The organism is Rhizobium sp. 9140 (genome assembly GCF_900067135.1).
Lineage (GTDB): Bacteria > Pseudomonadota > Alphaproteobacteria > Rhizobiales > Rhizobiaceae > Ferranicluibacter.
This window is the reverse complement of sequence record NZ_FJUR01000005.1, coordinates 56971-111092: the sequence shown is the minus strand read 5'-3', so window position 1 is coordinate 111092 and position 54122 is coordinate 56971. Positions and strand designations below refer to the sequence as shown.

Here is a 54122-nt window from a genome sequence, read left to right as displayed (position 1 = left end):
AGGCGTTCAACACCTTTCTGGAGGAGCAGTGCCGGAAGCGCCAGCGCGACAGGCTGCGCGGCGAGAGCGAGACGATCGGCGAGCGCTTGCGGCGCGATCTGGCTGCCATGCGCGCCTTGCCAGCCTCGCCATTTGATGCCTGCGACCAGGCAAGTGCCAAGGTGACGGCGCAGTCGCTGGTGCGCTACAAGACCAACGACTATTCCGTCCCGGTCGCCTATGGCCATCAGGATGTGTGGGTGCGCGGCTATGTCAACGAAGTGGTCATTGGTGGCCGTGGCGAGATCATCGCCCGCCATCCTCGGTGCTGGGAACGGGAAGACGTCGTCTTCGATCCTGTCCATTACCTGCCGCTGATCGAGCAGAAGATCAATTCGCTGGATCAGGCAGCGCCCCTCCAGGGCTGGGACTTGCCGCAAGAGTTCGCTACGCTGCGCCGGTTGATGGAAGGCCGCATGGCCAAACACGGCCGGCGTGAGTACGTGCAGGTCCTCCGCCTGCTGGAGAGCTTCGAACTCGCCGATCTGCATGCGGCGGTGAAGCAGGCGATCCAGCTTGGCGCCATTGGCTTTGACGCCGTCAAGCATCTGATCCTGTGCCGGGTGGAACGCCGGCCGCCCAGACTGGACCTGTCCATCTACCCGTATTTGCCGAGGGCGACGGTCGAGACGACATCGGCGAAGGCGTATATGCGTCTCCTGTCGTCGGATGCGGGAGAAGTCGCATGAACACCCAAGCACCCGAGATCCTTCTCACCCATTATCTCAAAACCCTGAAGCTGCCGAGTTTCCAGCGCGAGTACCAGAAGCTGGCCCGGCTGTGCGCCACCGAAGGCGTCGATCATGTCGGATACCTCACCCGGCTTGCCGAGCGGGAGATGATCGAACGGGACCGTCGCAAGGTCGAGCGTCGCATCAAGGCGGCCAGGTTCCCGGTCGTCAAAAGCCTCGACAGTTTCGACTTCGCCGCCATCCCAAAGCTGAACAGGATGCAGGTGCTGGAACTGGCGCGCTGCGAATGGATCGAGCGCAGGGAGAACGTTATCGCTCTCGGCCCCAGCGGCACGGGCAAGACCCATGTGGCGCTCGGCCTCGGCCTGGCCGCCTGCCAGAAGGGCCTGTCCGTTGGGTTCACGACAGCGGCCGCACTGGTCAGCGAGATGATGGAGGCGCGCGACGAGCGGCGTCTCATCCGGTTCCAGAAGCAGATGGCCGCCTACCAGCTGTTGATCATCGATGAACTGGGCTTCGTGCCGCTGTCAAAGACCGGCGCGGAATTGCTGTTCGAGCTGATCTCGCAACGATACGAGCGAGGCGCGACCCTGATCACCAGCAACCTTCCTTTTGACGAATGGACGGAAACCTTGGGGTCCGAGCGCCTGACCGGCGCTTTGCTCGACCGCATCACCCATCACGTCAGCATCCTCGAGATGAACGGCGACAGCTATCGTCTCGCCCAAAGCCGCGCCCGAAAGGCCGGCTGACGCCCTTCGAAAATCGCAACGCGCGCATGAGACCCCCGCTCGGGCCTAAGCCCTCCCGGCGGTCTCATGCGCGCGCCACAAGTGGCCGACTTTTGCGCCGCCGCGTGGCAGGATTTTACTCCGCCGTTGACACATCCCTTTCATCATCGGCTGGATCGGCGACGATCAGCGGGGCGGCAAGAAGAGATTGCTCCTGCAGAGTGTGGGCATGCATCCAATGGGTGCCCGGCTTGCCGACCGGAAAGTTATAGCCACGTTGGGCTCCGGCGGCGATGAGCGGGAGCGGCGCGTCCGGCACGCCGTCGCTCGCCCAGGGCGGCGTCAGCCCGTGCCAATGCATGATCGTTGACTCGGCAGTCTCATTGCGGAGCAGGACATTGAAGGCATCACCCGCCCGCAACCGGAGGCCCGGCGTGCCGTCTGCCCGTTGGAGGCCGAAGACGCTGGCAGCCTTGCCGTTCACCTCGATCGTGCGGTGGATAATACCAAGCCGCATTTGGTCGCCCGACTGACCAGCGAAGGTCGGCCTTGGCGAGAACGCTGGCGCCGCAAGAACTGCGGCGCCAGTAAATGCGCTTTTAAGGAAATCTCGGCGCTTCATCATCGCCTCCTTCAGTTTCGAGCTCCGGAAATCTCGGAACTCAGGGTTTCATTTAGGACAACAAGGCCAACATTCGACCTGGCAGAGGGTGATCAATGTGTGCTGGGTCTGTCGGAAGCACCGAACAGCCTATTCAAGTGCGGGAAGAAGGCTGGCACCCGGGCGGCGTAGCGGTCGTATGCTTCGCCGTACTCCTTTCTTGCCTCGTGCTCTTCCACGAAGGAAAGCCGCACATACATCGCTACCAGGATCGGGAGCATCGCAAGGGTCAGCAATGTCGGCCACTGGACCAGGAAGCCCAGCATGACCAGAACGAAGCCGACGTATTGCGGGTGGCGGACATAGTCGTACGGGCCGCCAGTCGCGAGGCGGCCTTGACGCTGTGCTTCGTAGAGAATTCGCCATGCGGCCGAGATCAGCACGAATCCGCCACCAATCAGGATGAAACTAGCAATGTGGAACGGGCCGAAATGCGGATTCAGCCGCCATCCGAACATCATCTCCAGGAGATGACCAGCATCATGCGACAACCAGTCGATTCCGGGGAACCGCGATTGAAGCCAACCTGAAAGCAGATAGATCGTCAGCGGAAAACCATACATCTCCGCGAACAGCGCCACCAAGAAGGCGCTGAACGCACCGAAGGAGCGCCAGTCACGGCCTGTTCGCGGCTTGAAGAAGCTGAAGGCGAACACGATGAAAACCGCCGAATTGACGATGACCAGGCCCCAGAGGCCATAGGCTTGAGATTGCTCGACCATGGTCACGCTCCTCTTCCGCGTGTCGGACCGTTTCGCGCGCTCGGCTCAGGCTTGTTCTGATGGCTATGTCCTCCGTGACCGCCGTGCCCCCTGTGGCCGCCATGCATGAACATGTGCAGCAGAGGACAGGCCAACAGCAGCAGGAAGGGAAGGAAACCGAGGGCATGCACCCGGTGCTCAGAGAGAAGGAAAAACGCGGCGATCAGCAGGAACGCAATCGTGACCAACCCCGCCTTCGAAGTCAAAAACCCATGCGGCCTTGGCTCAAGTTCGCGCTCCGGTTCATGCCCGGCCGGGTGATCAGCCGGATGTTGTGTATGCGGGTCCATGGATTGGGCTCCTTCCACTGGACAGTTGATAGAGATTGGTGCGCGGGGGCCTGGCGATTATCACGCCAGCCACAGCGAAAAATGCCGACGAAAACGTCCATGAATTGCCTGCAGGTATCATAAGCGATCCTCAACTTGACGGGCGCTGCTTCCCGGCGGCTGCGCTGGCGACGGCATTGTAGATCGAGGCGTACACCACACCCGCGACGAAGCCGACGAGTCCAAGGCCGACAACGCCGTAGAGAACACGACCAGCGCTCATCGGCGCAGTTGATTTGATCGCGCCAAGATCAAGCCCGTGGGTGAACGCGCTGAAGAAATCGAGTGTAGCGTTCGGCCAGAGCGCGAAAGTCAGAGCACACAACATGCTCAGAAGAGCGAGCGTAATGCCCATTGCGATGCCGACGGACAGTGTAATGAGCTTATTCATTGGGACTTCTCCACTTATTTGGCCCGTAATTCGGGCCGTTCGCACATCCGGTGATCGGTATGCGAGCAACTCGCTTCGCCGAACCAGGCGCCGCTTCGCGGATCATTGGTGGAATGACGAGCCTACTGGTTCTGTCAGCCAAACAGATCCGAGAACCACGATACCGCAGCTTCAGGCGAAGTTTGTGGAGGGAGTTTGTGGAGGTCGTAGAAGAGCCTCGGGATCGACGCCTGCTGCCAAGAGCTCGGCATCCACGATGCCGTATGCGGCGATTGCCTCCCGATCGAGAGTCTTGCATCCCCTGGCAGAGGAAACGGCCGTAGCGCAACAACTTGATCCGGCCGAGGGCACGCAATTCATGCTGCATTCTTGCCTGCAACCGTTTTGCTGGCTGTCCTGGTTCGTTGCGGCAACGCGGTTTGTCACTTGGTGTGAACCGCTGGCACGGTGCGCTGTACTGTCACCGGCAACACCGAAGTTGACAGCGATACCGGAAGCTTCTCCGGAAAGACCAGGTGAACTGCTGACCATCAGGCTGCCTGCGATCAGGACGATCGCGGCGAGCAGGAAGCGAAGGTGGGTCAGCGTGTGTTCCATTTTTATAGTATAAGGCATATCACGATAACCACTTTGATCCAAATCAAAGTCAGAACACGTGGAGCGACGTAAGTAGCTAAGCAATGTTTGGAGCCTGATTGTATCTCTGTTTTGACATTCTGAACGGTAAAGCTCGGAATATTTCACGAGTATCATCACGCGGCTGGATGACACGGAGTCTCGACAACAAGCAGTTAATGCAACAAGTTGCCACCGCTCTTCTTCAGGAGAATGGCCAACAGCAGGCGAGGACGAGACATGAACGTCAAGGATCCCGGTCTGGCAGAGGCCAGCCATTCCGCGACAGAACGGTTTAACCGGAATTGCTTCTGCATTACCCTCGACCGCGCCGCACTTGGGGCGGCGCTGGATCACGAGGCCGCCGACACCGGCTTCTATGAAGCTTTCATCAAGTCACGGTCGCATCTGTTTTCCAATGTCCCGGTCTTCCTCTCCAGGTCCGCCATAGCAGAGATGGGCGGGATTGTGGATGCCATTGAGGCAGCGACAAAATTGCCGGGCTACCGCGACACCGTCCTCGCCTGGGCCCCCGAAATCTCGCAACAGGATTTCGGCCCCGCTGGCGCGCTAATGGGTTACGATTTCCATCTCGATAGTGATGGTCCCAAGCTGATCGAAGTGAACACCAATGCCGGCGGTGCGTTTCTCAATGCGCTGCTGGCCAAAGCTCAGAAGGCCTGCTGCGCCGAACTCGAACAGGGGCTTCTAGTCGCCAGAGACGATGATTTCGAAACCAGGGTTGTTGCCATGTTCGGTGACGAATGGCGCCGCCAGCGCGGCGCCGGTTCGCCACGAAGAATCGCTATCGTCGATGATCGGCCTGAGGAGCAATATCTCTATCCTGAATTCGTGCTTGCCAGACAATTGTTGCTGAAGCACGGTATCGACGCCGTGATTGGCGACGCGAGCGAACTGCACTATGATGGCGGCAGGCTCCGGCTCGCCGGCCAAGAGATCGACCTCGTCTATAATCGCCTGGTCGATTTTGCGCTGGACCGCCCGCAGCATGCAGCACTCAGCGCGGCGTATCGAGACGGCTCGGTGGTGGTTACGCCCAGTCCGTATAACTATGCGCTTCTTGCGGCCAAGCGCAATCTGACACTGTTGTCCGATCCGGCCGCGCTGGAAGCCGTTGGGCTGTCTGCAGATATGCGCTTGCGTCTTGCCGGTGTTCCGCGGACCGTTCTGGTCACGCCCGACAATGCGGACTTTCTTTGGCGGTCTCGAAAGGACATGTTCTTCAAGCCATTCTCGGGCCATGGCAGCAAGGCCGTCTACCGCGGCGACAAGGTGACGAAAGGGGTGTGGGCCGAGATCGCCCGAGGTGGCTACGTGGCTCAAGCCTTTGCCGCACCCGGGCACCGCATGATCGAGATCGATGGAGCACCCGCATCGCGCAAGATGGACGTGCGGCTCTATACTTACGATGGCAAGATGCTGCTCTCGGCCGCTCGGCTTTACCAGGGCCAGACTACCAATTTCAGGACGCCGGGCGGCGGCTTTGCCCCGGTTCTGGTGTTATGACATGCCGGACTTATTGATGCTGACTAAAAACAGGGGCTCGTCGAGCATCTGGTTTGCTTTGTTTTCGGTCGCGAAGCCCCCAATTTGGCGACTGCATGGCAAGATTAATCGTTGGCAAGCACAATACCGACCTGACCTTTAATGATTTTGGAGGTGAGTACCGAGGCACGCGATTGTTGAAATCAACCATGGGCTAGCTGTGGACGTTCGTCACATCCAAACTGACGGACGAATTGCGGCGCATAGCAAATCTTCGACCGCCGCTCGCACATGTGCTATAAATAACGTCGCCTCGTTGATTGGTGTTATACTGTTTTCTTCGCTTGCCTTGGGAGGGGTCAATGTGGAGCCGTGCGATCTTCCTACTTCCTGCCGCAGTTATCTCATCCGTGTTTGCGGCACAGGCCGCAGAACGGCCGCCATTTCACGTTTCGCATTTCCAGGGCGACGTTACCGTCAATCTGACAGTAACATCGCTGCAGACATCACCCGTCCAGGACTACGACTTCGATTTGACCATCGGCCTGACGGAATTCGATAGCGCGGGTTCGATCAAATACACCGACCAGGGAACCCACGACGTCCGCGTGAAATGTGATAGCCCCGGCAAGGTCTTCGTCGGAGGCGCGGTTTACGTACCAACCAGCGGTGTCGCTGGAAGCGACTGGAAAGAAGACCTTTGGAAATCGGTCTGCATGTCACCGGTCTCATAGTGGGCAGTAGATGCGCGATTGGCAGCGCGACGAATGTAGGCGATATCGAGCGAAGCTTTCCTGCCGGGAATTTTTATGCCGTTCGTGTACACCCATTCATTGGCAGCGAACATGTCCGGGACTTCCTCTATCATGCGGTTCGACACCACGAGTGGCGACTTTAAAAGGCTTGCCAAGGACTCCAGGCGTTGGGCGACATTGACGGCGTCACCGATCACGGTGAACTCGTCATGGAAACCGCTTTCAAGTACGCCGCCGAGAACCGTACCGTAGTGCAAGCCGATACCCGCATACAAACGGGGGCCGCCCTTCTCGATTTTCTTACCGCCCCATTCTTCGAGCGCCTCGGTCAAAGCCAACGCGCAGGCCAATGCCCGCCGCGCGTCGTCCGACTTTGGCTTCGGCTGCCCAAACACAGCCATCACCCCATCGCCGATGAACTTGTCAACGGTTCCGCCATAGGCGAACACAGTGCCGGCGACGATGTGTCGATACTCACCGAGGACGCAGGCGAGCTCGCGTGAGGAAGCGGTTTCCGCATAGGACGTGAAGTCCCGGATATCGACAAACATGATCGCCGCGTCCCGCCGCTCGAGGTCAAGGCTGGCACTTGCAGTCTGAAGATCGGCGACGACCGTCGGCGAGAAGAAGCGTGACAGGTTCATGCGCTTTTCCTCGATTCTCAAGGCCTGCCTGACAGTGCGGTCGTGATCGCGCGCCAGCAGATATACCGCCATCGCGGTAAACGCGAAACTCACCGTAAGGCCGAGGTCCTGGTTGAAGAAGTTGGCCAATAGTGTTCCGGGCGAGCTGTCGTGATGACGGAACGCCATGATGGCAAGCATAAGGACCCATGCCGACACCACGATCGTCGAAAACACGATGATCAACCAGCGATCGAGCTTCAGGGCTACGTGGTTCAGAAGAATGAATGACACGACCAGGCTCGATGTCGTGAGGTTATGATCTTGGGTAATTGTGAGAGCGGCGGTGCAAAATTAGACCACGGTAGCGGCGGGATTGTCCCGCTTCGGGCGGCGTAAAAGTCGGCCACCTATTTCTCTTCTGCAATGAGCGCAGGAGGGCCTGGGGATCTATACCGTGGAATTATATCTGAAGGTTCGACTGGCTTGCTCGGAAGGCATGAGCCGGCGTCAGGCTGCAAAGCATTTCAACATATCGCGCGACAGCGTTTCCAAGATGCTGTCCTATTCGACGCCACCTGGCTATCAGCGACAATCACCGATCCGGCGGCCCAAGCTGGATGCGTTTGTCTCGACGATCGATCACTGGCTGGACGAAGACAGACAAGTGCCGCGCAAGCAGCGCCATACGGCCAAGCGGGTGTTTGACCGGCTTCGAGACGAATGCGGGTTCACTGGCGGCTATACGATCATCAAGGATTACATGCGCGAGCGGGATCAGCGCCGCCAGGAAGTGTTCGTGCCGCTGTCGCATCCGCCCGGCCATGCGCAGGCCGATTTCGGTGAGGCGATGGTGGTCATCGGCGGTGTCGAGCAGAAGGCGCATTTCTTCGTGCTCGACCTTCCGCACAGCGACGGCTGCTACGTGCGGGCCTATCCGGCGGCAGTGGCCGAGGCCTGGGTCGATGGCCATGTCCATGCGTTCGCTTTCTTCGGCGCCGTGCCGCAATCGATCGTCTACGACAACGACCGTTGCCTGGTGGCGAAGATTTTGCCTGACGGCACCCGCAAGCGCGCGACGTTGTTCAGCGGCTTCCTGTCCCACTACCTTATCCGGGATCGCTATGGCCGTCCCGGCAAGGGCAACGACAAGGGGAACGTCGAGGGTCTCGTCGGCTATGCCCGGCGCAACTTCATGGTACCGATCCCGCAGTTTGCGACATGGGAGGCGTTCAACACCTTTCTGGAGGAGCAGTGCCGGAAGCGCCAGCGCGACAGGCTGCGCGGCGAGAGCGAGACGATCGGCGAGCGCTTGCGGCGCGATCTGGCTGCCATGCGCGCCTTGCCAGCCTCGCCATTTGATGCCTGCGACCAGGCAAGTGCCAAGGTGACGGCGCAGTCGCTGGTGCGCTACAAGACCAACGACTATTCCGTCCCGGTCGCCTATGGCCATCAGGATGTGTGGGTGCGCGGCTATGTCAACGAAGTGGTCATTGGTGGCCGTGGCGAGATCATCGCCCGCCATCCTCGGTGCTGGGAACGGGAAGACGTCGTCTTCGATCCTGTCCATTACCTGCCGCTGATCGAGCAGAAGATCAATTCGCTGGATCAGGCAGCGCCCCTCCAGGGCTGGGACTTGCCGCAAGAGTTCGCTACGCTGCGCCGGTTGATGGAAGGCCGCATGGCCAAACACGGCCGGCGTGAGTACGTGCAGGTCCTCCGCCTGCTGGAGAGCTTCGAACTCGCCGATCTGCATGCGGCGGTGAAGCAGGCGATCCAGCTTGGCGCCATTGGCTTTGACGCCGTCAAGCATCTGATCCTGTGCCGGGTGGAACGCCGGCCGCCCAGACTGGACCTGTCCATCTACCCGTATTTGCCGAGGGCGACGGTCGAGACGACATCGGCGAAGGCGTATATGCGTCTCCTGTCGTCGGATGCGGGAGAAGTCGCATGAACACCCAAGCACCCGAGATCCTTCTCACCCATTATCTCAAAACCCTGAAGCTGCCGAGTTTCCAGCGCGAGTACCAGAAGCTGGCCCGGCTGTGCGCCACCGAAGGCGTCGATCATGTCGGATACCTCACCCGGCTTGCCGAGCGGGAGATGATCGAACGGGACCGTCGCAAGGTCGAGCGTCGCATCAAGGCGGCCAGGTTCCCGGTCGTCAAAAGCCTCGACAGTTTCGACTTCGCCGCCATCCCAAAGCTGAACAGGATGCAGGTGCTGGAACTGGCGCGCTGCGAATGGATCGAGCGCAGGGAGAACGTTATCGCTCTCGGCCCCAGCGGCACGGGCAAGACCCATGTGGCGCTCGGCCTCGGCCTGGCCGCCTGCCAGAAGGGCCTGTCCGTTGGGTTCACGACAGCGGCCGCACTGGTCAGCGAGATGATGGAGGCGCGCGACGAGCGGCGTCTCATCCGGTTCCAGAAGCAGATGGCCGCCTACCAGCTGTTGATCATCGATGAACTGGGCTTCGTGCCGCTGTCAAAGACCGGCGCGGAATTGCTGTTCGAGCTGATCTCGCAACGATACGAGCGAGGCGCGACCCTGATCACCAGCAACCTTCCTTTTGACGAATGGACGGAAACCTTGGGGTCCGAGCGCCTGACCGGCGCTTTGCTCGACCGCATCACCCATCACGTCAGCATCCTCGAGATGAACGGCGACAGCTATCGTCTCGCCCAAAGCCGCGCCCGAAAGGCCGGCTGACGCCCTTCGAAAATCGCAACGCGCGCATGAGACCCCCGCTCGGGCCTAAGCCCTCCCGGCGGTCTCATGCGCGCGCCACAAGTGGCCGACTTTTGCGCCGCCGCGTGGCAGGATTTTACTCCGCCGTTGACAGGTAATTGGGTTCGCCAGAATGTGTTCATAGAGAATGACCACAACCAAGGCGGCATCGAGCATCACGAAAAGCGGACCGAGGTGCATTTGTTTGGGGAAATAGATAGCTGCCGCGACAGATGCCACGCTGACGATCAGATACACCGAATTGACGATGACATGGGTGGTAAAGCTCGCGAGGCCGTCACCGAACACGAGGTTGGCGAATAGGATCGAAAGCACCACGAACCGCAGCGAAGCTGACCTTATTTCCCGCGTGGCTGCACTGTTGCCGAACGGCGATGATTTTTGATCCATGATCCAAGCCAGCATGATCGAGAATTTTCGATCCGGAGAATGAGGTCGGACGGGCCGAGCGTTTGAAAGGCTCGGCCCGATCGCTTTACTTGATTTCCGTGACGGTCAGCTTGCCCTCGAGGCGCTCGGCCACGAATTCAATATTCGCGCCTTCCTTGAGCTTCCCGAGCATTGCGTCGTCCTTAACGCGGAACACCATGGTCATGGCCGGCATTTCGAGGTCCTTGAGTTCCTCGTGGATGAGAGTGACCTTCTTTGCCTTGGCATCGACTTTCTTGACCGTGCCCTTGGTAAATTCCGCCGCGAAAGCGGCGGAAGAAATGGCTACCGCGAAAAGGGCTGTCGAGGCGAATTTTATGATGGATTTCATGTTATGTCTCCTTGCGTGGAATTACTTCTTGGCCACGGTCACGTCGCCGTGCATTCCGGCGTCATAGTGACCGGGTACCAGGCAGGCGATTTTGAAAGTGCCGTCGTTGGTGAACTTCCAGATGATCTCGCCGGACTTTCCGGCAGCCAGGCGGATCGCGTTTGGATCGTCGTGTTCCATTTCCGGGAATTTCTCCATGACGGCCTTGTGCTCCATGACCTTGTCTTCTTGGTCGAGGACAAACTCGTGATCCAGTTCGCCCGCATTTTTGATGGCGAACACGACCGTCTGGCCCTTGCGGACTTTGAAGGTGTTGGGCGTGAAGATCATCTTGCCGTCGTCCGTCTCCTTCATGGAGACTCGGATGGTCTGTGTGGCCTGCGCCTTTTTGCCGGGTTCTCCGACGGCCATAGCCCCGTCATGCCCACCTTCGTGGGTGCCGGAGGCGAGAGCGGGAGTTGCGAGCGCCGCCAGAAACAGTGCGATCATTGCAGTTTTCATAATATTGTCCTTTGGTTCGTTGGGAGAGAAGATCAGCCGTGTTTCACTGGTTTTGGCGTGATCTGGGTTTTTGCGTCCTTGGCCTTGGTCGTATCGGGCAGTTCGCCGCTCCACTCCCAAGCCTGCGTACCGGGTGGGTTTTCGTACCAGCCGGGATCGGTGTAATCGTCGGCCGCGATACCCTCGCGGACCTTGACGACGGAGAACATTCCGCCCATCTCGATGGGACCGTGCTTCCCCCATCCCGTCATCATCGGGACGGTGTTCTCCGGAATCTCCATCTCCATCTCGCCCATATCGGCCATGCCGGCTGTACCCATGGGCATGTATTCCGGGCGGATTTTCCTGATTTTCTCCGTGACGGTTTTTTTATCGACACCAATAAATGTCGGGACATCATGTCCCATGGCATTCATCGTGTGGTGCGACTTGTGGCAATGGATTGCCCAGTCACCGAGGTATTTTGCGTCGAACTCGTAGGCACGCATCGCGCCGACGGGGATATCGATGCTGACCTCTGGCCAGCGGGCTTCGGGCCTGACCCATCCGCCATCCGTACAGGTGACCTCGAAGTCGTAACCGTGCATGTGGATCGGATGATTGGTCATGGTCAGGTTGCCAACACGGACGCGCACGCGGTCGTCCTTGGAAACGACGAGTGGACTGATCCCGGGGAAGATACGGCTGTTCCAGGCCCAGAGGTTGAAGTCCGTCATTTCCATGATGCGCGGAACGTAAGTTCCGGGATCGATGTCATAGGCGCTGAGCAGGAACACGAAGTCTCTGTCCACTGGCATGAACTTCTCGTCCTTGGGATGAATGACGAAAAACCCCATCATGCCCATGGCCATCTGGACCATCTCGTCCGAATGCGGGTGGTACATAAAGGTCCCCGACTTCACGAGGTCGAACTCGTAGACGAAGGTCTTGCCGACGGGAATATGCGGTTGCGACAGGCCGCCGACGCCGTCCATACCTGATGGCAGTATCATGCCGTGCCAGTGGACGGTCGTATGTTCTGGTAGTTTGTTGGTGACGAAGATGCGAACGCGATCGCCTTCGACGGCTTCGATGGTCGGGCCCGGAGATTGACCGTTGTAGCCCCAGAGATGGGCAGTCATGCCTTCGGCCATTTCGCGCTCCACCGGTTCGGCGACAAGGTGGAATTCCTTGACACCGTTGTTCATTCGGTGTGGCAGGGTCCATCCATTCAGCGTCACGACCGGTGTATAGTTGGGTCCTGACGACGGTCTGACTGGCGTCTGTGTTTCGGCGGTTTCCATGAGCGCCGCCTCCGGCAGCCCCATGTTTGAGGTTTTTGCCCATGCAGCGGTCGAAACGAGAGCCGCGCCAGCACCGAGCATCTGTCTTCTGTTAAACATTCTCTTGTCCTTTCTCAGTGACCGCCGCCGCTTTCGGCAGCCGCTGCGACCTCGGTCTCGCCACCTGCCGCACCCGCACCGCCGCCATAGATGGCAGGCGCGAGATTGGCTTCGGCCAACCAGAAATCGCGTTTTGCATTGACGGCGAGGAGGATCGAGTTGACCTTTTCCCGGCTGTCGGCGAGCAGTTCGAACGTGTTGGAAATCATGCCGTTGTAAGTGAGAAGGGATTCCTCCTCGATCTTGGTGCGCAACGGCACGACACTGTTGCGGTAGTGCCTGGCGATATCGTAGTTCGACCGATAGGCCTGATACGCGGACCTGGCCTCAGAACGGACGTTCACCGCCTTTTCCGCGAGCAGGTTTACCGAGCGCATGTAGGCCAGTTCGCCCTTCCGCATCCGGGCCTTGCCGCTGTCGAAGATCGGGATCACGAATTCCAGCTCGACATTGCCGGTCGTGTCCTTCTTCTTTTCACCGTCCTCCAATTCGCGTTCGGTCTCAAATCCGGACAGGATTTCGAGATCGGTGACGTAGCGTGTCGCTTCCGTCAACTTGTAGGATTTTGCGGTGGTATCAAGGTCGAGCTTCGCCATCTGCAGGTCAACCCGACGTTGCAAAGCCTCGGCTTCGATGAGGTCTCGCTTGACAAGACCCTTGGGAAGCTGCGGCAGGCGATTGGGAATCTGGTAGTCGATGTCCGAGCCCCAAAGTCCCACAAGACGTGTCAGCTCTTCCTTTGCTAGGCGAGCTTCAAGCCTTGCCTTGGCGGTCTGGCCTGCCAGTTCAGCATAAAAGACATGCTCGCGGGCCTGGCCGCCCTTCGTCATGGAGCCTGTTTCGCCAAGTTTCTTCGCCAGTTCCGACGCTGCGTCGGCGGCGGCTTGTGCCTGGCTGAGCTGGGCGACCGTCTCCCAGGAGGCAACGGCAGTGATCCATGCGCGACGAGTCTCCGCCGCCAGCTGAAGTGTCCGAACGGCAGCAGCGAGCTGTGCCTTGCGGAACCCGGCATCGGCGATTTCGACGTTCCGCTTGTGGGTCACGAGTGCAAGAATGTTGGTGGCAATCACACCTTCGATGGCCCTGTAGGCTTCGAGACCGGGAGTGCCGATCCCCGTCAGGCCGATACCGACCGTCGGGTTTACGAGCATCGTGGACTGCCATGCATCCGCCGAAGAGTCTCCAAGATCGGCGTAGGCCGCCTGCAGACCCTTGTTGTTGAGAAGGGCTATCTGCACCGCCGTCTCGACGTCGACGGTCTTTTTGGTGAGGAGCGTCTTTACCCGGCCTGAGACCAACTGCGCGTCCTGGCGATTCTGCACCCAAACGGTGTCCTTTCCCGTCGCCTCGGCCGTTTTGTTTGAAACGTTCGAAAACCCGGCGGTTGTCGCAGAGTATTCCGTCGATGATACGCATCCACCGAGAATGAGCGGCAGTGCAACAGTCGCAGCGCATTTAAAAGTGAAAAGGCTCATGACGCGTCTCCTTCCGGAGCCTGCGCGTCGTTCTGGTTTCGCCACGGTTTTGGATCGACCGGGACGCGGTGCGTGTAGCCCGTAACGGGGCTTTGGTAGCGGACGGGACGAACGTCGACCGGGAGGTCGGCAAGGTCGCCCGAAGCAATGACTTCAGGAGGCAACGTGGCAGCGCAACCGCTCACAAGGAGCGGCAAGGCAACCACCAGAAATATAGGTTTCATGGTGTAATCCGAATAGGAGATGGCTGCGGCGCAGTGGGCAATCACACCCACCTACGCACGTTCAGACCCGCAAGGACGGGCGTGTCCTATTCAGATATTCGGAGGGCGATGCAGCGGCACGAGTTCGCCGACGACACGATTGTCGTTGATGAATTTGCGGATGGAATCCATCACGACGGGGCCAACGTCCACATCGGCGGTCGCGACAATCGCAAAACTCAAGCAGAAGTCTTTGCAGCACTCCTGCTTCGCAATTTTCTGCATGTCATCGGGAGAGGCGCTCTCCTCTCCATGGACGTGGTCGCCGTTTGTCACCTCGTGGTGGTCGTCAGATTGGACGGTCGTGGATGTCGCTATCGACCCATGCATTGCTGCCGAAGCAGCAGGCAATGAGTATCCAGCCAGTGATGCGATGATCAACAACCGAAGCAGAACCAGCATTTTTTCCAATGTGATTCGATACATACCCATGCCCGAGGACTACCATCAGCCCGGAAGTTGTCAATTACGAGCTTCATCTATCAGATGATTCGCGTCGATTATGTGGCGCTGCACAAGGAACATCCCAACGAAGGACCATGAAAGAAACCTTGTAGAGCTTCCAACGATGGCAAAGTCAACAGGACTTTAAAGGGGAGTGTGGAATTTATGGGAGATATGAGGGTTACATTCAGTGAGTAGCTTAACGGCCTATATCGGACTTTTCCTGGTTGCCTTCGGAGCGGCCACAGTCCTGCCGTTTCAGTCCGAACCGGTCCTCATTGGCTTGCTCGTTTCGGGTAAATTCTCCGTGCCGGGCCTCCTCATCGTCGCAAGTGTCGGGAACATTCTCGGAGCAGTGTGCAACTGGGTTCTCGGCCGGTTCATTGATCGTTTTCAGGACAGGGCTTGGTTTCCGGTGAAGAAACCTTCGCTAGAAAGAGCCAGTGGTTGGTATCGGCGGTATGGCCGATGGTCGCTGCTGTTGTCCTGGATGCCCCTGTTCGGGGATGCGCTGACGGTGATAGCCGGAGTGTTGCGTGAGCCCCTGTGGTCCTTTTTGATACTCGTTACAGTCGCAAAGACCGGCCGCTATCTTGTCCTCGCGGCGCTGACGCTCGGGACAACCTCAGCCTTGGGGTTCTGAGGTATCAGAACCAGCAGAAACGGGAACATTCTTCTGGAAGACGCGTTGAAGGCGAAAGGAATTGCGTCTCCAATGCCTCTGTTGAGAACATTTTACCGCCTGGTGCGAATTGCGGCCCTGTGCCTCATGGTGGTGAACCTCCACGGCGCAGCGGTTGGCCAATTCAGCGCCAAACACAATTGCCCGTCGATTACCGAGCCCGGCCAAAGCAATCCAGCATCCGTTCATCATGCGGGTTGCTGCTCCAATTTGCACTGCTGCCCGATTCTGGCAGAGCCGCCGTGTGCCGATGCGAATGCAGTCGTCCCCCGACCGGTTACGCCGATCCTGAACGAACTTAGTCCGTTCCTGCTCGTGCGTGCGTTCCATCCCCCTCCTAAACTCCCTGGCTGAATTGTCGAATCCAAATATGTGAATCCAATCAGGAGAACAGAGATGAAAACCCTCGTAAAGTATTCGCTCGCTGCAGTAGGCGCTCTTTCAATACTTGCCATTATGCCAACCGCCTCTTTCGCGGAGATGGCCTATCCGGAAAAGTGCAAGTCCGAGATGGACATGTCGAAGATGGATATGATGTCCGGTGACATGGGCATGGGCGACATGATGACCGACCACCAGAAGGCATCAATGGAAGGCATGAAGCCGATGCACATGAACATGATGCAGGGCATGATGAAGAAGGACGCCGACGTTGCTTTTGTCTGCGGTATGATCGCCCATCACATGGGCGCAATCAGCATGTCCGAGGTCGAGCTGAAATTTGGTGACAATGAATGGGCCAAAAAGACCGCTCAGAAGATCATCGACGCGCAGACCAAAGAAATCGCAGAGATGACTGAGTGGCTCGACAAGGAAGCGAAGTAGGAAGGGAGAACGAACATGCATCACCTTTCAGACGAAATGAAAGCCTGCATCGATAATTGTCTCGCCTGCTACCGCGAGTGCTTATCGATGGCCATGGGGCACTGCCTGGAAATGGGCGGCGAACATACCGAGCCGAAGCATTTCAGGCTCATGATGGCCTGCGCGGAAATCTGCCGGACCTCGGCGCATTTCATGCTCATTGGTTCGGAGCATCATAAGCACGTCTGCCGAGAGTGCGCCGAAATCTGCGCTCAGTGCGCCGAGGATTGTGAGCGCGTCGGGGACATGGAGTCGTGTGTAGCGGCTTGCCGTCGCTGTGCGGAGAGCTGCACAAAAATGGCGGCTTGAAAAGTTGGGGGAGAGCACACTCTCATCCGTGCTCTCCCCCAACCGGAGTTTCATCAGGCCTTTGCCCCTTCAAACCAATAGGCGATCAAACTCGCGGCCCAAAGGGCGAAGAGACCAAGCAGTGCCCACCTGAAGTCGGAGTTGATCGCGAAATTGACGGCTGTCATCGTTCCAATCGAAACCGCGCCTCCAAGTATGGCACCGAACGCTGCTATGGGCTCTCGGGAGCGGTAGGCCGTCGCGGCAAACGTCATCATAAGAATACCCGTTCCCATCACGAAGCCTCCAAGGACCGCAAAGACAAACCCAAGCCAATCTCTCAAGCTGGGCCCGACCGCCGACAGGTCCCCTTCGGTCAACTGCATGTAACGCACGTCCTCTGGCAGCAGCGGTGGGCGAAAGAGAACAAAATAAATCCCGATGCCGACCACGACGATCCCCGTCATCGTCAGTAGCAGAGCTGAAGGTGTCCACTTACGTCTATCGAGCATCGTCTTCTCCTCAAAGCAGGCCGCTCTCGTTGATGCGCCCATCGCCCTCGCCATCGCGACTGCGCTGCGTCAGTCCGGACCGAGTTTCGCCGAAAATGCTGCCGTGGCAGCCGCCGCCATCCGCTTGACGCACCATCTTGCGTAGACTGCACCTAGCAAGGTCCCAGCGATCCGGCCAACCACGGACCTTGGATAGTTGTAATCGATAAACACGTGGAGACGGCAGAGACGCCCGCTATCCTCTATTTGGAAGCGCATCCGGTAACTTCCGATAATGAGAAGGCGCGGCTCTCCTACCGTTTCCCATGCTTTTAGAAACGGTGGTTGCCGCCGAGTGACGACTTCCTCCACATACAGTTTCAAACCAGCTACTTTTCCGGTCATCTTGATTACGGAACCGACACTTCGACCGCGAGCTTCGTCGAAATCATATGCCATGCTCCCCCACAGCATCATTATCGACGATCTCTGCATGTGCGTGCCGGGGTTTGCCTGGTCGTCCATGTAGTCAAATAGCCGTTCTGCCGACGTCGTCACCTCAACATCTGCCTGTGCGGAGTGTGCGTAGATCAACGTGTTTCATCCTTACCCAGGCGGTCCTCGCCGTGAACACCATGGCCATGGCCACCGTGGCCATGAAAGAGATGCAGGACGGGGCAAACTAACAGGAGAAAGTAGGGCGCGAGACCAAATGCATGCGCCCAGTGCTCGCGCAGGAGGAAGAAGGCGAAGATGACGCCCATCGACGCAGCAATCAGCGTCCATTTGCGATCCCATTTCATATCCGTACACTCCTCAATCTGAGGGCGTTGCCAATGACGCTTACCGACGAAAGCGCCATCGCGGCCGCAGCGATGATCGGAGACAGCAAAAGTCCGAACGTGGGGTAGAGCACTCCAGCGGCGATTGGGACGCCAGCCGCATTATAAATGAAGGCGAAGAACAGGTTCTGCCGGATATTGCTCATTGTCGCGTGGCTGAGTTCACGAGCCCGGACAATCCCTTGAAGATCGCCTTTGAGCAGTGTGACGCCCGCGCTTTCAATCGCGACATCCGTTCCGGTTCCCATAGCAATTCCGACATCTGCGGCAGCCAGGGCAGGGGCGTCGTTCACTCCATCTCCGGCCATAGCGACGATCCGGCCTTCTTCCCGCAGACGCTTGACGATCTTGCTCTTGTCCTCCGGCAGGATTTCGGCCTCGACCTCGGTGATCCCGAGCTTGCGGGCAACTGCGTCGGCCGTGGTCTTGTTGTCGCCCGTCAGCATGACGACCCGGACCCCTGCCTTCAGCAAAGCTTGAACTGCATCTGGCGTCGTCGTTTTGATCGGGTCGGAGATCGCCAAAAGGCCTCCAACACGGCCGTCTATCGCGACGAAGATTACCGTTGCGCCTTCACCCCTCATCGCTTCCGCCTGGCTGGTGAGAGCCGAGACATCGATATGAGCTTCCTCCATGATGCGGTGGCTGCCTATGATGAGTCTTCGTCCGTCGACACTTCCCGTGACCCCTTTGCCAACCGGGCTATCGAAGTCCTGCGCCACGCCGAGAGCCAGTTGCCGTTCCGTCGCCGCGTTAACAATGGCAGTTGCCAGTGGATGCTCGCTCGCCCGTTCCAGTGTTGCCGCCAGTCGCAGCAGTTCGGATTCTGTGAACTCATTTATCGCGGCCATCGACGTTACCTTAGGTTTACCCTCGGTCAGGGTTCCGGTCTTGTCGACGACCAACGTGTCGATTTTCTCGAAACGCTCTAACGCTTCGGCATTCTTGATCAAGACACCAAGACCTGCACCCCGGCCAACGCCCACCATGATCGACATTGGGGTCGCAAGACCCAATGCGCAGGGGCATGCGATGATGAGCACTGCGACTGCGGCTACAAGGCCGTGGGCAAAGCGCGGTTCTGGTCCCCATATCATCCACGCTACGAATGCCACGATGGCAATCCCGATCACCACGGGAACGAACCAACCGGAAACTTCGTCGGCCAGGCGCTGGATGGGCGCTCGCGAGCGCTGGGCGTCCGCAACCATGCGGACGATCTGCGCCAGCATGGTATCGCGGCCGACTTTTCCTGCCTCCATGACGAAGCCACCGGTCTGGTTCATCGTCCCGCCTATCAGCTTTGCACCGACCTCTTTGGTGACGGGCATCGATTCACCGGTGATCATCGATTCATCAACCGAACTGCGTCCTTCGATAAGGCTGCCATCGACCGGGACCTTTTCACCGGGGCGAACCCGAAGCCGATCCCCGACGACAACCATCTCCAGGTCGATGTCCTCGTCGACACCATCACGGACGCGGCGTGCCGTCTTAGGGGCAAGGTCAAGAAGTGCGCGGATGGCTCCACCGGTCTGTTCACGGGCTTGCAACTCCAGCACCTGTCCAAGCAGGACCAGTACCGTGATGACGGCTGCAGCTTCGAAATAAATGGCGACTGAACCGTCTGCGGAGCGGAACGTGGCGGGAAACAGACCAGGTGCAAGGGTTGCAACGACGCTGTATATCCACGCGACCCCCGTCCCCATTGCTATCAATGTGAACATGTTCAGGCGCATAGTGACGAGCGACTTCCATGCTCGCTCGAAGAATGGAAAGCCTGCCCATAGGACGACAGGTGTAGCAAGAACGAGCTGAATCCAGTTCGAGGTCTGGGCACCAAGCGCCATGTGAAGATTGGTGAGGTGTCCACCCATCTCCAGCAGGAGCACAGGCACGGACAGAACGAGCCCGATCCAGAAGCGACGTCTCATATCGAGGTATTCGGCGCTCGGCCCGGTTTCTGCTGTGACCACTTCCGGTTCCAGCGTCATCCCGCAGATTGGGCAGTTCCCAGGCCCTATTTGCCTTACCTGCGGATGCATAGGGCAAGTGTAAATCACGCCTTCCGTCTGATCGGTGACCGGACTTTTCTCGGCTGCCAGCGTGGCCTGAGCTTGATGTTCACCATGATGGTAATAGCGACCTTTATGGTCTTTTTGAACGTCCATTGGATTTAGTTCCCTATTGGTTCGCCTCGTTCGGAGCGTCCCCCTGGCTGATCCAAGACTTTGCAAGGAGATGCAGTACCAGGGTGTCGGCAATTGTCACCGACATGGTCGCCGTGCGGGTATCGCAGGTAACCGACGATCATCCCGCCGTTGAGCGGAGGTGTTCAACCAGTGGATCGGGGAGGGCCGAGAGCAGGCGAGGAGCTGTGGCCTGTGATGGACTGCTGAGGATCAAGATATCGCTGAGCGCCAGAATCCAGGTGAAAAACAACAGGGTCCGAAGCCGGAAGAATGACGTTGCACAGGCTGCATACGCTGTTGCAGCAGGCCTTCTGCTCGACAGGGTGGCGATCACCTTGCCAGGCTACGTCGCCCATGGACGTTTCGACATGTACAGCTTGAGGTAAGTCGTTATCGCACATTTCGGGAGCAGCCTCGGCCATCGGCGCGACGAGGAACATAATTGCGACCAAAACGGCCAGCAATTCTCTCGCGCATCTTCGAATGGTTTGGCTTACGGCGATCATGTTTTCGCTCGGACCCTATTATCGTATTCAAGCACAGTGCAGTGCCGTTGCAAGAGTTGCGTTGATCTTGATCAAACGCGAGGACGTTTCCAGACCCCGAAGGTTGGGCCTCCAACCGCCGGGATGGTCAAAAGCGGGAGGAACAGCCTCCGGGAAAATGGAGTGTAGCATGGGGATGGATGCGAGCGCGACGAAACTAGCCGTTCTTGTGCTTCCGATAGCCGTATTCGCCACGGCGTTCTCCGTAGAAACCGCCCAAACCGCCGCGCCCGGCAACGTTGTCCAAAGACAGGACGGCATGAAGGCGATGGCAAACTCCGCCAAGACCATCAACGCAATGTTCAAGGATTCGTCGCCCTACGACGCAAAAGCGTTCAAAGCGGCCGCCGAGACCATTCGGGCTCACTCTGGGGTTACCCTTTCGGCGCTGTTCGACGGTTCCGTCACCACGGCTGGCTCAAAAGCCAGCCCAAGCTGAGAGCGGCGGTGCAAAATTAGACCACGGTAGCGGCGGGATTGTCCCGCTTCGGGCGGCGTAAAAGTCGGCCACCTATTTCTCTTCTGCAATGAGCGCAGGAGGGCCTGGGGATCTATACCGTGGAATTATATCTGAAGGTTCGACTGGCTTGCTCGGAAGGCATGAGCCGGCGTCAGGCTGCAAAGCATTTCAACATATCGCGCGACAGCGTTTCCAAGATGCTGTCCTATTCGACGCCACCTGGCTATCAGCGACAATCACCGATCCGGCGGCCCAAGCTGGATGCGTTTGTCTCGACGATCGATCACTGGCTGGACGAAGACAGACAAGTGCCGCGCAAGCAGCGCCATACGGCCAAGCGGGTGTTTGACCGGCTTCGAGACGAATGCGGGTTCACTGGCGGCTATACGATCATCAAGGATTACATGCGCGAGCGGGATCAGCGCCGCCAGGAAGTGTTCGTGCCGCTGTCGCATCCGCCCGGCCATGCGCAGGCCGATTTCGGTGAGGCGATGGTGGTCATCGGCGGTGTCGAGCAGAAGGCGCATTTCTTCGTGCTCGACCTTCCGCACAGCGACGGCTGCTACGTGCGGGCCTATCCGGCGGCAGTGGCCGAGGCCTGGGTCGATGGCCATGTCCATGCGTTCGCTTTCTTCGGCGCCGTGCCGCAATCGATCGTCTACGACAACGACCGTTGCCTGGTGGCGAAGATTTTGCCTGACGGCACCCGCAAGCGCGCGACGTTGTTCAGCGGCTTCCTGTCCCACTACCTTATCCGGGATCGCTATGGCCGTCCCGGCAAGGGCAACGACAAGGGGAACGTCGAGGGTCTCGTCGGCTATGCCCGGCGCAACTTCATGGTACCGATCCCGCAGTTTGCGACATGGGAGGCGTTCAACACCTTTCTGGAGGAGCAGTGCCGGAAGCGCCAGCGCGACAGGCTGCGCGGCGAGAGCGAGACGATCGGCGAGCGCTTGCGGCGCGATCTGGCTGCCATGCGCGCCTTGCCAGCCTCGCCATTTGATGCCTGCGACCAGGCAAGTGCCAAGGTGACGGCGCAGTCGCTGGTGCGCTACAAGACCAACGACTATTCCGTCCCGGTCGCCTATGGCCATCAGGATGTGTGGGTGCGCGGCTATGTCAACGAAGTGGTCATTGGTGGCCGTGGCGAGATCATCGCCCGCCATCCTCGGTGCTGGGAACGGGAAGACGTCGTCTTCGATCCTGTCCATTACCTGCCGCTGATCGAGCAGAAGATCAATTCGCTGGATCAGGCAGCGCCCCTCCAGGGCTGGGACTTGCCGCAAGAGTTCGCTACGCTGCGCCGGTTGATGGAAGGCCGCATGGCCAAACACGGCCGGCGTGAGTACGTGCAGGTCCTCCGCCTGCTGGAGAGCTTCGAACTCGCCGATCTGCATGCGGCGGTGAAGCAGGCGATCCAGCTTGGCGCCATTGGCTTTGACGCCGTCAAGCATCTGATCCTGTGCCGGGTGGAACGCCGGCCGCCCAGACTGGACCTGTCCATCTACCCGTATTTGCCGAGGGCGACGGTCGAGACGACATCGGCGAAGGCGTATATGCGTCTCCTGTCGTCGGATGCGGGAGAAGTCGCATGAACACCCAAGCACCCGAGATCCTTCTCACCCATTATCTCAAAACCCTGAAGCTGCCGAGTTTCCAGCGCGAGTACCAGAAGCTGGCCCGGCTGTGCGCCACCGAAGGCGTCGATCATGTCGGATACCTCACCCGGCTTGCCGAGCGGGAGATGATCGAACGGGACCGTCGCAAGGTCGAGCGTCGCATCAAGGCGGCCAGGTTCCCGGTCGTCAAAAGCCTCGACAGTTTCGACTTCGCCGCCATCCCAAAGCTGAACAGGATGCAGGTGCTGGAACTGGCGCGCTGCGAATGGATCGAGCGCAGGGAGAACGTTATCGCTCTCGGCCCCAGCGGCACGGGCAAGACCCATGTGGCGCTCGGCCTCGGCCTGGCCGCCTGCCAGAAGGGCCTGTCCGTTGGGTTCACGACAGCGGCCGCACTGGTCAGCGAGATGATGGAGGCGCGCGACGAGCGGCGTCTCATCCGGTTCCAGAAGCAGATGGCCGCCTACCAGCTGTTGATCATCGATGAACTGGGCTTCGTGCCGCTGTCAAAGACCGGCGCGGAATTGCTGTTCGAGCTGATCTCGCAACGATACGAGCGAGGCGCGACCCTGATCACCAGCAACCTTCCTTTTGACGAATGGACGGAAACCTTGGGGTCCGAGCGCCTGACCGGCGCTTTGCTCGACCGCATCACCCATCACGTCAGCATCCTCGAGATGAACGGCGACAGCTATCGTCTCGCCCAAAGCCGCGCCCGAAAGGCCGGCTGACGCCCTTCGAAAATCGCAACGCGCGCATGAGACCCCCGCTCGGGCCTAAGCCCTCCCGGCGGTCTCATGCGCGCGCCACAAGTGGCCGACTTTTGCGCCGCCGCGTGGCAGGATTTTACTCCGCCGTTGACACCAAGCATTGAAACCGACCGTCAACAGTTCGACAAGCTGGCAAAAGACCTTGGCATCTACGCGTCCGCGCTGTCTGTCGCAGCAGACCGAAATCCCGACAGGCTTGGACCCGGAACGCGGATGCAAACGGAAGATGCTATGGGAGGCGGACCGCTCGCAAGAAAGGTCGATGCAGCGAGAGATGCAGCATCGATGCCTGCAGAACACGCTTTCCACATGATGCTTCAAACTTGCACGTCGTGCCACGCGAAGTTCCGGATCGAAATCAAGTAGCAGGTAGTTGCAACCGCTGCTGGCACCCTCCAAAGCAGGTAGGTCATTTGCTCGGAGAGAGAACGCGATCCCGAAGAAGGAGGAAAGTCCTCTCTACACAAAACCAGAGCACGGTTGCTACCGCAAAGCTGGTGGCCAGATAAACCACAAAGCCGAAACCGCCCTGAAGGTTCTCTTCTACGAAGACAAGCCTGTCGACATGGAAGACCGACTTGTGGGTCAGATACAGGCTATATGACAATGTGGCGACCATCACCGCACCCGGAACAGGCAACCGTTTCAGAATATGCTCCAAGTCGAGCATAGCGCCAAGAATGAGCGCGATCCCGATTGAAATGAGCGGGAAACCGGCCACCGCACCAGGTTGCGCCTGGAAGACGAGAAAGAGATTGGTTCCTTCAAGCGGCCCTCGAATCGAGAACAACACAAGAGCTGCGACGAAGAGGGCGACACCTACCGGCAGGGCAACACGCGGAGGCGCGTAACGCTTGCAGAGTTCCGGTCTGAAAAATCTCGCGGCAGCAAGGATCACGCCGAACATCAGGCCATCCAGGCGGGTGTATGTCGGGTAATATACGTCCCTGAGGTATACGGCGAAGGCATCTCTCAGCTTGTCGGCATCAACAAGAACGCCGACCTGGCTTTCCCAAATCGCGTATCGAAGGATCATTCCCGCAACCACCATCGCCGCAGCGATTAGAAGCATCCAGCCCGTGCTAATTCGACGATGCAACAGCAATACGAGAAGAGGCAAGACCAAATAGAAATGCTCCTCGACACAAAGCGACCATGCCTGCGTAAAGGCTCGTCCTACGCGAGGGTCGAAGTCGAAATTCACAGTGAAGGTCGCAAAGCTCCAGACCGGTTGCATCGTCGGAGCGTCCCGGAGAATGGGGAAAATCGCGTAGAGGCCGAGGACAACGAAAAACGCCGGGAAAATACGAAAGGCACGACGCAGATAGAAGGACTTCAGCCCAACGCTTCCGGTTCGCGAAACTTCCTTGAAGAGTTGGGTTCCGATCAGAAACCCGCTCAAAACAAAGAAAATATCGACCCCTAGCCATGCGTAGGTACGAATTCCGACCAACAGGGATGGTGTCGCCTCGACTGGTAGGTGCACCAGCATAACAAGCAGGATCGCCAATGATCGGAGAACATCGGGGCCAACCGCCCTTGATTGTACCTTCTCCGTGGCTTGAGACGCGAGACTTCCTGCTGATGGGAAATACGCAGAATCTGAATTGACAATAGTGTTCATTGTGACGATCCGTGGCTGTCTCTGAAAAAATTCGGACACGCCCAGGGACGTGTTGGTGCAACCATAGCTTTCTTTTCTCAGATCGAAACAGGCAGATTCATATCGATAAAATTAACCTAAATTTTTCGTAAATTCTGAAGTGTTGTCGCCCAACCCTGCGCGAAGTCGCTACTGTGGCAGACAGTGGCGTTTGCAACCTCTTCCCCGAAATCCCTGCGGCGTTGCTACACCGGGTTACCCTACTGGTTGTGCTGTTTACGCCACCCGTATCGGGTCATCCCACGGGGCTTGTAGACCGACAGTGTTGTCGTCACGAGCAATACGACGAGGCCACCCGCGGCATGGACAACGAGCGAGCGCCTGAGACCGAGGAGATCGACACTGGACAATGTCGTCGCGACCGCCACCGACGCGACGTGGGTTATTCCCTCCAACTGGAGCAGCAAGATAATCATCGTCAGGAGGGTCAGAAGGAGTTTCGCCAGAACCCAATAGTGTCGAAACAAGCCCCATGAGGTGCCAAGAGACTGAGCTACGCCGATTAGCAACGAGGCGGAAACCGAAGGGACAATGACAAAACGGGCGATCACCTCCATTGCGACATAGACGCTCCGCGTTACCTGAGCATCCTGACTCGTGAGCCCTGCGACCGCGAGAGCGAGGAATCCCGCGACCGCGCCAAGCGAGCCGACCGAGGAGATGATGTGCGCGACGACAACAATCTTCCGGAGTCCGGGTCTCATATTCATGGGCGATCACCTTGTGGCGTTGTCTGGCTGCCATTGTCGGCAGGCGACAGGTGGCGGCCAGGACCGTGAGGGCCACCAATACCGGTGACCATCAAAGTGAAGACCAAGAAGATCATCACGCCGAAGATGATCCCGGATATTTTCACCCAGCGTGGCATGCCGGGGTAAGGGGGCTGGTCAGCCATGTTCGTTCGCTCCGTCCCGTGCTTCGTCTCTTGCTTGCCTTCAGATCCACGATTAAAATGGACACGGTGTCTGATAACAGATGCGATGTTCACTCATGTCAACAAGTCCGCAGTGTGGAACGGCTGATCCTGGACGACCACTCCGATTTGTCCGGAAATAGTGATGAAAACAACCGAGCATACGATCGACCGCCGCGTCGCCCGCACCAGAAGATCACTGCAACAGGCCCTGATCGCATTGATCCTGGCAAAGGGCTACGATCCGATAACCGTCGAGGAAATCTGCGAAGCGGCAAACGTCGGTCGGTCGACCTTCTACCTTCACTATACGAGCAAGGATGATTTGAAGCGGAGCGGCCTCGACAGCTTGCGCAAGCATCTCGACGCCACGGCTCGCGCGGCGCAGAGTGAACGGGGGAGCCGGAGGTTCGGCTTTAGCCTGGCCATGTTCGAACATGCACGGGAACATGTCGATCTCTACCGGGCGTTGGCGGGCAGCCGTGGAGGTGCGGTTGCGCTCGGCACCATCCGTCAGATACTTTCCGATCTGCTGCGCGACGAACTGGCCGCCGACGGCGACCGGGGTTCTCCGGACGCCATCCCGCGCGAACTTGTCGCGCAATACGTCGTGGGCGCCTACATGGCCGTGCTGACGTGGTGGTTGGATGGGGGCACCAAGCTGCCACCCGACCGGATCGATGCGATCTTTCGCCGCCTGGCGACCGAGGGCGCGATGGTGAAGGACTCTTGAAAAGCTAGACCGCCAAGCGCTCATTTCAAGGCGGCGATGAGCGAGAACGCAAGAATCCCGACGACGACGACGAGGGCGGCAACAAGGAGCATGCGTCTCACTCCACTGATGGCGGAGGCAGGAATTCGTCTGCGCCGCCGCGGCGGGGATTTGAAGCCGAGCGATGGATTGTCCCTAACGAGCTTCTTTCTTCCAGTCATGGTCGCCACCTCGATGCAGCAACGGAGCATCGTCGGTTGAAATTTCAGCACACCTTTTTTTCGACAACTCCTTCTGCGATGGCTATCGTGCGCCATCCAGGATATCGCAACCTGCTTCCCGGATAAACCACTCTTCATGCGTCGCCTGAAACCCGTTACTCCGTACTTGCTGCTGACGGTGGGCGCGCATGCGACGTTCGGCATCCTGCGCAAGCCGGATGCAACGAAGGACGCAGCCGAGCATGCATTCCACCTGATGTTGCAGACGTGCGCGGCCTGTCATGCCAAACTCCGGAAGCCCTAGACGACGTTCGAGAGGCCGAACTTCGACGGCACCCCGAACCCGTCCCCGAGAGTTTCAGCAAATCCTTCGATGATTGGGCATTCCGGGCGGTCATCGCCATGACAATGGCTGGCGAGATGCTTCAGCGTCTTCGTCATGGCGGCGATTGCCGCGGCCTTCCGCTCAAGTTCGGCGATGTGCTCGAGGGCGATCGCCTTGACGTCGGAGCTCGCCCTCGAACGGTCCCGCCAGAGCGCCAGCAGGGCCTTCATCTGCTCGACCGAGAATCCGAGGTCGCGGGCGCGGCGGATGAAGCGCAGCGTGTGGACGTCGTTGTCGGCGTAGGTCCGGTAGCTAGACTGGGTGCGGTGCGCGGGCGTGATCAGCTTGATCTGCTCGTAGTACCTGATCATCTTTGTCGAGACGCCGGACGCCTTCGAGGCTTCGCCGATATTCATTTTCGTTCTCCTTTGAATGCAAGAAAGAGCGTCACATGGACGTCCCTGGTTTTAGTTCGTCTTGAAGCGCCGCAGTCGCAATGCGTTCGCCAACACAAAGACGCTCGAAAGGCCCATCGCGGCGGCGGCGAGGATCGGCGACAGAAGCGTGCCGTTCAGCGGGTAGAGAACGCCCGCGGCGACGGGGACCAGGCTGACGTTGTAGCCGAAAGCCCAGAACAGGTTCTGCCGTATGTTGCGGATCGTCGCCTTGCTGATGGCGATCGCCCGCGGCACTCCGTTGAGATCACCCGACATCAGCACGACGTCGGCGCTCTCGATGGCGATATCGGTTCCGGTTCCGACAGCAAGACCGATGTCGGCTTCGGACAGAGCGGGCGCGTCGTTGATGCCGTCGCCGATAAAGGCCACCTTCCGTCCGCCCTCGCGCAGCTTCCCGACGGCTTTGACCTTTCCTTCGGGCAGGACTTCGGCGACCACTTCGTCGATGCCGAGCTGGCGGGCGATGGCTTGCGCCGTGCGGCTGTTGTCGCCCGTGATCATCGCCACCTTGAGGCCGAGCGCGTGTAGCGCTTTGATCGCTTCTGGCGTCGTCTCCTTTACCGGATCGGAGACGGCGATGATGGCGGCGAGCCTGCCGTCGATCGCGGCATAGAGCGGCGACTTGCCTGCGTCGCCCAATGCGATGGCTTCCTCCGCGAACGATGCGACGTCGATGCCGTTCTTCGCCATGGACCGGTCAGCGCCGACAAGCACGTTATAGCCATCGACCCCGCCACTGACACCGTAGCCGGCAGCAGCTTCGAATCCAAAGACATCAGCGAGCTTCAGGTCAGCCGCCTTCGCTGCAGCCACGATGGCTTCAGCGATCGGATGCTCGGACTGGGTCTCAAGGCTGGCGACCAGACGGAGGACGTCGTTCCGGTCGAATCCTTCGGCAGTGACGAGGTCGGTCAGCTCGGGCTTGCCCTTGGTCAGGGTGCCAGTCTTATCCAGCGCCACGACATCGACATCGCGGAGTGTCTGCAGGGCCTCGCCCTTGCGGAAGAGGATACCCAGTTCCGCGGCCCGGCCTGTGCCGACCATGATGGAGGTCGGGGTCGCCAGACCCATGGCGCACGGGCAGGCGATGATCAGGACCGCGACGGCGTTGACCAGGCCGAAGGTGAGCGCGGGCGAGGGGCCGATCAGCAACCATGCCACGAAGGTGAGGCTGGCTGCCGCGATGACGGCGGGGACGAACCATCCTGTGACGCGGTCGACCAGCGCCTGGATCGGCAGCTTCGAACCCTGCGCCGCCTCGACCATTTTGATGATCTGGGCAAGCAGCGTGTCCGATCCGATCTTCGTCGCTTCGAAAGTGAAGGACCCGGTCTTGTTGATCGTGCCGCCGACGACGTCTGCGCCGGCGGCTTTCTTCACCGGAACGGGTTCGCCCGTGATCATGGACTCGTCGACATAGGATAAGCCATCGACGACGCGGCCGTCGACGGGAACCTTCTCGCCCGGACGAATGCGAACAATGTCGCCAAGCACGACGTCGCCGATTTCGGTTTCCAAGAACTCTGGGCCGCGTTTGACGTATGCGGTCTTCGCCTGCAGGCCGATCAGGTGCTTGATCGCCTGGCTGGTCTTGCCCTTGGCGCGGGCCTCGAGATAGCGGCCGAGCAGGATCAGCGTGACGATGACGGCGGCCGCCTCGTAGTAGACGTTCTCCGTGCCCGCTGGGAGCACATCCGGCAGGAAGGTCGCCACCACAGAATAGCCCCAGGCGGCCGCCGTGCCGAGCGCCACCAGCGAATTCATGTCCGGCGTCCATCGCAGGAGATTGGGCACACCTTTGCTGAAGAAGCGCAGGCCGGGTCCGAAGAGGACGAGCGTCGCCAGGACGAACTGGAGGACCAGATTGTTCTCCATGCCGATATTGACCATGATCCAGTCATGGACGGCCGGAATGAAATGCGATCCCATTTCCAGAACGAACAACGGAAGGGTGAGGGCAGCCGATAGCGCCAGCGACAGTTTCAGGCGCGCGGTCTCGCGGTTGCGTCGGTCCTCGTTGTCATCCGCGGAAGTGTCCACTGTTACTTTACGGACATCGTATCCCGCGGCACGAACGGCATCTTCCAAAGCGGAGACAGTCGTGCCGGCGACGATGCGGACCGTCGCCCTCTCCGTCGCGAGGTTAACGGTGGCTTCTCTTACGCCCGGAACGGCCTTCAGAGCTTTTTCCACACGGGAGACGCACGATGCGCATGTCATGCCTTCGATGCCCAGCTCGCGGGTCTCGATCCTGGGTTCGTAGCCCGCCTTCTCTATGGCCTGGAGGACGGCGTCCGTCGGGACGGGTTCGTTGTATGTGACGGTGGCCCGCTCGGTCGCCAGGTTCACCGTGGCTGAGGCAACGCCCGGAACCGCGGCAATGGCCCTTTCGACCCTGACGACGCAGGAGGCGCAGCTCATGCCTTCGATTCCGAAATCGGTCGGAACGGGCAGCGTCTTGGATGGGGCTATCGTGGTCATGGCAGTCATTGGGGCGATTCCTCTGTTAACTGCTCCTATAGGTAATCCTTCCAATGATGGGAAGGTCAAGGGCTGTTTTTGAAAGAACCCGTATCTTTGTCGACCCGCGCGTCTCTCCGGGCGAATTCACGATACAGCGCTTCGGCCGACACCCCGATCTCGTCTGCCAGTTGCCGCCATGCTCGCTTGGATGGGAGCGCTCCATCATTCCATGCGATCCAGGCATCAAGCCTTGCCCTGACTGTTTGGAGCGACATGATCTCCGCCCGTTTCCGGGTGGCTTGCAGTTCAAGGGCGAGGTAGCCGGACCATCGGTTGACGAAAACCAGATCGGATTCGAGCAGCCTTATGACGTCTCCGACAGGCACGGCCGATACGGTCGCCGCCGATACCGCGATTGCGTCGCAGTGGTAACGGTCAAAAAAGACGGATGTCTCGGCGAGGATTTTATCCGGCATGGCTCGCTGGAACACGGCCGAGGCTCCATCCGACTGGTGACGCGATTTTGGTCTTGAAGGGATTGACGGGCAAAGGCCCTTTACAGAAGGATTTCCTGTAGGCGGTTCGGCTTTGTTAGTATCCCGAAGGAGATAGACTTTTCCATAGGTTTCGAGGATGCTTTCGACCACCTTCTTTCCCTTCCTCCGATAGGTCCGGAAGGGTGGCCGACACCTTCGGCACTTCGGTCCTGTAATAGTGCCACATCGGCTTTTCGCTATCAGTCAACTCGCCGTAAGCGTCCGGACCAACGATGACCTCAACACCGACGAGGCGCGCATCCGCATTGTCGCTTGCAAAGAGCAGACACTGGCTCATTCCGTCCGCAACTGGCTTGCAGAAATGGTGGGCGATCATGTCCTTGTTGCCGGGAAAGTGAAGTTTTGCATCGACGTGAAACGAGAACCCTTCAGCGGGTTTTGGGCCAGCGGCCTGTGCGGGAGCTGCTGCTAGCAGCGACGTGAATATGACGGTAAGGATTGGCTGCGCTTTCATGGATTCCTCCCATGTCTTTAGCCGAACCGGGCAGTCGGCGTCATTCAGTGCGATATTGCAAGCATGGTCGGGCTTCTTTAAGCCAAGGGATCCCAACTTCCCTTCCCTTACTCTTCCGGTATCGAAGGCTCCAAGCACAAGCATATGCGTGAATTGCGGATTCAACGCGGCGCCGAACCCTACCGGCTGTTCTATGCCTTCGATCCGCGCCGCACTGCCATTCTGTTGGTCGACGGCAGTAAAACCGGCGACGACCGTTTCTATGAGGTCATGCTTCCGGTCGCTGACCGCTTATATGGCAATTACCTGATCGAGATCAGGAAGGATTGATATGACTGGACATCGCTCCTTTAACGACCTGCGCAACCGGATGTCGCCGGAACGCCGCGCCCGCAATAATGAAGCGACCAAGGCCATGCTCGAGTCTGACGGAAACGCAGATCGGAAACTATAAAGAGCGAGGGAATGCAAGCCCCTCGGACAGTAGGCCGCCGCCGCGTTTGAACGCGACGGCGGGGGAGTTATCGCTTCGTGTAGGACACCGGATATCCGGCACCCTCGATAGCTTGGCCGATGACGGCAGGTTCGAGCGTCGTCTCGACGGTTACCTTCTTCGAGGCAAGGTCGACAGTTGCCACTGAGGCGGGATCGGCGGCCCTGATGGCCTTTTCGACGGTGCCCTTGCAGTGGCCGCAGGTCATGTTCGGGATGTCAAACTCATACATCTATTGTCTCCTTTTTGAGGTTGTTGCCTCAATGTAGGGCTTCCAACGATGGGAAGGTCAAGAGGGTGAGTTTCCCATGGAACGAGATGTAATCTTTTCAGAAGTTTGGTGCACTGGAAGCGAAAACCATGACTTGTGTGACGGAATCTCTTCCAGAGAGTGTACGTTTACCTAGAATTATAACGCGGCAGCACATTTTCGTGAGACCTCTTCCAAGATCGCCCGCTCCATGCCACACTAAGCGGATGAGGTTCATGAAGGTCATCCATCGACTGCTGTTCGTGTCCGCCGTGCTCGGGTTCATTCTTGGTCCCGTCACCATCGGGGCGGCCGAAAGCGCCATGGCGTCTTCCGGATCCGTTGCAATGGACGGTATGGCTGGCATGGACATGCCGGACGACATGCCTTACTGTCTGGAGCAGCCGATGCAGCTGGACTGCGGCAAGGCCTGCCCCCTGGCTTTGATCTGCACGACGACGATCGTCGGCCAATCGGCGAACGATCATGCATTGTCCGTGAATTTTACATGGGTGGCCCGTCAGTTCCCAATCGGGCCGCATTTCGAGCTCGCTTCCGCATTGGTCGACCCGCCAGCCCGCCCTCCAAGAGCCTGATCTCACGTCATTGAAGCACGTCGTCGTTTCGGCAAGGCCGCACCGTTGCGCCCGAACCGGACTGAGGGCGATCCAAATTGACTGAGGACGCGGTTGCGACCCCGTCCGGATGAGACATCAAATCATGAGCAAGACCTATTTCAATGCGAGGACTGCGTTCCTCGCCGGCGCAATGCTGTTCAGCACCGCCACCTCTTCCTTTGCCGGAGCGCAGGACTACGAATTCCAAGCGGTCCAGACCGACGTCAAGCAGGGGCCGGGGGCTGTCGTTTCTGTGCGCCTGGTCGACAAGCGGACGGGTAAGCCCGTTTCCGACGCAGTTATCTTCACCACCCGCATGGATATGGCTCCCGAGGGTATGGAGACGATGACCACGCCCGTGGAGGCATCGAACTCCACCGAGGCCGGCGTCTACGCCTTCACGACAAACCTCTCCATGGAGGGCGGATGGCGGTTCCAGATCGCCGCCAAGGTGCAGGGCGAGTCTGAAACGGTCCAGGGCGAGCTCGTCCTGAAGGCAGTACCGTGAGCACGCCGCGCGTGATCGCCATGTTCTCCCTCGCCGCGATTGTCGGCGGGGGAGGCTACTGGGCTGGAAAGAACGATATCGGCGCGCTGCTCGAACAGCACGTCGGATGGAGCCAGATGGCCGCCGAGGCAGAACCTATGCGCGAACCAACGGGTGCGGTCATCTATTACCGCCACCCCGACGGCCTAGCAGAGTATTCCGCCAGGCCGAAGAACACCGATGACGGTCGGCCATTCGCGGCCGTCCGCGAAAGCGAGGACGTCACTTTCAGTGCGATGAGGGCTGCTCCTGCTGCGGAGACTGCGTCGGCGACGTCCGATCGGAAGGTCCTCTACTACCGCAATCCGATGGGCCTTCCCGACACGTCAAAGGTGCCCAAGAAGGATTCCATGGGCATGGACTACCTTCCGGTCTACGACGGCGACGATGCCGACAGTTCGACCGTCAAGGTGTCGCTCGGCAAGCTCCAGCGGACCGGTGTGAAGACCGGACTGGCGGAAATGACGACGGTCAGCCGCAAGATCCGCGTGCCCGGAACCGTGACGCTCGACGAACGCATGATCAGCATCGTCTCCATGAGGGCGGACGCCTTCGTCGAGGATGTCGCCGATGTCACCACGGGCGACAGGATAACCAAGGGCGAGAACCTCTTCCATTTCTATTCGAAGGAGATCGCCACCGCCGGAGCCGAGTACGCGACCGAGATGCGTAACGGCGGAAAACCAGGCCCCGATACTGGGTCGGCGCTCCGCCTCAAGAACCTCGGCGTGCCGACGGCGACGATCGCCAGCATCGCGGCTGAGCGGAAGGTGCCCCAGAGCATCGCCTACACATCACCGCGCGACGGCGTCGTGCTGGAGCGCATGGCGGTGAGCGGCATGATGGCGGAAGCGGGAGATATCCTCTTCCGGATCGCCGACGTGTCGAAGGTCTGGGTGATCGCCGACGTTCCTGAGTACGAGCTGGGCTCCGTCCGCAAGGGGGCGGTCGTCTCCGTGATCGTTCGCAATCTGCCCGGCACGAAGTTCAAGGGAACGGTCGATCTGATCTATCCCGAGGTCCAGATGCAGACCCGCACGACGAAGGTCCGGATCGAGCTTCCCAATCCGGACGGTCAACTGATGTCCAACATGTATGCCGAGGTCGAGATCGAGGCCGGAGCCGGAAGCCCGGTCGTCGCAGTTCCCAATAGTTCGGTCATCGATACCGGCGACCGCCAGATCGTCTTTCTCGATAAGGGCGAGGGCAGGTTCGAACCGATGGATGTCTCTCTCGGTGTACGCGGTGAGGACATGACCGAAATCACCAAAGGCATCGCCACGGGAGACCGCGTGGTTGTTTCCGCCAACTTCCTTCTCGATGCCGAAAGCAATCTGAATGCCGCGTTGAGCGCTCTCACGCCCGGCGAGGTGAAACCATGATCGCGCATATCATCTCGTGGTCCGCCCGCAATCTCCTGTTGGTCTTCTTCGGCGCGGTGCTGTCCATCGCGGGCGGCGTCTATGCGCTGCGCACCTTGCCGCTCGATGCGATCCCCGATCTGTCCGATGTCCAGGTGATCGTCTTCACCGACTATCCGGGACAGGCTCCGCAGGTCGTTGAGGACCAGGTCACCTATCCGCTGACGACCTCGATGCTGACCGTGCCGAAGTCGAAGGTCGTGCGCGGGTTTTCGTTCTTCGGTGTGTCATTCGTCTACGTGATCTTCGAGGACGGGACCGACCCCTACTGGGCGCGCAGCCGCGTGCTTGAATATCTGAATGCCGCCGCAAGCCGTCTTCCTGACGGGGTGTCGCCGAGCCTCGGCCCGGATGCCACGGGCGTGGGCTGGGTCTACCAATACGCGGTCGTCGCCAAGGAACTGTCGCTGGCCGAACTTCGGTCGCTTCAGGACTGGGTCGTGCGCTTCGCCGTTTCCAAGTCCGAGGGCGTGGCCGAGGTGGCCAGCGTCGGCGGCTTCGTCAAGCAGTACTCCATCGTCGTCGATCCGGCCCGCCTGAAGGCGCAGAACGTGCCGCTGTCGGACATCTCCGACGCCGTCCGCACCAGCAACCGCGACGTCGGCGGCCGTACCGTCGAAATCTCCGAGTTCGAGTTCATGGTGCGCGGCAAGGGCTACCTGCAGGGCATCAAGGACATCGAGAACATCGTCCTCAAGACGAATGCTGGCATCCCGCTGCGTCTTTCGGACGTCGCACGGGTAGAACTGGTTCCGGACGAGCGCCGAGGCATCACCGAGCTGAACGGCGAGGGCGAGGTCGCGAGCGGCATCGTCCTTCAACGCGTTGGAGCCAATGCTCTGACCGTCATCGAGAACGCCAAGGAGAGCCTTGCGGCGATCCAGAACAGCCTGCCTGCCGGAACTGAAATCCTACCCGTCTACGACCGTTCGAAACTGATCGAAGCGGCTATCGAGACCTTGAAGGGCACGCTGATCGAGGAATCGATCGTCGTTGCGCTGGTGACGATCGCCTTCCTTCTGCATGTGCGCAGCGCCCTTGTCGCGATCATCATGCTGCCGATCGGCATCCTGTTCGCCTTCATGGCGATGCGGGCGCTCGGCCTCGGCTCCAACATCATGAGCCTCGGCGGCATCGCCATCGCCATCGGCGCGATGATCGACGCGGCGATCGTGATGATCGAGAACGCCCACAAGCATCTCGAACGCGCGCCACCGGACAAGCCGAGAACGGAAGTCCTGATCGAAGCTGCAAGCGAAGTCGGCCCGCCGCTGTTTTTCAGCCTGCTTATCATCACCGTGTCGTTCCTGCCGATCTTCACGCTGGAATCGCAGGAGGGTCGCCTGTTCGGTCCGCTCGCCTTCACCAAGACTTTCGCCATGGCCGCCGCCGCGCTGCTGTCGATTACATTGGTGCCGGCCCTGATGATCCTGTTCGTCCGGGGCCGCATCGTCCCGGAACACAAGAACCCGCTGAACCGCCTGCTGATCTGGATCTATCGTCCGGTCATTGCTGGCGTCCTGAAGGCCAAGAGCCTGACCATCCTCGCGGCGGTCGCGGTTCTCGCCGTTACCGCCTGGCCTGTCCAGCACATCGGCAGCGAGTTCATGCCCAATCTCGACGAGGGCACGCTGATGTACATGCCGACGACGCTTCCGGGCTTGTCGGTGACGAAGGCGGCAGAGCTCATGCAGACGCAGGACCGCATCATCAAGGCGTTCCCGGAAGTGGAGACGGTGTTCGGCAAGGCGGGGCGGGCGCTGACCGCAACCGATCCGGCTCCGACCGAAATGTTCGAGACCATCATCACGTTGAAGCCGAAATCCGAATGGCGGCCAGGCGTGACATCCGACAGCCTCAAGCAGGAAATGGACGCCGCACTCCAGTTCCCCGGCGTCTCCAATGCCTGGACGATGCCGATCCGCGCCCGTATCGACATGCTCTCGACCGGGATCAGAACCCCGGTCGGCGTCAAGGTCTATGGCACCGACCTCAAGGAGATGGAGAAGGTCGCAAGGAAGATCGAGACTGTTCTGAAGGCGGTTCCGGGAACGTCGAGCGCTTACGCCGAACGGGTGATAGGCGGATACTATCTCGACATCATCCCGGACCGCAACGCGCTCGGGCGCTACGGTCTCACCATAGACGACGTGCAGGACGTCATAGGGATGGCCCTGGGGTCCGAGGTCGTGACGTCAACGGTCGAGGGCAGGGAGCGTTATGGCGTCGCCATCAGGTACCCGAGAGCCTTTCGCAGCGACCCGCAATCCATCGCCCGCGACGTTCAGGTCTCGCTTCCGGGCGGGGGTACCGTTCCACTGGGTGAAGTGGCCGAGGTCAAGCTGACGCGCGGTGCCACGACCATCCGGACGGAGAACGGCCAGCTTGCCGTCTATATCTTCGTCGACATCGCCAACCGGGATCTCGGGGGGTACGTGGAGGAAGCCCAGGCTGCAGTAGCGGCAAGCGTCGAGATGCCCTCAGGCTATTCCGTCGCCTGGAGCGGCCAGTTCGAATATCTCGAACGGGCGAAGGCCCGCCTGACGATCGTCGTTCCGCTGACGCTCGCGCTCATCTTCCTGCTGCTCTTCCTGAACTTCAAGGCGCTGACCGAGACGCTGATCGTCATGCTGTCGCTGCCGTTCGCGCTGGTCGGCGGCATCTGGATGATGTGGTGGCTGGGCTTCAACGCCTCGGTTGCCGTCGCAGTTGGCTTCATCGCGCTCGCGGGCGTTGCGGCGGAGACGGGAGTGATCATGCTCATCTATCTCGACCAGGCTCTGAGGGAGCAGCGCTCGGTATGCGAGGCTGAAGGACGAGCGTTCACGCGAGTCGACCTTCATCAGGCGATCATGGTCGGCGCTGTCGAACGCGTCCGGCCGAAGATGATGACTGTCGTGGCGATCATGGCGGGCCTGGTGCCGATCCTCTGGAGCACAGGTGCCGGCTCGGAAATCATGCAGCGCATCGCCGTGCCGATGATCGGCGGCATGATCTCGTCGACCATCCTCACGCTTGTGGTGATCCCCGCGATCTACGGGTTGGTCAAGGGCTGGCGGTTGCCGACGAGTTTGGACACCGGATTCGTCGACATGGAGCCCGAACAGGCTGCCCTCAAGGAGGCGGCCGAATGAAAGGAGCATGCCATGATGAACGATATGATGGGCAGCGGCATGATGTGGGGCATGGGCCTCGCCGCTGCCATCGGAATCTTCGTGATCGTTCTCGTGATCGCGGCGCTCGTCAAATTTCTGTTCTTCCGCTGAGGCATGCGCGCGCGCCGTCGATCGACGGTTCACGTCGCGGGCGTCCGAACGCTATGAGACGCCGTCACGGCTTGTTTTTGACGCAGTTCGGCGTAATTCTTTGTGTCATGAGACACTGGTCGGCTCGACAGCTTTTGGCGTTGGTCCTCGCGGTTTTTATCGCCGCGGGGATGAGCCTGTCAGTTGCTCAGGCAAGCGGCATGACTGCCAGGATGGCGACGATGTCCGATATGGACATGTCGGCTCACGGCGGCTGTCAGGACTGCCCCGACCAGCCCGGTGGCAACGGCATGAAGGCGATGGCCTGCGGAAATGTCTGCGCCGCCCCGGTTCTTGCGACGCTGCCCGCTGCCGCGGTGCCCATATTGCTCGGCGACAAGGTCGCTACGTCTGTAGCGGGCGATCCGCTCTTGCACGGCAGGGCATTGCTCCCCGATCCCTATCCGCCACGAACCTCCGACATCGGCTGATGTCCGGCTGTCGCGTCAAGCGCCAGTGCAGGACAAGCGAACGCATGCGCATCTGTTTTGCGCCGAGCGGCCAACACGGTGAGAGAAACCGACCAAGGGCCGATGCGTTCCGTCATCCACGATGATCGGAAGGATCGAATGTGAGTACCGAATCCAATAACCTAGTGTCGCGCCGGGGATTGCTCCGGACTGGCGCTGGGCTCTTGCTAACCACAGCATTGCCGCCATTGCCGGGACACGCGGCGGGCCTTAACGAGTATCGGATCGTCGCCGCGCCAGCCCGCGCGCGTCTTGCTGGTGCAAGTCATCCGGAAACCGATGTCTGGGCCTATGACGGCACCATACCGGGCTCGCTCGTGCGCCTGCGCCAAGGTGAGAAAGCCCGTCTCGTCGTCGAAAACCGACTTGACCAGGAGACCACCGTCCATTGGCACGGAATCAGGCTGCCCAACGCCATGGACGGCGTGCCCGGCCTGACGCAACCGCCGATCAAACCGGGCGGGAGTTTTGTCTACGAATTCACCCCGCCGGATGCCGGGACCTTCTGGTACCACCCGCACGCCAACAGCCTTGAGCAACTCGGCCGAGGTCTGGCCGGAGCGGTGATCGTCGAGGAACGCCAACCCGTCGCTGTCGACCAAGATCTTCTCTGGCTACTCACCGATTGGCGACTGACTGACGAAGGCGGGATCGCCTCCGGCTTCGGCAACCGGATGGAAGCGGCGATGTCCGGCCGCGTCGGCAACACGGTCACCCTGAACGGCCAGGTGTCGGAGGCGGAGCCGGTCCGGGCCGGAGAACGCATCCGCCTGCGCCTCGTCAACGGCTCGCTCGCTCGTATCATGGCGCTGCGCTTTGAGGGGCACAGGCCCTTGATCGTCGCGATCGACGGTCAGCCCTGCGATCCGCATGTGCCCGAGCGCGGGCGCATCCTGCTCGGGCCTGCCATGCGCATCGATCTCATGCTCGACATGGAGGGCGAACCGGGTAGGCGCTACGGCGTCATCGACGATTTCTACGACGGACTGTCCTATCCGGTGACGCAGCTCGCCTATGACGACAGGCCGCCCATACGCGAGCATCTTCTCGATACGCCGCTCGACCTGCCGCGCAATCCCTTGCCGGAACCAGATTTCCCCGCGGCTGAGCGGCACACGCTGACGCTCCAGGGCGGCATGATGGGCGGCGGCGCGATGGCCGGCGCCGGTGGCATGATGGGGGGAGGGATGATGCACGGCATGATGGGCATGGGCGGCGGCCCTGCCTGGGCGATCAACGGGATGTCGATGACCGGTGACGGCCATGCCGGCATGAAGCCCGCCCTCACATTTGTCCGCGGACGCAGCATCATACTCGCGATGCACAACGAGACCGCCTGGTGGCACCCGATGCATTTCCATGGCCACAGCTTGGCGGTGCTGAGCCGAAACGGAATGTCCGTACCGCACCGCCAATGGCAGGACACCGTGCTGATGGCACCGAAGGACGTCGTCGAGGTCGCCTTCGTCGCCGACAATCCCGGCGACTGGATGCTGCATTGCCACGTAGTGGACCACCAGATGGCGGGTCTGATGACCGTGCTGCGCGTTGCTTGAAACCAACACTCATTTATCCAAGGAGAAACCGAAATGAACCGTACATTCCGCTTTATGGGCCGCTTCGCCAGCCTCACCGCTCTCATCGCCTTCGCGTCACCTGCACTCGCCGAACCACTTCAGGCGACGCTCTACAAGAACCCGCAGTGCGGCTGCTGCGAAGGCTATGCCACCTATCTCCGCGACAACGGCTTCACTGTTGACGTGAAGCCTACCAACGACCTCCTGGAGATCAGCCACAAGGCCGGCGTGCCGGAGGGGATGGAGGGCTGCCACACCACGTTCATCGACGGTTACGTGATCGACGGACACGTCCCCGTGAACGTTGTGCGGAAGCTCCTCACCGAGAAGCCCGCGATCGCCGGCATCACCCTGCCGGGAATGCCGATGGGTTCGCCCGGCATGGCCGGCACCAAGACGGAAAAATTCGTGATCTATACCGTCACCAAGGACGGCAAGGCACCGTCCGTCTACGCGACGGAATGACTTCGGAACAGGAGGTCATCCCCATGACCCAAATTACAACGGACGATACATCGAGGACGGATAGCCTATCGGCAGCCGTCTCGCGCCGTCGGCTGCTTCTGGCATTACCGGCGGTAGGTTTTGCCGGACTTGCCGCCGTATTTGCCTGGAGCGTCAGCCGTGATCCAAGCCAGCTTCCATCGGCATTGATCGGTAAGACCGTACCGGCTTTCGATCTGCCGCCGGTCGCGGGCCGGACCCTCGGCGTGGCGAGCAAGGATCTCTACGGCGAAGTCTCCCTGGTCAATGTCTTTGCTTCCTGGTGCGTCGCCTGCCGCGGCGAGCATCCTTTGTTCATGCGTCTCGCCGAGCGCAGGACAGTGCCGATCCATGGGCTGAACTACAAGGACCGGCCACAGGATGCGGCGCAATGGCTGAACACGCTCGGCGATCCCTACACCCGCACCGGGGCCGACCGGGATGGCCGCGTCGCCATCGACTGGGGTGTCTACGGCGTGCCCGAGACCTTTGTGGTTGGCGCTGACGGGCGCATCGCCCACAAGCACATCGGGCCTGTGACCGAACAGGCGCTGCGCGAGACGATCCTGCCGCTTGTCGAGCGACTGCGTCAGCAGGCGAAGGGAGGCACCTCATGAGGCGGCTCCTCTTCACCATCCTGGCGGTCTTTGTCATTGCGGGGCAGGGGTTCGCCAGCCCGGCGCAGAATTTCGTGCTGCATGATACGCCGATGCCCCTGCCGGAGCTTCAGTTCACCGATGGCGAAGGAAAGCCGCGCTCGCTCGCGAATTTCCGTGGCAAGGTCGTGTTGCTCAACGTCTGGGCGACCTGGTGCCTGCCGTGCCGGAAGGAGATGCCGACGCTCGATCGGTTGCAGGCAGCGCTTGGCGGGGACAATTTCGAGGTTGTCGCGCTGTCGATCGATCGTGGTGGAGCAGACGCCGTGAAGACGTTCTACACCGAGATCGGCATTCAGCATCTCGCTATCCACGTCGATAGCTCCAGCCAGGTCGGCTTTGCGCTGGCAACGGCGGGACTGCCGACAACATTGCTGATCGATACCGACGGGCGCGAGCTTGGACGTCTGATCGGCCCCGCCGAGTGGGACGCGCCGGACATGGTCGCTTTCCTCAAATCGGTCATCGCACAGGAACGGGATCGCTTGGCGGCCCCTCCAGATAAGGAAAAATCGCTATGAAGACACCTAACTCAGCCGAAGTGCACCCTGGTGCGCGGTCGCAACCGCTGACCGACAGGCTCCCTTCTTGGTTGCCTGGTCGGCAGGGGCTCATCGTACTGGGAGCCCTCGTGCTCGGCCTCGGTGCGGCGTTCAACTGGACCTGGCTGGTTGCGGCCGGCATCGCGCCGCTGCTGCTGAGCATACTTCCCTGCGTTGCCATGTGTGCTTTGGGACTGTGCATGAACCGCATGACTGGCGCTCACAACAGGACATCGTCGACCATCTCCTCGGAAACCGAGGCGGCCGCCGGTTCGCTGGAGACGCCAAGGTCGTGCTGTTCGTCCGAGCAGAGTGCGACAACCACTGCTCTTCGGAGGTGACCCATGCGTGTCCTGCGGTTGGCGATGCTTGTGATCGCCATGATGATGGCCTCGATCGCAGCAGTTCTGGCGCACTCGCTCGAAGAGGTCGATCAGAATCTCCGCGACAGAGAGAAGTATTTCCAGGCCGTCGACAGCGAAGCGCCGGGATTCACATTGCAGGACGCGGGAGGCCGCACCGTCAGCCTCTCCGACCTGCGCGGCAAGGTTGTCGTGCTGAATTTCGTTTATACGAACTGCCCGGACGTCTGTCCGCTGCATGCCGAGCGGATTGCTGAACTGCAGACGATGATCAACCAGACGCCGATGAAGGTGATGGTCGAGTTCGTCACCATCACGACGGACCCGAAGCGCGACAGGGGGCCGGTCCTCCGCGACTATGGCGAGGCGCACGGTCTTGATCCCGTGAACTGGGAGTTCCTGACGGTCGCAACGGACCAGCCCGAGGACAGCACCCGCAAGGTCGCTGAGGCCTATGGACTCAAGTTCACCGAGGGCGAAGAGGGCATGCAGATGCACGGGATCGTCACCCATGTCATCGATCAGTACGGCCGACTTCGCGCCCGCTTTCACGGCTTGCAGTTCGAGCCGGTCAATCTGGTGGTCTTCGTCAACGCGCTCACCAACCGGACGCAGAAGCCCCACGGGCATCAGCAACCAAGTTTCTGGGACAAGCTCAAAGGATCATTCTGATGAAACCCGACGTGCCCAACAATCCGACATCCGGCTCGTTCGGGGTTCCCGACGCTGCGCATGCACACGGGGATGCGGCCGATGCCGCGCGGCTGCCCCAGTCCCCAAAGCCGGCCCGAAGCCTGAAACCCTGGGTGTTCGGTTCCTTCGCTCTTGCCGGGCTCTCGGCCGTTCTTTCGGCCCTGGCGCTGCTGTTTGCTGCAGGCGTCCTTGCGCCCCTTGGCGATGCCACCAATCTCGAACGCCAGCTACGCTCGTATCTCCTCGCCAATCCTGAGGTCATCGTCGAATCCGTGAACGGCATGGACGCCCGCCAGCAGGCCGCAGAAGAGAACGAACTGACCGTCGTTCTCGCGCAACGCCACGACGAAGTCTTCAACGATCCAAGCTCGCCGGTCGGAACCAATGCGAACGGCGATGCCATTCTCGTCGAATTCTTCGACTACAACTGCCCGTACTGCCGCAGCGCGACGCCGATACTGGACAAACTTGAACAAGACGACAAGGGACTGCGCCTCGTCTTCAAGGAATACCCCATCCTCGGCCCCGGCTCGGTCTTCGCTGCCCGCGCCGCGCTCGCAAGCCAGAAGCAGGGCAAATATCTTGCCTTCCACAAGGCCATGATGACTTACCGGGGTCGGATTACCGAGACGTCCAGTCTTGAAATCGCAAGTGAGGTCGGGCTCGACACGGAGCGGCTGAAGAAGGATATGCAAGACCCGGCGATCGACGAGACCATCAAGCGCAATGTCGCACTCGCGCAAGCGCTGCGCATCTCGGGCACGCCGACCTTCGTCGCAGGCAAGGAAATTCTGCGGGGTCTCGCCGACGCCAGCGCGATGAAGCGGCTGATCGCATCGGCACGTGGGAGTTAAAATATCAATGTCGGCGGTCTCCAATATCGGTTTGATAACCGCCTTTTCGGCGGGGCTGATCTCGTTCCTGTCACCCTGCGTGCTACCGCTCGTGCCGGGCTATATCTCATATGTTTCGGGCAATGCGCTCGGTCGAAAGGGTGATGCAGGTGCCGGCCGCGTGGCGACGCTGCTGCTTAGCCTCTGCTTCGTGCTCGGCTTTTCCACCGTGTTCGTGGCGCTGGGCGCGACTGCGACGGCCTTCAGCAGGCTGCTTCTGTTCTATCGATATGAGGGAACACTGATTGGCGGCGCGATCGTCGTCTTGCTCGGCGTGTTTATGACCGGCCTCATCCGCGTGCCGTGGTTCGAACGCGACGTGCGCTTCCATGGCAGCATTCGCGGCGGCCGACCGCTCGGAGCGTTCCTGCTGGGACTTGCCTTCGGCTTCGGCTGGACCCCGTGCATCGGCCCGGTGCTTGGCGCGATCCTGACCGTCAGTGCCTTGTCGTCGACGGCGTCGGCGGGCATTGTCCTCCTGGCAATCTATTCGATCGGCCTGGGCGTTCCGTTCCTGCTGTCAGCGGCCTTTGCCGACCGCCTCATGCAGCGCCTGAAAACCATGCGTCGGCTGGGGCGAACACTGCAGGTCGGGGCGGGCGGCGTGATGGTGGCGATGGGGATTGCCATGATCACCGGCACGATGTCGGCGTTCTCCTTCTGGCTCCTGGAGAACATGCCGGTGCTCGCCCGCATCGGCTGAGGCGAAACGATGATGTCGAGAGTTCGGAAAATTCCTTCCGGTGCGCGAGGCGCAGAAAGTGATACGGCGATGAATGCTGTCGTTCTCGAATCCGCTCTAACCTGCCCACATTGCGGCTTCGCCAAGCTGGAAACCATGCCCACGGACGCCTGCCAGTTCTTCTATGAGTGTTCGAACTGCAAGACGCTGCTGCGCCCCAATCCTGGGGACTGCTGCGTGTTTTGCTCGTTCGGCTCGGTGAAGTGCCCGCCGATCCAGCAGCAGCGCGGATGCTGCGGGTAGGATTGATCGGGTTCTCCGAATTGATGCCCGGTTTGGGGAACCATGGAAAGGTCAAGCCCGATGGCGGGCGGGCCTGTTGTTGCACAGTTCAGATGCTTCAGGCAGTGACGGTAAGGCCTTGACCCACGGAAGGTCGTCATAGCCAGCGGCGAACCTGACCCCGGCCCGCTCGGTAATCGTCCCCCATCTCGCCTGCAAGCACTCGTTCCTCGACGCGGACCTGGAGACGAACGGCAACGAGCAGCCCGATTGTGATCAGAAGCTGAAGGATGGTTGGGAATACGAGGAGCAACCCGACGAATAGCAGACCCTGTCCGACGAGACTGGATTGCGGGATATTTTGAAGGGACCGGTATCGACGATTTCACCGAGTTGGCCCAACGCCGCACCGATCCGCCATATAGTTCTGGGCGTAGAGCGCGAACGCCGCGCCGGCCAGCATCATCGCGAGGCCGATGAGGTCTATCGTCTGGCCGAAGATGAAATCGGAACGTTCCAGGATATTGGCTTCCGACGTGCCGGCCAACCAAGTGGAAAGCAGTGGACAGGCTGCACCGAGGATGAATGCCGCACGGAACAGGAGGGCCGGAAGCCCCTGGCGCTCGCTACCTTTGCCGAAAAGCCAGACCGACTGGCCGTTCCGGCGGCTGGTCATCGCCGTGAGCACGAGAAATGCAATGATGTAAAACCATGTCAAGGCGATTGCGGCAAAATCGGTGGTGGCCATCGCGGTTTCCTTCACTTCGCCGTCGCTGCCAGCATCGCAAGCTTCTTGATCTGCGTCTCTCTCGGTTCGTGCATGTCGAGCGTCCCCTGAAACGTGCCGTCGGCCTTCATCAGCCAGACGCCTGCCGTGTGATCCATCGTGTAGTTGCCTCCGTCGAGCGGGATTTTTTTGTAGTAGGCTGCAAACACTTTGGCCGTCTTCGCCGTCTGCTCCGGTGTGCCCCTCAACGCGATGATGCGGGGGTCGAAGGCGGTCATGTAGACCTTCAGCATTTCAGGGGTGTCGCGTTCCGGATCGACCGAGACCATGAGAGGCGTGATCTTGTCGGCAGATGGTCCCATCTCCTTGAAGAGAGCTGTCAGTTCGAACAGAGTGGTCGGGCAGACATCAGGGCAGTTCGTGAAGCCGAAGAACACGAGATAGGGCTTGCCCTCGACATTGGCTTGGGTGAACGGCTTTCCGTCGGTGGTCGATAGTTCGAATGGACCGCCAAACGCCGCCGTTCCCGTGTACTGCACAACGGAGGACGCAAGTCGGCCCGGCGGCCCGAATATTGCGGTCGCGACCAATGCCACCACAACGGCCGCAACGGCTGTCCAGGCGGCATAGCGGATGATCTTCAGGGCGTTCACGGAACTACTTTCCGTGCTTCGAATGATCTTCAGCCTTCGCCGGGACATCGCCCATGCCCTGGACCGCGAATTCGACATTGATCGTGCCGGCCTTCTCGAAGACCAGCGTGCCCGCGAATTTCTGACCTTCTGCGGGGCGCGCTGTCGGCGAGACGAACATGATGTGCGTACCACCTGGCTGCAGATCGACCGTTTGACCTGCGTTGATCACGAGGCCGTCCTTGAGCGGTCGCATCTTCGCCACGCCATCGACGAGCGTGGATTCGTGGACCTCGAACTTACCTGCGATCACGGAGCTCCCGCCGATCAGACGGTCGGGTTCGCTTCCTGTGTTGATGATCGTGACATATCCGCCGAGTACGGGAGCAACGGGCGGAGCGACCCGCGACCAGGGATGCTTCAGCTCGATTGTGCCCGACTTGAAGTCATGGGCGAAAGCTGGCTGTCCAAGGACTGTCGCGGTCAATAGCGCGAGGACGAAGCGGCTCCGTTGCGTGGTGTTGCATTCCTTTATGCGGACTTGTGGCAGGTGTCAGATTTTGACAAGCATGGCGGTGATGTACATGAAGGCGACACCTGCTGCCAAGCCGCCGAATGACGCAGGCGCCACCAGTGCCCTGATGCCCTGGCCGTTCGAGCGGCTCATGAGGCCGCAGACCTCGACGATGACCTGAGCGATCGCGCCGGCACCAACGGCAAGTGCGATGGCGGTCCACTGCGGCGCGTAGGCGAGGCTGCCCGCCCATATCCCGATCACCGCGGGTCCGCCTGCAAGCAGAGCCAGTCCGACAAACGACAGCAGGCTCGGCTTAACCTTGAGGATCGGAGCCGCGATCCCGATGCCCTCGGTGATGTTGTGCAGGGTGAAGCCAAGCACGAGGAACGTACCCAGACCCGCGCTACCCGCCGCAAATGCCGCGCCGATGGCCAGGCCTTCCCCGAAATTGTGCAAGCCTATGCCAAGTGCGATGAAGGTTGCGAGCGCCAGTCCCGTCGGGGTGCCGCGGCGGCGGCCGACAGCCATCAGGAGAAGGAAGCTGGCCGCCGCTGTCAGAGCGACCATGACACTACCCTGAAAGATCGGAGCCGACGCGTTTGCGAACTCAAGCGCCTCGACAACCGTATCGACCAGCAGGAAGGCAAGCAGCCCGACGGTCAAGGCGAGGAGAAACGTCATCGTTCCCTGGCCCGCGCCGCGTAGGGCCGGATAACACATCAGGCCGATCGCGACGGGCAGAATACCGACAAAGGCTCCGAGAATAGCCTGTGACCAGAGGCTGCCGAAGGTGGCCACGGGTGTCGGCACGGCGACGGCGATCTGATGGTCGAAAGTGGTCCCAGTGTTGGTCACAAAAGTCATATTATGCGTTTCGCCAAGCACCCAAGGGTAGGGGAGGCTGATCCAGGCCGTGTCGCCGCGGGCAATCGGACCTTGCGGCTCCTGGCTGAATTCCCAGTAGGCGGCATCGACCTGGACCTGCGCGACCGTCATCGGGTCCGATCCTCCGGCGCGGACAAGCAGTCGCACTCCGTCGTGATCGAGGATCGTGCGCTCGATCGTCAGATTCTCGACAGGGGGAGCGCCGTTGTTGAAGCCTTGCAGCGGGTTTGTCTGGAGCAACCAGACGATGGCAACCGCGAGAACCGCGACTGGCATCAGCAGCCAGAGATAACGAGACAAACCGGAGGCTGGAGCCGCAGCGTTGATCTTCTCGTGAATCATGACAGCGTCTCCTGAACGTCGAACATGCCCATCCAGCCAAGTTCGGTGAATTCCGATTGATGCGCGTGGAACATGTAAAGCCCCGGCTCGTGTTCCTCGAAGGTGAATTCGAGAATGCCCCGCTGGGCCTGGCACTGCACGATCAGATCGACCGTCTTCAGTGTCGGTGTCAGCGTCGTTCCCTGGTCGTAATAATCGAAGAAGTTGGCATGGAGATGAAACGAATTGATCGGATCGAATTCGACGATGTTGACGAGGTAGATGCGGACCGGCCGGCCCTTGACGACCTTGATCGGCTCCTTGGCGTAGCAATGCGCGATCGTGTTGCAGGCATAGAACTCGTTCTCGCCATCGAAATTGGTGTCGAAGGCGTTCATGACCATCGCCATTTCCTGCCATCGCGCATTTTCCGGAGAGCCGAGAAGCCGTGACTTGGCGACTTCGAGGTGATCGGGGTGACGGGCCGGATCGGGATCGATCACGAACAGGCCGTACATGCCCTTGTGGATGTGACGGGCAAGCGGCAGCGCATGGCAATGATAGAGATGGCAGCCGAAGGGCTTGGCGGTGAACTCGTAGACGAACTCCTGGCCGGGGCCGATGACGCCTGCGCCGGGCACACCGTCCATTCTCGCTGCATGAATACCGTGGAAGTGCAGTGAATGTGGGTGCGAACCATTGTTGATGAGCCTAATTCTCAAGCGCTCGCCTTCGGTCGCGCGAAGGGCGGGGCCGGGGACACGGCCGTTATAGGTCCAGGCCGGAAACATGACACCGGGCGCGATCTCGATTTCCTTTTCCTCGACGGTAATTTCGAAGCTGCGCAGCTTGCCCCCGTCCGGCAAGTCGCTCAATTCGCCCGTATACCAATCGGTGAGCATGCTCGTCGGATCGAAGCCATTGCGGGCGTTGTCGACCGTTCCGACGGTGATCATTGATCCGTGGGCAGCCCTGTGGGGCGGAATGGCCGCTGGGTCACTCGTGGTCGCAGTTCCCTTGCCCATGTCCATGCCTGCATGGCTGCCGGCACCGGCATCTTGGGCCGCGGTATTGCTGGCGTAGATGGCTGACGCCCCTAGCGCCGCAACCCCACCACCCAACAGCCTTCGTCTACTCAAGGCGGTCTGTGCCCACTTCAGCATTTTAGCGGAAACTCCAATTAGCAATTTAAATGAAATAGAGCATCATAACATGATTATAGCAAGAGCTATATTCCTGCCCGCGAACGGAAACGGCAAGAACTGCGCATCCGACGCAAATGATGATTGGAAATATAGCCGTTGCTATGTTATCGTGTGCGGAGGTTGAAATTTAACTAGGCGGAATTGAATTGAACGAAAAGAAGGGTCAGTCGCTCAAAATCGAGAGTTCTCTTGTCGCCGCCGATACCCAGACGGAGAGTTTCAGGCAGGCACGGCACAACCGCCGCAGCGAACTCGTGGAGGACTACGTCGAACTCATCGCCGACCTCTTGGCTGACGGGGGCGAGGCCCGGCAGGTGGACATTGCCCAGCGCCTCGGCGTCGCGCAGCCGACCGTCGCCAAGATGCTCAAACGCCTGATTGCGGAAGGATATATCCAGCAGCGCCCGTACAGGGGTGTCTTTCTCACGGACACAGGGAAGATACTGGCGCGCGTCAGCCGCGAGCGGCACCAGATCGTCGAGTCGTTCCTCTGCTCGATCGGCGTCTGCGTCGAGACGGCGCGGATCGACGCTGAGGGCATCGAGCATCACGTGAGTCCGGAAACGCTGGATGCCCTGAGGAAATTTACTCCTTCGCCGGGATCCCATTAGTTAAGTGGTGCAAGGAGCACTGAAAATCTGCTCCGTGTTTAACGAGCGGGCGAGGTACGAGTGCGACCGCATGCCGCGGATTAGGTTAATGCCTCGTCGTTGTGTTTAAATATTTTGAAAGCCCGTCAAACTAACCTCCTGCGCTGTCCGGTATTGTTCGGTCACAAGGAGAGTTAGTGTATGCCCGCGGCCAAGCCAAATGCGGATACGACGAAAACACTTGCGAAGAAAACCTGGAGGTTTCGTAAGCTTACCCTTGTTCTTGCAGGCGCCGTCCTCTTTTCGGGCACGTCCGCTTCGCTTGCCGTCTACCTCAAACCCGAGCTTGTTTTTCGCAACGCTGAGGCTGTTTCGGTTTCGGGTGTTGCCTGCACCGTCGTGCGCACGATAAAAGCGAGGAGAAACGGTCAGAGGTGGATCCGACAGCATATAAAGGTGGCTACGACGGATGAGGCGAGCCGAATAGCAACCGGACTGAGGATCGTTGGGCTTCTGTCGAAGAAGGAGAAGGCCGATCTGTACCAGATCGTAGTGATGGACGCCGCCGCGCCAGGAGAACGGGCGGCCGTCAGAGGCGGCGTGAAAGGGGTTGACGTATTATTTGCACCTGATCCAATGAAATTTGATGGCTTTGGCACATCATTCCAAGTTACCTATAGGGAAGGCGCCGCCAACACGGTCGGCGTCTACAATGGACAGCTCCGCTCACTCTCGATGGAGCAAATCAAGACGGTCATGATGTCGATTTCGGAGCCGTTCCCGTGCGTCGACCCGGAAATGTCCGTGTCCGCAACTTCCGTCGAGGAAACAGAAACGGCGAAGGCTTCGATTGATGGCGAGGAAGCATCACCTGAAAAAAGCGCGGTGGAAGAGATTGCAGAAAAGCAATCCACCTCCACACCAGCGGAAGATTGAACAAGTCTACCGTCACATAGCCGCCAGCCGGGCAGATATTCTCTCGACCCTCTAGCTGCTAGAACAGCTAAACTCTATCTGAGGGGAAACTAGGTGGATGCTGATAACTAGAGCGCGAGGCAGCGAAAATGATAAAAAAAAGCGGTTTGTGCTTGTCATAGGCGGCGGTCAGTCAGGACTAGCTGCTGGCTACTATTTGAAGCAGGCTGGCATTCCCTATCTGATACTGGAAAAAAACGCTCGAGTTGGCGATACCTGGCGAAGTCGATATACCTCTCTGACACTGTTTACGCCCCGGTCTCTTAGCATGTTGCCTGGGCTCATGCCTGCTGGCAATCGCGAAAGCTATCCGACACGGAATGAATTCGCGGACTATCTTGAACGGTATGCATCCACGCATGGGCTGTCTATCAAGACTTCAACGAAACTCATACGATTGACGCTGAACGCCGCCGGACAATTTGAAGCAGATCTTGGCACCGGCGAACGGCTTTACCCAGTAAGCGTCGTCGGCACGACGGGGGGCTTTCAAACCGTGTTCGTGCCTCATTTTTCTTCGATTGATCCGGATATCCAACAGCTGACGGCGACCACCTACCGCGATCCCTCGCAGATTGTCCCCGGTCGAACGCTCGTCGTCGGCGATGGAGCTTCCGGCCGTGACATCGCTACGGAGCTTTCCGCAACCCACAAAGTATTGCTCGCAACTGGAAAGCCAAGAAAACTCATCCCAGAGTTCTTCCTCCGCAAGAACGTATGGTGGTGGCTTTCAATACTTGGTGTTCTTTCCGCGAGAACAGACTCTTGGCTTGGAAAGCGAATGAGAACGGCTGACCCGTTTCCGGACCGCGACAGAAGCCTCCCGTCCCTGCAGACGCGGGGTGTCGAAATCATGCCTCGCCTTGTCTCCATCACTGGGCGTAAAGCAGGCTTTGAAGGCGGGCAGGCGATTGATATCGATTCTATAATATGGGCCATCGGTTATCGAGACGATATCACTTGGCTTCAAGTGCCAGGCACCACGTCCGCCGGTGGCGAATTCCTGCACGATCAGGGTATCTCGCCGATCCCTGGTATCTACTACGTGGGACGCCCCTGGCAACGAAACCGAGCATCGGCTCTAATTTCAGGTGCTGGTCCCGATGCAAAAGAAATTGTGCAAGCGATTGTACGCCGACACAAGGAACTGGGGTGAGGGCCGACGGATTTACCATGAATATATGCGTGAATCGGTGCTGGTTTGAAAGGCTGCCACGTTGGCTCGCAATGCTAATCGTGGAAATCTTGGCGTCCGGTTATTTGAGCAGCTGTCGTTGAGACCGAATCCGTCTCGCAAGAGCGTCGGCGACCATCAACTTGAAATTTGTTCGTGGTAAAGGCGTGCCGAAATTACCTGCGTAAAAGCCGCGGCTGAGCCACAATTCCAACGTAGGTGACAATTTTCAACGCATGGAAACTGAGATGCGCCTTTGCCTTCCGCTATTTCTACTCTTTGCCGCAACTTCGAACGCAAATGCTCAGGACATTGAAGTCGGCAGGGGGGAGGCGGTCATTATCGAGCACGCGGAAATTGTCCGCGAACCTGGTTTCGACCTGGTTTATCTCGCAATCTGGAATGGAAGCGGTACTCCGAGAGTTATCTCAAAAATTTCGGCCTCTGGATACACTGATATCCGATTTGCTCGAATCAAGTCAGAGGAGACCTCATATCAAAGCGTAGCCGCAGCGGTGCTTACGATCCCGAGCCGTTCGGAAATTGTAATGACCCCCAGCACTGTATTCCTCTCTATGGTTCCAAGAGAAAAATATCTCCTACCTGTCGACATAATGATCGAATTTCAGACTGGGGATACAATATCCGCGACCGCAACCGAGAAACCCTCGTCGTCAGACCTTGTCCATCACGACCATGGGGTGCCTGAGTGATGCCGGGCATGAGGGCGATCTAGCTGACTTTCCCGCGACTTCCAAGTCAACAGAGCCTCTGCGCCAACCGCAAGACCCAATATGACGGATGTCGTCACGCCCCAGATCGCTTCCATTTGTGAGTGGCCGCCGATCCAGCATACGCCTCGAAACGAGACTGACAACAATGTGAAACCGAGGACTGAGAAGCCAAGAAATAACGCGGCTAATCGAATGATCCTGTTCATCTTCGCCCACCTTCCTTTCGCCAAGGTAAGGCTCAAGCAGATACAAACCAACCGCAGCCACGATCAACTTGATGTGTCCAGAGCAGCGGCGAAAATTCCGACATTTCACCCAATACGGCACTTGCATCTAAAGTTGCTAGAGGCTTTACCATGGCGCGATTCGGAGATCCCCATGAACAGGGGTCGCTCCTACGGTGACAGCATCTTGGCGATGATGAAAAACAACTACGGGCAGGACGAGCAGTCGTGGGTCATGGTTGTTGAAGAAATTCGGACGGGAGCTTCGGAAACGGGGAGCCACCGACTATTGTGACACGAAGCAGAAGTAAGAATATCAACGGACCCTGTGGCGTGAGCCTGAAAACTGTAAAAACCATCAATACGTACACGGTCGTGAAGTCGAACCATCGCTCCGATTGGCATTCAACTGCCGTTCAGCCGGCTGGCGTGCGAATTCGTGCCTTACTTGAAAAGAAGTGTCAAAGATCTCGGCCCGTGCGAAAACAAAACCTTGTGGCGAAAAGCTGATGCCAGATCTTACCGTGTGTGAATGGAATCAGCACGGTCTCGCGCTTGGGGTTGAGCAGTGACAATTTCAAACCGGTGGACCGCAATATTTCGCTGCGTATTACTCTTCACCCTGGTCATCCAGGGAGTGCTGCATAGCGATATCGCGTCGGCGGGCTATCAGAGATCAGATTTCCTCACAAGTGTTGAAACCAAGCTGGCAATTTCCTTGCAACCAGCTGACACCGCCGATCAACGATCCTTTCTGACATCGGAGCACTGCCATCAGCAGGTTCTTGAAATTGAGCAGAGTGAAAGTTGTCCGGTCGAAATTGGCTTATCGAATGTCGTCGCACGGCAAGAGCGATATGCGAGAGAGTTTCTCGGCAATGTTATTCCACGCCCTCCCAAAATATTGGTCGCGACCTATTCCGACTTCGACCATTTTGGGAAACTTTTAGATGATAAAACGACGTGACGCGTTTCTCGGTATCGTAGCCTCTCTCGCTCTTGGGAAAGATGCAGCGGCATCGAGCAAGAAGAACGGAGTGTTTGCACTCGATCCTGTCTATTTGCCGCAGGTCGTGGGTATATCTACCGAATACCCTGCCGGAACCCTCCTTGTTGATCCAGCTAACCGCTTTCTTTACTTGATTGAAAGCCTTTCCAAGGCCAGACGGTATGGCATTGGGGTCGGCAAGGCGGGCCTTGCTTTTACAGGGACGGCAGTGGTGGGGCGCAAGGCAAAATGGCCGAGTTGGCGTCCAACGCAAAACATGATCAAGCGGGCGCCTGAAAAATACGCAAAATATGCGGACGGTCTTCCAGGTGGCCCTCTCAACCCGCTTGGCTCACGCGCCCTGTATTTGTATCGGGATGACCAGGATACCCTCTATCGCATTCACGGCACAACGGAGCCTTGGACCATCGGAAAGGCCGTATCGAACGGCTGTGTTCGCATGGTCAACGAGCACGTAGAAGACCTCTATGAACGCGTCCCAATAGGCGCGTTAGTCGTCGTGGTCTGAACAATGGTGCCATTCCCTGCCAAATCTGGAAATCACGGCTCCCTGCAGACATAAAACACGACCTTGCCGTTAGCCTTCAGAAGGCTGCGGTCGTTTAGGTTGTTGGAAAATTCTCGTGATTGCGCGCTTGATCGCGTTGCCAGGGAACGAACA

General features: G+C 59.3%; 64 protein-coding genes and 2 pseudogenes (1 of these 66 running past the window's edge). 34 read left to right on the top strand and 32 right to left on the bottom strand.

Annotated elements, in window-relative coordinates; translation table 11 throughout:
- Both istA (GA0004734_RS24375) and istB (GA0004734_RS24370) read left to right on the top strand, forming a co-directional pair.
- Positions 1–728, top strand: the end of a protein-coding gene (gene istA / locus GA0004734_RS24375) for an IS21 family transposase (RefSeq protein WP_139056207.1). Its footprint begins 769 nt before the window's first position; the window shows 728 of its 1497 coding nt (coding positions 770–1497); its start codon lies off the left edge, out of view; the stop codon is at positions 726–728.
- Entirely contained in the window at positions 725–1483 is a 759-nt protein-coding gene (gene istB, locus GA0004734_RS24370; RefSeq protein ID WP_092930036.1) for an IS21-like element helper ATPase IstB, read from the top strand. Before istA (GA0004734_RS24375) ends, istB (GA0004734_RS24370) begins: the two co-directional genes overlap by 4 nt.
- 115 nt (positions 1484–1598) lie before the next feature.
- Here istB (GA0004734_RS24370) and GA0004734_RS24365 read toward each other — a convergent pair whose 3' ends face one another.
- The 5 genes from GA0004734_RS24365 to GA0004734_RS24345 form a co-directional block, all read right to left on the bottom strand.
- A complete protein-coding gene (locus tag GA0004734_RS24365) occupies positions 1599–2087 on the bottom strand; it encodes a multicopper oxidase domain-containing protein (RefSeq protein WP_348626125.1) in 489 nt (162 codons plus the stop codon).
- A gap of 89 nt (positions 2088–2176) precedes the next feature.
- On the bottom strand, positions 2177–2845 hold the full coding sequence (locus tag GA0004734_RS24360; protein WP_092938615.1) for a methyltransferase family protein: 669 nt from the start codon (positions 2843–2845) through the stop codon (positions 2177–2179).
- A gap of 2 nt (positions 2846–2847) precedes the next feature.
- A complete protein-coding gene (locus tag GA0004734_RS24355; RefSeq protein ID WP_092938613.1) occupies positions 2848–3174 on the bottom strand; it encodes a DUF2933 domain-containing protein in 327 nt (108 codons plus the stop codon).
- Between the two features lie 130 nt (positions 3175–3304).
- Entirely contained in the window at positions 3305–3604 is a 300-nt protein-coding gene (locus tag GA0004734_RS24350; protein WP_092938612.1) for a DUF5676 family membrane protein, read from the bottom strand.
- 171 nt (positions 3605–3775) lie between these two features.
- Complete coding sequence (locus tag GA0004734_RS24345; RefSeq protein ID WP_245292636.1) at positions 3776–4375, bottom strand: hypothetical protein; 600 nt, start codon at positions 4373–4375, stop codon at positions 3776–3778.
- A gap of 84 nt (positions 4376–4459) precedes the next feature.
- Here GA0004734_RS24345 and GA0004734_RS24340 point away from each other — a divergent pair, with 84 nt between their 5' ends.
- On the top strand, positions 4460–5746 hold the full coding sequence (locus GA0004734_RS24340) for a hypothetical protein (protein WP_092938608.1): 1287 nt from the start codon (positions 4460–4462) through the stop codon (positions 5744–5746).
- Between the two features lie 631 nt (positions 5747–6377).
- On the opposite strand, the gene GA0004734_RS24330 is transcribed toward GA0004734_RS24340, so the two are convergent.
- The gene (locus tag GA0004734_RS24330) at positions 6378–7436 is read right to left on the bottom strand and encodes an adenylate/guanylate cyclase domain-containing protein (protein ID WP_092938604.1); all 1059 of its coding nucleotides are present in this window, start codon (positions 7434–7436) and stop codon (positions 6378–6380) included.
- A 124-nt stretch (positions 7437–7560) separates the two neighbouring features.
- Between GA0004734_RS24330 and istA (GA0004734_RS24325) the strand changes: the two genes are divergently transcribed.
- Positions 7561–9057, top strand: a complete 1497-nt coding sequence (istA, locus tag GA0004734_RS24325) for an IS21 family transposase (RefSeq protein WP_139056207.1) — start codon at positions 7561–7563, stop codon at positions 9055–9057.
- Entirely contained in the window at positions 9054–9812 is a 759-nt protein-coding gene (gene istB, locus GA0004734_RS24320; protein WP_092930036.1) for an IS21-like element helper ATPase IstB, read from the top strand. Before istA (GA0004734_RS24325) ends, istB (GA0004734_RS24320) begins: the two co-directional genes overlap by 4 nt.
- Before the next feature lie 45 nt (positions 9813–9857).
- Here the strand turns inward: istB (GA0004734_RS24320) and GA0004734_RS24315 are convergent, their stop codons facing one another.
- From GA0004734_RS24315 to GA0004734_RS24285, 7 genes are all read right to left on the bottom strand, one after another.
- On the bottom strand, positions 9858–10256 hold the full coding sequence (locus GA0004734_RS24315; RefSeq protein WP_175386684.1) for a hypothetical protein: 399 nt from the start codon (positions 10254–10256) through the stop codon (positions 9858–9860).
- A 70-nt stretch (positions 10257–10326) separates the two neighbouring features.
- Positions 10327–10611 carry a copper-binding protein gene (locus GA0004734_RS24310; RefSeq protein ID WP_092938602.1) on the bottom strand — a complete coding sequence of 95 codons (285 nt, stop codon included), beginning with the start codon at positions 10609–10611 and terminating at the stop codon, positions 10327–10329.
- A gap of 21 nt (positions 10612–10632) precedes the next feature.
- Positions 10633–11112 carry a cupredoxin domain-containing protein gene (locus GA0004734_RS24305; RefSeq protein WP_092938600.1) on the bottom strand — a complete coding sequence of 160 codons (480 nt, stop codon included), beginning with the start codon at positions 11110–11112 and terminating at the stop codon, positions 10633–10635.
- A gap of 32 nt (positions 11113–11144) precedes the next feature.
- On the bottom strand, positions 11145–12494 hold the full coding sequence (locus GA0004734_RS24300; RefSeq protein ID WP_092938598.1) for a multicopper oxidase family protein: 1350 nt from the start codon (positions 12492–12494) through the stop codon (positions 11145–11147).
- A 14-nt stretch (positions 12495–12508) separates the two neighbouring features.
- Entirely contained in the window at positions 12509–13969 is a 1461-nt protein-coding gene (locus GA0004734_RS24295; protein WP_092938596.1) for a TolC family protein, read from the bottom strand.
- Positions 13966–14193 (bottom strand): hypothetical protein, encoded by a 228-nt coding sequence (locus tag GA0004734_RS24290; protein ID WP_092938688.1) that lies wholly within the window; start codon positions 14191–14193, stop codon positions 13966–13968. Before GA0004734_RS24290 ends, GA0004734_RS24295 begins: the two co-directional genes overlap by 4 nt.
- A 90-nt stretch (positions 14194–14283) precedes the next feature.
- On the bottom strand, positions 14284–14634 hold the full coding sequence (locus GA0004734_RS24285) for a hypothetical protein (RefSeq protein ID WP_092938594.1): 351 nt from the start codon (positions 14632–14634) through the stop codon (positions 14284–14286).
- 232 nt (positions 14635–14866) lie between these two features.
- Here GA0004734_RS24285 and GA0004734_RS24280 point away from each other — a divergent pair, with 232 nt between their 5' ends.
- The 3 genes from GA0004734_RS24280 (at position 14867) to GA0004734_RS26615 (ending at position 16531) form a co-directional block, all read left to right on the top strand.
- The gene (locus tag GA0004734_RS24280; RefSeq protein WP_092938592.1) at positions 14867–15319 is read left to right on the top strand and encodes a YqaA family protein; all 453 of its coding nucleotides are present in this window, start codon (positions 14867–14869) and stop codon (positions 15317–15319) included.
- 435 nt (positions 15320–15754) lie between these two features.
- Positions 15755–16183: a DUF305 domain-containing protein gene (locus tag GA0004734_RS24275; protein WP_092938590.1), complete on the top strand. Its 429-nt coding sequence runs from the start codon at positions 15755–15757 to the stop codon at positions 16181–16183.
- Between the two features lie 15 nt (positions 16184–16198).
- Positions 16199–16531 carry a four-helix bundle copper-binding protein gene (locus GA0004734_RS26615; protein WP_092938588.1) on the top strand — a complete coding sequence of 111 codons (333 nt, stop codon included), beginning with the start codon at positions 16199–16201 and terminating at the stop codon, positions 16529–16531.
- Between the two features lie 53 nt (positions 16532–16584).
- Here GA0004734_RS26615 and GA0004734_RS24265 read toward each other — a convergent pair whose 3' ends face one another.
- The 4 genes from GA0004734_RS24265 to GA0004734_RS24250 all read right to left on the bottom strand — a co-directional run bounded on the left by GA0004734_RS24265 (position 16585) and on the right by GA0004734_RS24250 (position 20014).
- Positions 16585–17022 (bottom strand): hypothetical protein, encoded by a 438-nt coding sequence (locus GA0004734_RS24265; RefSeq protein ID WP_092938686.1) that lies wholly within the window; start codon positions 17020–17022, stop codon positions 16585–16587.
- 69 nt (positions 17023–17091) lie between these two features.
- Positions 17092–17595 (bottom strand): polyketide cyclase, encoded by a 504-nt coding sequence (locus GA0004734_RS24260; RefSeq protein WP_092938586.1) that lies wholly within the window; start codon positions 17593–17595, stop codon positions 17092–17094.
- On the bottom strand, positions 17592–17804 hold the full coding sequence (locus tag GA0004734_RS24255; RefSeq protein ID WP_092938584.1) for a DUF2933 domain-containing protein: 213 nt from the start codon (positions 17802–17804) through the stop codon (positions 17592–17594). Before GA0004734_RS24255 ends, GA0004734_RS24260 begins: the two co-directional genes overlap by 4 nt.
- Positions 17801–20014 (bottom strand): copper-transporting P-type ATPase, encoded by a 2214-nt coding sequence (locus GA0004734_RS24250; protein ID WP_092938582.1) that lies wholly within the window; start codon positions 20012–20014, stop codon positions 17801–17803. The genes GA0004734_RS24255 and GA0004734_RS24250 overlap by 4 nt, the downstream gene beginning before the upstream one ends.
- 696 nt (positions 20015–20710) lie before the next feature.
- On the opposite strand from GA0004734_RS24250, the gene GA0004734_RS24240 reads away from it, so the two are divergent.
- From GA0004734_RS24240 to GA0004734_RS24225, 4 genes and pseudogenes are all read left to right on the top strand, one after another.
- Complete coding sequence (locus GA0004734_RS24240; RefSeq protein WP_245292635.1) at positions 20711–21019, top strand: cytochrome c; 309 nt, start codon at positions 20711–20713, stop codon at positions 21017–21019.
- Between the two features lie 119 nt (positions 21020–21138).
- Entirely contained in the window at positions 21139–22635 is a 1497-nt protein-coding gene (gene istA, locus GA0004734_RS24235) for an IS21 family transposase (protein ID WP_139056207.1), read from the top strand.
- Positions 22632–23390, top strand: coding sequence for an IS21-like element helper ATPase IstB (istB, locus tag GA0004734_RS24230; protein WP_092930036.1), 759 nt, complete (start codon positions 22632–22634; stop codon positions 23388–23390). Before istA (GA0004734_RS24235) ends, istB (GA0004734_RS24230) begins: the two co-directional genes overlap by 4 nt.
- Before the next feature lie 135 nt (positions 23391–23525).
- Positions 23526–23795: pseudogene (locus GA0004734_RS24225) on the top strand (cytochrome c); the annotation flags it as partial.
- Positions 23796–23838: 43 nt separating this feature from the next.
- Here GA0004734_RS24225 and GA0004734_RS24220 read toward each other — a convergent pair.
- From GA0004734_RS24220 to GA0004734_RS24210, 3 genes are all read right to left on the bottom strand, one after another.
- Positions 23839–25053: an acyltransferase family protein gene (locus tag GA0004734_RS24220; RefSeq protein WP_092938580.1), complete on the bottom strand. Its 1215-nt coding sequence runs from the start codon at positions 25051–25053 to the stop codon at positions 23839–23841.
- Positions 25054–25292: 239 nt separating this feature from the next.
- A complete protein-coding gene (locus GA0004734_RS24215; RefSeq protein ID WP_092938578.1) occupies positions 25293–25802 on the bottom strand; it encodes a hypothetical protein in 510 nt (169 codons plus the stop codon).
- Positions 25799–25987, bottom strand: a complete 189-nt coding sequence (locus GA0004734_RS24210) for a hypothetical protein (RefSeq protein WP_092938576.1) — start codon at positions 25985–25987, stop codon at positions 25799–25801. Before GA0004734_RS24210 ends, GA0004734_RS24215 begins: the two co-directional genes overlap by 4 nt.
- Before the next feature lie 163 nt (positions 25988–26150).
- Here GA0004734_RS24210 and GA0004734_RS24205 point away from each other — a divergent pair, with 163 nt between their 5' ends.
- Positions 26151–26738 carry a TetR/AcrR family transcriptional regulator gene (locus tag GA0004734_RS24205; RefSeq protein WP_092938574.1) on the top strand — a complete coding sequence of 196 codons (588 nt, stop codon included), beginning with the start codon at positions 26151–26153 and terminating at the stop codon, positions 26736–26738.
- 20 nt (positions 26739–26758) lie between these two features.
- On the opposite strand, the gene GA0004734_RS24200 is transcribed toward GA0004734_RS24205, so the two are convergent.
- The 5 genes from GA0004734_RS24200 to GA0004734_RS24175 all read right to left on the bottom strand — a co-directional run bounded on the left by GA0004734_RS24200 (position 26759) and on the right by GA0004734_RS24175 (position 31195).
- Positions 26759–27034 (bottom strand): hypothetical protein, encoded by a 276-nt coding sequence (locus GA0004734_RS24200; RefSeq protein WP_139056343.1) that lies wholly within the window; start codon positions 27032–27034, stop codon positions 26759–26761.
- Positions 27035–27238: 204 nt separating this feature from the next.
- Entirely contained in the window at positions 27239–27679 is a 441-nt protein-coding gene (gene cueR / locus GA0004734_RS24190) for a Cu(I)-responsive transcriptional regulator (RefSeq protein WP_092938570.1), read from the bottom strand.
- A gap of 51 nt (positions 27680–27730) precedes the next feature.
- Positions 27731–30211, bottom strand: a complete 2481-nt coding sequence (locus GA0004734_RS24185; RefSeq protein ID WP_092938568.1) for a heavy metal translocating P-type ATPase — start codon at positions 30209–30211, stop codon at positions 27731–27733.
- Positions 30212–30267: 56 nt separating this feature from the next.
- Positions 30268–30831, bottom strand: a complete 564-nt coding sequence (locus GA0004734_RS24180; RefSeq protein ID WP_245292634.1) for a Crp/Fnr family transcriptional regulator — start codon at positions 30829–30831, stop codon at positions 30268–30270.
- Positions 30776–31195 (bottom strand): DUF1264 domain-containing protein, encoded by a 420-nt coding sequence (locus GA0004734_RS24175; protein WP_092938564.1) that lies wholly within the window; start codon positions 31193–31195, stop codon positions 30776–30778. The genes GA0004734_RS24180 and GA0004734_RS24175 overlap by 56 nt, the downstream gene beginning before the upstream one ends.
- 96 nt (positions 31196–31291) lie before the next feature.
- Here GA0004734_RS24175 and GA0004734_RS24170 point away from each other — a divergent pair.
- A pseudogene (locus GA0004734_RS24170) lies at positions 31292–31525 on the top strand (type II toxin-antitoxin system RelE/ParE family toxin); the annotation flags it as partial.
- A 191-nt stretch (positions 31526–31716) separates the two neighbouring features.
- On the opposite strand, the gene GA0004734_RS24165 reads toward GA0004734_RS24170, so the two are convergent.
- On the bottom strand, positions 31717–31920 hold the full coding sequence (locus tag GA0004734_RS24165; RefSeq protein ID WP_092938562.1) for a heavy-metal-associated domain-containing protein: 204 nt from the start codon (positions 31918–31920) through the stop codon (positions 31717–31719).
- Positions 31921–32174: 254 nt separating this feature from the next.
- Between GA0004734_RS24165 and GA0004734_RS24160 the strand changes: the two genes are divergently transcribed.
- The 9 genes from GA0004734_RS24160 to GA0004734_RS24120 all read left to right on the top strand — a co-directional run bounded on the left by GA0004734_RS24160 (position 32175) and on the right by GA0004734_RS24120 (position 41535).
- Positions 32175–32534: a hypothetical protein gene (locus GA0004734_RS24160; RefSeq protein WP_245292632.1), complete on the top strand. Its 360-nt coding sequence runs from the start codon at positions 32175–32177 to the stop codon at positions 32532–32534.
- A 124-nt stretch (positions 32535–32658) separates the two neighbouring features.
- Positions 32659–33063 carry a FixH family protein gene (locus GA0004734_RS24155; RefSeq protein ID WP_245292631.1) on the top strand — a complete coding sequence of 135 codons (405 nt, stop codon included), beginning with the start codon at positions 32659–32661 and terminating at the stop codon, positions 33061–33063.
- Complete coding sequence (locus GA0004734_RS24150) at positions 33060–34484, top strand: efflux RND transporter periplasmic adaptor subunit (RefSeq protein WP_175386680.1); 1425 nt, start codon at positions 33060–33062, stop codon at positions 34482–34484. The genes GA0004734_RS24155 and GA0004734_RS24150 overlap by 4 nt, the downstream gene beginning before the upstream one ends.
- Positions 34481–37657 carry an efflux RND transporter permease subunit gene (locus GA0004734_RS24145; RefSeq protein WP_092938556.1) on the top strand — a complete coding sequence of 1059 codons (3177 nt, stop codon included), beginning with the start codon at positions 34481–34483 and terminating at the stop codon, positions 37655–37657. The genes GA0004734_RS24150 and GA0004734_RS24145 overlap by 4 nt, the downstream gene beginning before the upstream one ends.
- A gap of 203 nt (positions 37658–37860) precedes the next feature.
- On the top strand, positions 37861–38259 hold the full coding sequence (locus GA0004734_RS24140; RefSeq protein WP_245292630.1) for a hypothetical protein: 399 nt from the start codon (positions 37861–37863) through the stop codon (positions 38257–38259).
- 140 nt (positions 38260–38399) lie between these two features.
- Entirely contained in the window at positions 38400–39854 is a 1455-nt protein-coding gene (locus GA0004734_RS24135) for a multicopper oxidase family protein (RefSeq protein WP_092938552.1), read from the top strand.
- A gap of 33 nt (positions 39855–39887) precedes the next feature.
- Positions 39888–40340, top strand: coding sequence for a DUF411 domain-containing protein (locus GA0004734_RS24130; protein WP_092938550.1), 453 nt, complete (start codon positions 39888–39890; stop codon positions 40338–40340).
- A 23-nt stretch (positions 40341–40363) separates the two neighbouring features.
- Entirely contained in the window at positions 40364–40975 is a 612-nt protein-coding gene (locus tag GA0004734_RS24125) for a DsbE family thiol:disulfide interchange protein (protein WP_175386678.1), read from the top strand.
- On the top strand, positions 40972–41535 hold the full coding sequence (locus GA0004734_RS24120) for a TlpA family protein disulfide reductase (RefSeq protein ID WP_092938548.1): 564 nt from the start codon (positions 40972–40974) through the stop codon (positions 41533–41535). The genes GA0004734_RS24125 and GA0004734_RS24120 overlap by 4 nt, the downstream gene beginning before the upstream one ends.
- Positions 41536–41776: 241 nt before the next feature.
- Here the strand turns inward: GA0004734_RS24120 and GA0004734_RS26755 are convergent, their stop codons facing one another.
- Positions 41777–41902, bottom strand: a complete 126-nt coding sequence (locus tag GA0004734_RS26755; RefSeq protein ID WP_280949530.1) for a hypothetical protein — start codon at positions 41900–41902, stop codon at positions 41777–41779.
- On the opposite strand from GA0004734_RS26755, the gene GA0004734_RS24110 reads away from it, so the two are divergent.
- From GA0004734_RS24110 to GA0004734_RS26610, 4 genes are all read left to right on the top strand, one after another.
- Positions 41901–42590, top strand: coding sequence for an SCO family protein (locus GA0004734_RS24110; RefSeq protein ID WP_092938546.1), 690 nt, complete (start codon positions 41901–41903; stop codon positions 42588–42590). The genes GA0004734_RS26755 and GA0004734_RS24110 overlap by 2 nt on opposite strands.
- Positions 42590–43465: a DsbA family protein gene (locus GA0004734_RS24105; protein ID WP_092938544.1), complete on the top strand. Its 876-nt coding sequence runs from the start codon at positions 42590–42592 to the stop codon at positions 43463–43465. The genes GA0004734_RS24110 and GA0004734_RS24105 overlap by 1 nt, the downstream gene beginning before the upstream one ends.
- A gap of 7 nt (positions 43466–43472) precedes the next feature.
- A complete protein-coding gene (locus tag GA0004734_RS24100) occupies positions 43473–44207 on the top strand; it encodes a cytochrome c biogenesis CcdA family protein (RefSeq protein ID WP_092938542.1) in 735 nt (244 codons plus the stop codon).
- Positions 44208–44276: 69 nt separating this feature from the next.
- A complete protein-coding gene (locus GA0004734_RS26610) occupies positions 44277–44489 on the top strand; it encodes a GDCCVxC domain-containing (seleno)protein (protein WP_092938540.1) in 213 nt (70 codons plus the stop codon).
- A 364-nt stretch (positions 44490–44853) separates the two neighbouring features.
- Here the strand turns inward: GA0004734_RS26610 and GA0004734_RS24090 are convergent, their stop codons facing one another.
- The 5 genes from GA0004734_RS24090 to GA0004734_RS24070 form a co-directional block, all read right to left on the bottom strand.
- On the bottom strand, positions 44854–45216 hold the full coding sequence (locus tag GA0004734_RS24090; RefSeq protein ID WP_092938538.1) for a hypothetical protein: 363 nt from the start codon (positions 45214–45216) through the stop codon (positions 44854–44856).
- 11 nt (positions 45217–45227) lie between these two features.
- Entirely contained in the window at positions 45228–45848 is a 621-nt protein-coding gene (locus tag GA0004734_RS24085; protein WP_092938537.1) for an SCO family protein, read from the bottom strand.
- A 4-nt stretch (positions 45849–45852) separates the two neighbouring features.
- Complete coding sequence (locus tag GA0004734_RS24080; protein ID WP_245292629.1) at positions 45853–46314, bottom strand: copper chaperone PCu(A)C; 462 nt, start codon at positions 46312–46314, stop codon at positions 45853–45855.
- A gap of 66 nt (positions 46315–46380) precedes the next feature.
- Positions 46381–47571 carry a ZIP family metal transporter gene (locus tag GA0004734_RS24075; protein WP_092938533.1) on the bottom strand — a complete coding sequence of 397 codons (1191 nt, stop codon included), beginning with the start codon at positions 47569–47571 and terminating at the stop codon, positions 46381–46383.
- Complete coding sequence (locus GA0004734_RS24070) at positions 47568–48713, bottom strand: multicopper oxidase domain-containing protein (protein WP_092938531.1); 1146 nt, start codon at positions 48711–48713, stop codon at positions 47568–47570. Before GA0004734_RS24070 ends, GA0004734_RS24075 begins: the two co-directional genes overlap by 4 nt.
- A gap of 188 nt (positions 48714–48901) precedes the next feature.
- On the opposite strand from GA0004734_RS24070, the gene mntR reads away from it, so the two are divergent.
- The 7 genes from mntR to GA0004734_RS24040 all read left to right on the top strand — a co-directional run bounded on the left by mntR (position 48902) and on the right by GA0004734_RS24040 (position 53969).
- On the top strand, positions 48902–49366 hold the full coding sequence (gene mntR, locus GA0004734_RS24065) for a manganese-binding transcriptional regulator MntR (RefSeq protein WP_092938529.1): 465 nt from the start codon (positions 48902–48904) through the stop codon (positions 49364–49366).
- A gap of 180 nt (positions 49367–49546) precedes the next feature.
- Positions 49547–50281, top strand: coding sequence for a hypothetical protein (locus tag GA0004734_RS24060; RefSeq protein ID WP_092938527.1), 735 nt, complete (start codon positions 49547–49549; stop codon positions 50279–50281).
- A gap of 97 nt (positions 50282–50378) precedes the next feature.
- Positions 50379–51476, top strand: a complete 1098-nt coding sequence (locus GA0004734_RS24055; RefSeq protein WP_092938525.1) for a flavin-containing monooxygenase — start codon at positions 50379–50381, stop codon at positions 51474–51476.
- 254 nt (positions 51477–51730) lie between these two features.
- Positions 51731–52207, top strand: a complete 477-nt coding sequence (locus GA0004734_RS26220; protein ID WP_175386674.1) for a hypothetical protein — start codon at positions 51731–51733, stop codon at positions 52205–52207.
- A gap of 81 nt (positions 52208–52288) precedes the next feature.
- Positions 52289–52747: a hypothetical protein gene (locus GA0004734_RS24050; protein ID WP_139056341.1), complete on the top strand. Its 459-nt coding sequence runs from the start codon at positions 52289–52291 to the stop codon at positions 52745–52747.
- 273 nt (positions 52748–53020) lie between these two features.
- Positions 53021–53419 carry a hypothetical protein gene (locus tag GA0004734_RS24045; protein WP_139056340.1) on the top strand — a complete coding sequence of 133 codons (399 nt, stop codon included), beginning with the start codon at positions 53021–53023 and terminating at the stop codon, positions 53417–53419.
- Positions 53403–53969 (top strand): L,D-transpeptidase, encoded by a 567-nt coding sequence (locus GA0004734_RS24040; RefSeq protein ID WP_092938519.1) that lies wholly within the window; start codon positions 53403–53405, stop codon positions 53967–53969. Before GA0004734_RS24045 ends, GA0004734_RS24040 begins: the two co-directional genes overlap by 17 nt.
- Positions 53970–54122: the final 153 nt, after the last annotated feature.

Bases quoted from the DNA above. Each gene is read 5' to 3' on its own strand.
- istB (WP_092930036.1), top strand. From the start codon at position 725: ATGAACACCCAAGCACCCGAGATCCTTCTCACCCATTATCTCAAAACC.
- GA0004734_RS24365 (WP_348626125.1), bottom strand. From the start codon at position 2,087: ATGATGAAGCGCCGAGATTTCCTTAAAAGCGCATTTACTGGCGCCGCA.
- GA0004734_RS24360 (WP_092938615.1), bottom strand. From the start codon at position 2,845: ATGGTCGAGCAATCTCAAGCCTATGGCCTCTGGGGCCTGGTCATCGTC.
- GA0004734_RS24355 (WP_092938613.1), bottom strand. From the start codon at position 3,174: ATGGACCCGCATACACAACATCCGGCTGATCACCCGGCCGGGCATGAA.
- GA0004734_RS24350 (WP_092938612.1), bottom strand. From the start codon at position 3,604: ATGAATAAGCTCATTACACTGTCCGTCGGCATCGCAATGGGCATTACG.
- GA0004734_RS24340 (WP_092938608.1), top strand. From the start codon at position 4,460: ATGAACGTCAAGGATCCCGGTCTGGCAGAGGCCAGCCATTCCGCGACA.
- istB (WP_092930036.1), top strand. From the start codon at position 9,054: ATGAACACCCAAGCACCCGAGATCCTTCTCACCCATTATCTCAAAACC.
- GA0004734_RS24315 (WP_175386684.1), bottom strand. From the start codon at position 10,256: ATGCTGGCTTGGATCATGGATCAAAAATCATCGCCGTTCGGCAACAGT.
- GA0004734_RS24310 (WP_092938602.1), bottom strand. From the start codon at position 10,611: ATGAAATCCATCATAAAATTCGCCTCGACAGCCCTTTTCGCGGTAGCC.
- GA0004734_RS24305 (WP_092938600.1), bottom strand. From the start codon at position 11,112: ATGAAAACTGCAATGATCGCACTGTTTCTGGCGGCGCTCGCAACTCCC.
- GA0004734_RS24300 (WP_092938598.1), bottom strand. From the start codon at position 12,494: ATGTTTAACAGAAGACAGATGCTCGGTGCTGGCGCGGCTCTCGTTTCG.
- GA0004734_RS24295 (WP_092938596.1), bottom strand. From the start codon at position 13,969: ATGAGCCTTTTCACTTTTAAATGCGCTGCGACTGTTGCACTGCCGCTC.
- GA0004734_RS24290 (WP_092938688.1), bottom strand. From the start codon at position 14,193: ATGAAACCTATATTTCTGGTGGTTGCCTTGCCGCTCCTTGTGAGCGGT.
- GA0004734_RS24285 (WP_092938594.1), bottom strand. From the start codon at position 14,634: ATGCTGGTTCTGCTTCGGTTGTTGATCATCGCATCACTGGCTGGATAC.
- GA0004734_RS24275 (WP_092938590.1), top strand. From the start codon at position 15,755: ATGAAAACCCTCGTAAAGTATTCGCTCGCTGCAGTAGGCGCTCTTTCA.
- GA0004734_RS26615 (WP_092938588.1), top strand. From the start codon at position 16,199: ATGCATCACCTTTCAGACGAAATGAAAGCCTGCATCGATAATTGTCTC.
- GA0004734_RS24265 (WP_092938686.1), bottom strand. From the start codon at position 17,022: ATGCTCGATAGACGTAAGTGGACACCTTCAGCTCTGCTACTGACGATG.
- GA0004734_RS24255 (WP_092938584.1), bottom strand. From the start codon at position 17,804: ATGAAATGGGATCGCAAATGGACGCTGATTGCTGCGTCGATGGGCGTC.
- GA0004734_RS24250 (WP_092938582.1), bottom strand. From the start codon at position 20,014: ATGGACGTTCAAAAAGACCATAAAGGTCGCTATTACCATCATGGTGAA.
- GA0004734_RS24240 (WP_245292635.1), top strand. From the start codon at position 20,711: ATGGGGATGGATGCGAGCGCGACGAAACTAGCCGTTCTTGTGCTTCCG.
- istB (WP_092930036.1), top strand. From the start codon at position 22,632: ATGAACACCCAAGCACCCGAGATCCTTCTCACCCATTATCTCAAAACC.
- GA0004734_RS24220 (WP_092938580.1), bottom strand. From the start codon at position 25,053: ATGAACACTATTGTCAATTCAGATTCTGCGTATTTCCCATCAGCAGGA.
- GA0004734_RS24215 (WP_092938578.1), bottom strand. From the start codon at position 25,802: ATGAATATGAGACCCGGACTCCGGAAGATTGTTGTCGTCGCGCACATC.
- GA0004734_RS24210 (WP_092938576.1), bottom strand. From the start codon at position 25,987: ATGGCTGACCAGCCCCCTTACCCCGGCATGCCACGCTGGGTGAAAATA.
- GA0004734_RS24205 (WP_092938574.1), top strand. From the start codon at position 26,151: ATGAAAACAACCGAGCATACGATCGACCGCCGCGTCGCCCGCACCAGA.
- GA0004734_RS24200 (WP_139056343.1), bottom strand. From the start codon at position 27,034: ATGGCGCACGATAGCCATCGCAGAAGGAGTTGTCGAAAAAAAGGTGTG.
- cueR (WP_092938570.1), bottom strand. From the start codon at position 27,679: ATGAATATCGGCGAAGCCTCGAAGGCGTCCGGCGTCTCGACAAAGATG.
- GA0004734_RS24185 (WP_092938568.1), bottom strand. From the start codon at position 30,211: ATGACTGCCATGACCACGATAGCCCCATCCAAGACGCTGCCCGTTCCG.
- GA0004734_RS24175 (WP_092938564.1), bottom strand. From the start codon at position 31,195: ATGAAAGCGCAGCCAATCCTTACCGTCATATTCACGTCGCTGCTAGCA.
- GA0004734_RS24165 (WP_092938562.1), bottom strand. From the start codon at position 31,920: ATGTATGAGTTTGACATCCCGAACATGACCTGCGGCCACTGCAAGGGC.
- GA0004734_RS24160 (WP_245292632.1), top strand. From the start codon at position 32,175: ATGAAGGTCATCCATCGACTGCTGTTCGTGTCCGCCGTGCTCGGGTTC.
- GA0004734_RS24155 (WP_245292631.1), top strand. From the start codon at position 32,659: ATGAGCAAGACCTATTTCAATGCGAGGACTGCGTTCCTCGCCGGCGCA.
- GA0004734_RS24145 (WP_092938556.1), top strand. From the start codon at position 34,481: ATGATCGCGCATATCATCTCGTGGTCCGCCCGCAATCTCCTGTTGGTC.
- GA0004734_RS24130 (WP_092938550.1), top strand. From the start codon at position 39,888: ATGAACCGTACATTCCGCTTTATGGGCCGCTTCGCCAGCCTCACCGCT.
- GA0004734_RS24125 (WP_175386678.1), top strand. From the start codon at position 40,364: ATGACCCAAATTACAACGGACGATACATCGAGGACGGATAGCCTATCG.
- GA0004734_RS24120 (WP_092938548.1), top strand. From the start codon at position 40,972: ATGAGGCGGCTCCTCTTCACCATCCTGGCGGTCTTTGTCATTGCGGGG.
- GA0004734_RS24110 (WP_092938546.1), top strand. From the start codon at position 41,901: ATGCGTGTCCTGCGGTTGGCGATGCTTGTGATCGCCATGATGATGGCC.
- GA0004734_RS26755 (WP_280949530.1), bottom strand. From the start codon at position 41,902: ATGGGTCACCTCCGAAGAGCAGTGGTTGTCGCACTCTGCTCGGACGAA.
- GA0004734_RS24105 (WP_092938544.1), top strand. From the start codon at position 42,590: ATGAAACCCGACGTGCCCAACAATCCGACATCCGGCTCGTTCGGGGTT.
- GA0004734_RS24100 (WP_092938542.1), top strand. From the start codon at position 43,473: ATGTCGGCGGTCTCCAATATCGGTTTGATAACCGCCTTTTCGGCGGGG.
- GA0004734_RS26610 (WP_092938540.1), top strand. From the start codon at position 44,277: ATGAATGCTGTCGTTCTCGAATCCGCTCTAACCTGCCCACATTGCGGC.
- GA0004734_RS24090 (WP_092938538.1), bottom strand. From the start codon at position 45,216: ATGGCCACCACCGATTTTGCCGCAATCGCCTTGACATGGTTTTACATC.
- GA0004734_RS24075 (WP_092938533.1), bottom strand. From the start codon at position 47,571: ATGATTCACGAGAAGATCAACGCTGCGGCTCCAGCCTCCGGTTTGTCT.
- GA0004734_RS24070 (WP_092938531.1), bottom strand. From the start codon at position 48,713: ATGCTGAAGTGGGCACAGACCGCCTTGAGTAGACGAAGGCTGTTGGGT.
- GA0004734_RS24060 (WP_092938527.1), top strand. From the start codon at position 49,547: ATGCCCGCGGCCAAGCCAAATGCGGATACGACGAAAACACTTGCGAAG.
- GA0004734_RS24055 (WP_092938525.1), top strand. From the start codon at position 50,379: ATGCTGATAACTAGAGCGCGAGGCAGCGAAAATGATAAAAAAAAGCGG.
- GA0004734_RS26220 (WP_175386674.1), top strand. From the start codon at position 51,731: ATGGAAACTGAGATGCGCCTTTGCCTTCCGCTATTTCTACTCTTTGCC.
- GA0004734_RS24050 (WP_139056341.1), top strand. From the start codon at position 52,289: ATGACGGATGTCGTCACGCCCCAGATCGCTTCCATTTGTGAGTGGCCG.
- GA0004734_RS24040 (WP_092938519.1), top strand. From the start codon at position 53,403: ATGATAAAACGACGTGACGCGTTTCTCGGTATCGTAGCCTCTCTCGCT.